Genomic DNA, 57671 nt, shown 5'->3' on the forward strand with positions numbered 1-57671 from the left:
GTTCAATAGCCGGCATGTCCGGTGAAACGGGGAGCACTCCAACTTCGCTTTGCGTTGAAACCTGCTCAGCCGAATGAGGCCAGAAAGACTGCTCGGAACATGGATAAGCACCACCTTCTGCGTGAGCCTACTTCGATCGAGTCATCGCCGGATCGTATTCCGGATGGCGGGGTTGGCATTTCCCCCACAGGAGTGCTACACAACGTCTCGTCCGGGCACGAAAACGCCCGCAGAAACACGGAACTTCTGGCGCGATCAGCGGCAGTCCTCTCCTGGGCACCACCTAAGGGTGGCCGCCGCACCAGTCCTGAAGTTCAGACATTCTGCGGAGTTTGCGAAGCCCGAGTGCACCACACGGGTGCTCACATGCTCCTCCGCATGCCCTCTCCGATGAAGCGTTCGCGGTCCTCTCTCTTCCAGTGCGGACGGCGGGTCTCTTCCGACATCCTGCAGCGCCACGCGGCCAGCGACTTCCGCCTCGACCCCGACGCGGATCGCTTTTCCGTCGCTTCGCTCCCCCTCGGCCATCTCGCCCGTGCAGGCCTGCGTGCCGCTCGCACACGGCTGACCGGCGCGGACCGCGACCGCTCATCCCATGCGGCCGGTTCAGAAAGACTGAACCAAAGCATCGACCAACGCTCGTTTCTCCGCCCCCGCGGCAACCCTATCGTCACGCAGGGCACACCCGGCTCGCCCCCGTCGACGGAGAAACACATGGCCACCATCCCCGCCCGCGTGAAAGGCATCGATCACGTCGTTCTGCGCGTGACCGACATCGATCGGACCATCGCGTTCTACCAGGACATTCTCGGCCTGCCGCTGGAGCGGATCTTCGACCGGATCGGCCTCTACCAGTTTCGCGCCGGCAGCAGCCTCATCGACGTACAGCCCCTCAAGGAGGGCGACACCCTCGCCCCACCCGCCGAGCGCGGCGTCGAGCACGTGTGTCTCAACATCGAGGGCGATCTCGACGAGGTGCTCGCAGCGCTCGCGGCCCAGGGCATCACCCCAAGCTTCGGCCCCCTCGAGGTCTACGGCGCGCACGGCTTCGGCACCTCCTTCTATCTGCGCGACCCCGATGGCTACGAGATCGAGCTGAAGGTCGGCTACGCCCGCAACCCTGTCCGCATGCCATGACGATCGCCTTCGAGGAGGGGATCGTCGACGGTCCGGTACCGCTGCGCTACGTGCGCACGGGGCCGAAGGGCGCGCCCGTGCTCGTGTGCTTGCACGGGCTGCGCGCCTACGCGCACTGGTTCGATGAGTTCACCGAAGTGGCCGCCGGCGACTTCGACGTGATTGCGCTCGACCAGCGTGGCCGAGGCGGCTCGGGCAAAGCGCCCGACGGCGACTACACCACCGCCGCCTATGTGGCGGACGTGACGCGCCTTCTCGATGCCCTCGCCATCGACACCGCCACCCTGGTGGGTCATTCCATGGGCGGCACCAACGCGATCAACTTCGCCGCCCGACACCCGGAGCGGATGGACCGGCTCGTGATCGTCGACAGCGCGCCGGTGCTCGCCGCGCCGGGCCTTGAGCGCATGCGCTCGGAGATGGGCCGCACGCCCGCCGCCTTCCCCGACCGGGCCGCGGCCGAAGCGTTTCTCGGCGGTCTTCACGCCCGCGCCACGGCGCGCAGCCTGAAGATTCGCCTTAAGTGGATGGTGGAGGACCTCGCCGACGGGTCGGTCGGCTGGCGCATCGACAAGGCGATCTTCGACCCGCGCATGACCCCCGACCCGGCCGAAAAGACCTGGGACGCCCTCAAGGCCATCCGTTGCCCGACGCTGATCGTGCGGGGCGGGATCTCGGACATGATCACCGCCGAGATCGTCGAAGAGATGGCCGCGGTGATGGCCGACGCCCGCGTCGTCGAGGTGGCGGACGCCGGGCACATGGTGATCGAGGAAAACCCCGAGGGGTTCAACGCCGCCGTACTGCCGTTCGTGCGCGAAATGATGCTCGCCTGATCAAGGCCCTGCACCGGGGCACGTTCCCGGCCGCACTGTTCCCGGCCGCGCCGCAACGCCTCCCGATCCGGCGCGGCGACCGTCGAACCGGGACTCGGCGACAGTTCAGGCCGGCTCGACGAGCTCGGGGATCACCGGGAACACACCCGGCATCACGATGAAGCCCGGCAGATGGCGGAACCGCCCCATCCAGCGCCACACCGCCGGATAGTCTTCGATCATCACCCCCGCGTCGGGCGCGACGGCCGCGGTGCCGAACACGGCGACATCGGCCACCGTCGGCCGCTCGCCGACGAGCCAGGCGCGCTCCCCGCCCCCTTCGCCGGCGAGATGATCGTCGAGGATCGCCATCGCGTTCCGGGCAGCCGGCAGCACCGCACCGGGGCCGGCGAGCAGCGTGTCGTCGCTGAACCTTGCGAGCCGCAAGGCACCGATGGGCGCCATCTCCCGCTCGGCGAACGCCATCCAGTCGAGCACCTTCGCCTGCTCCACCGCATCGTCCGGCAGCCACGTGCGGGCCGGATCGTACCGCATCGCGAGATAGCTCAGGACCGCGAGCGGGCCCGTCAGCCTGAGTTCGCCGTCCCGCAGCACCGGCAGGCGCGACTGCGGGGTCACCGAGGCGCGGAACGCGGCGGTCAGATGCTCGCGCCCCGGATGCATGTCGACCTTGCGCGCGGTGTATTCGAGCCCGAGGAACGACAAGAGAAGCCGGGCCTTATAGGCGTCGTCGGACAGGATGTAGTCGTAGAGCTCGATCACGCTGCCACTCCCGCGTCGCCGCTACCGGCCACCTGGCCGAGGCGGGTCATCTGATCGCCGGTCCAGTTGCGCAGAACCGAGAACTCCAGCCCCGACTGGTCCACCCAGCGCCGGTAGGCGACCGAGCTCGCGTCGGAAATCGTCGGCACCTCTCCGAGCGGGCTCACCGGCAGTGCCTGGGGGTGCTGGTGGATGAGGATCATCCGGTCCTGGGCGAAGATCTCGTGGTAGAAGTGTAGGATGTCGGTGTCGGTGTTCGTCCGGTCGAAGATGAACGCGAAGGAGTGCACCACGCAGCTCGTCTCCTCCACCGGCTGAATGAACAGGCCGATGAGGTCCTTGCGCCCCCGCTCCACCAGCGAATCCTTGTAGATGATCGAGATGAACGGGCGCGGGATGCGATAGTCGTAATAAACGACGGTGTCCTGGGTCGCGACAGCCGCCGAGGCCTTGGGCTGCACGAAGGAGCAGCCGACGGCCCACAGCTCCGTCCCGTCCTCGCGGAACTCCACATCGTAGCGCGCCACCTCGGCGTTGCCGTAGCCACCGAGGGTGCCGGTGTGGACGAAGGAGAAGTGGGAAAGGTCGAAGAAGTTCTCGATCACTCTCAACCCGGAGATCGGCACCGCGATGCGGCCGCGATGGAGGAAGCGCCGGTCGCTCCCCTCGCTGAACTCGGGAATCGCGATGATGTCCTGCGCGGGCGTGCCGAGGCATACCCACACGAAGCCGTAGCGCTCCTCGACATGGGGGACGGTGCGGCCCCCGTCCTCGCCGATCTCCCGGCAGGCGAAGCCACCCTGCGGCGCGCGCGAGACCTCGATATCCTGCCCGAGGAGGCGGGTGCGGCGCGGCGCATCGGCGGTGATGTCGGGGGCGTAGCCCACCACGTACCAGTCGTTGAGCGCGACGGGATCGGTTGTCCGTGTCATGGCGTTCCTGCGCGGTTGGGGTCAGGCGGCGGGCGCGTGGGCGAAGCGGAAGCGGCGGAGCGCGGCGACCAGAGCCGCGCGCTCGTCGGCGGCCATGGCCTCGGACACCGTGAGGTGGACCATGGTGCGGCCGGGCGCGAGCGGCACCGCGATCACGGCGTGATCGGCGCCGAGCACTGCGCCCCCCTCGGGGTCGAGGGCTAGCGGACCGACGAGCGGGGTCTCGATCAGCGCGGCGAGGGTCTCGTCGGCGTCCATCCCCACCGACAGGCTGCGCAGAGGCACAAAGCCCGCCGTCGCATCCGGCACGGCCGGCACGTCGCGGCCGCCCGCCAGCGGCGCACGCGCCCAGATGAAGCCGGCCGCCTCCTCAGCCTCGAACGCTTCGGCCCGGCCCGCCCGCGGCGGCTTCAGCTCCGGATGGGCCGGAATGAACTTGCACTGGGTGTCGGCCCCGAACGACCAGCCGTGATAGGGGCACAGCACCGTCTCGCCCTGCACCTCGCCGAAGGAGAGGCGCATCCCCCGGTGCGGACAGCGGTCGCGCCAGACCGACAGCTTGCCCGACGCCGAGCGCCACACCACGATGGGGTATCCGCCGAGCCGCACCGGCTGCAAGCCGCCGGCCCGAAGCGCGCCCGAGCCCATCAACGGGAACCAGCTGGCGGTCTCATCCACACCGGGCATACGCACCCCTCACGGCTTTGATTGTCTCCACTTCAGTTAGCCGGCGCTTTCGAAGGACTTCAAATCCGAAAGGGCGAGCTTTGCATCAGCTTTTCTGAACAAGCGGCCGCGGCCATCGGGGTTAGGGTCCCCCGACGAAGCCGTGAGGGAGCCCAAAATGATCGAGGTGATCGTGTCGCAGGTGGTGGACGTGGCCAGCGACATCCGGGCGCTGACACTCGAGTCCGCCGACGGCACGCCACTGCCCGCTTACGAGCCCGGCGCCCATATCGACGTGCACGTTCCCGGCACGTCCAGCCCCACGATCCGCCAGTATTCGCTCTGCCGCGCCCCCGGCGCCGCGCCCGCCTACGAGATCGCGGTGCAGCGTGCGCCCGATTCGCGGGGCGGCTCGGTGGCGCTCCACGACAACGTGCGCGCCGGCGACCGCATCGCCATCGAGGCGCCGCGGTGCATGTTCCCCATCGCCGCGGATGCCCGGCGCCATCTGCTCGTGGGGGGCGGCATCGGGGTCACACCACTCCTCTCGATGGCGGAGGCGCTCGCCGCACGTGGCGCACCGTTCGCGCTCCACTATTGCGCCCGCAACGCCGCTGCGGCCGCCTTCGTGGACCGGCTGGAGGAGGCGCCCTTCGAGGGCCACGCCCAGCTTCATCTCGACGACCGCGACGGCCGGCCGGACATCGCCGCCCTCCTCGGCCCCTTCGAGGCGGGCACACATGTCTACGTGTGCGGACCGGACGGGTTCATGCGGGCGGTGATCGACGCGGCGGAGGCGGCGGGGTGGCCGGCAGAACACGTGCACCGGGAGTATTTCACCGTCCCCACCGACACCTCCGCGCCCGAAGCCGCCGACGCCGACGGCAGCTTCGAGGTGGAGCTGTCGAGTTCGGGCAAGGTCTATGTGATTCCCCCCGGCGCCTCGATCGCCGAGGTGCTGGAGGCGGACGGGGTGATGCTGCCGCTGTCATGCGAGGCGGGGGTGTGCGGGAGCTGCATGACCAAGGTCCTCGCCGGCATACCCGACCACCGCGACTATGTGCTGACGCCGGCAGAGCGGGACTCGGGCACCGTCATGTGCCCCTGCGTGTCGCGGGCGCTGTCGAAGCGTCTCGTCCTCGACGTCTGAGGCCCGGCGAAGGGACGACGAGGGCCTGAGTAAGAAAAGCTGAATCCTCGGCCGGGAGGATCGTTGTTTTTCCGAATGCCCAGCCTTTCTAGCCTGCCAATGCGCCCGGAACCCCGCCTTGCCGAGTGGGGCCGGCCGACGACACGAGCAGGAAGGCGCATGCCGAAGACGGACCCCCTCCGGTGAACGGCCCCGTGACCGCAGCACCCCGCCCCGAGGCGGACGACGCGGTGAGCGCACGCCTCGCCGCCTGGCTGGCGCACGCGAGCCTTTCGGCGCTTCCGGCCGCCGTGCGCGACCAGACCAAGATCGCGCTGATCGACACGGTGGGTGCCGCCATCGTCGGGGCCAACCGGGGCGACGGCCACCAGGCCGCCGTGGCCGCCATGAAGGCCGCCTCCGGCAACCCCGAGGCGACCATCTGGGCCACCGGCGAGCGCATCGAGGCCCGCCGCGCCGCCTTCTGCAATGCGATCCACGCCCGTGCCCACGACTACGACGACATCATGGTGTTCCCGCAGGTGCACGTGTCGGTCTGCACGGTGCCCGCGGCGGTGGCGGCCGCCGAGCTTGCCGCCCAGCGCGAAGGGCCGATCAGCGGCCGGCGCCTCATCGAGGCGATCGCGGCGGGGGCGGAGATGCAGACCCGCCTCACCCTCGCCTATGCGCCCTATCACGACGCCTCGCGCTTTCCGGTGATGCTGCCGACGCAGGTGTTCGGCTATTTCGGCGCGGCGGCGGCGGCGGGGCGCGCGCTCGCCCTGTCGACGGAGGCGATGGAAAGCGCCATCGGCCTCGCCCAGATGCAGGCCGGCGGCACCGAGGAGATGGTCGTCCATGCCACCGAGAGCGTCGGCAAATGCATCTATGCCGGCTTCAGCGTCGACGGGGGCCTGCAGGCGGCGCTGTTCGCCGAGGCGGGCGTCGTCGCCCGCGGCCGCCCGCTCGAAGGCGAGGCCGGCCTCTTCGCCGCCTTCTTCGGCGGCCGGTTCGATGCCGAACGCCTCACCGGCGGGCTCGGCGAAGAGTTCCTTTCGCTGCAGCGCTGCATCAAGGCGATGCCCGGCACCCTCGTCGCCCACGCCTTCGTGGAGGCGGGGCTCGCGCTGTGCGCCGAGCACGGGCTGACGGGGGACGACATCGTCGGCGCGCAGATCGTCGTCGGCCCCTGGGGCAAGGCCATGTGCGAGCCGGCCGCGAGCCGCCGTGCGCCGGAAACCGCCTCCACCGCCATGAACTCGATCCCCTTCCTCCTCGCCAACGCCCTCGTGAAAGGCCGCGTCGCGCTCTCCGACATGACCCCCGAGGGCCGCACCCATCCCGCGACCCTCGCGATGGCCCGGCGCATCACCCACCGGCTCGATCCTGCGATGGCCGCGCCGAGGGGGCTCGAAGCGGCCCGCCTCGTCCTCACCCTCGCCGACGGGCGCACCCTCGAAGGGGGGCGGGCCGTGCCGCAAGGCCATCCCGACCGCCCCCTCAGCTTCGACGACATCGCCCGGAAATTTCGCTCGAACCTCGCCCCGGACGGTGATCCGGCCAGCCTCGCCCGCGCCGACCGCATCCTTCTGATGGTCGAGCGCCTCGAGGAGATGCCCGACATTGCGCCGCTGATTGCCTTCCTCTCGCCCGATGACCGGGGACGACACGGAGACTGATTTGACCCGCCCCATTGAGCAGCTGATCCGCCGCGGCGCGATCCATCGCGACGTCTATTGCGACCCCGCCGTGTTCGACCGCGAGATGACGCATATCTTCGACCGCACCTGGGTGTTCCTGGCGCACGAGAGCGAGATCCCCTCGCCCGGCGACTACAAGACCACCACCATCGGTCGCCATCCGGTGATCGTGAACCGCAACGACGAGGGCGAGATCGGCGCCTTCATCAACCGTTGCCGCCATCGCGGCCCGACGGTGTGCCGCAACGAGCTCGGCAACGCGAAATTCTTCCGCTGCCCCTATCACGCATGGACGTACAACAACGCCGGCGAACTCGTCGGCGTGCCGATGCCGCAAGGCTATGGGGCGGACTTCGACAAGTCCCGCCTCGGCCTCGTGCACGTCGCGCGGGTCGCAAGCTATGCCGGCTTCATCTTCGGCTCGATGAGCGCCCACGGCCCGACGCTCGAGGATCACCTCGGCGGGGTGCGCAAGTTCCTCGACGCCTATGTCGCGACCTCGCCCACCGGCGAGATCGGCGTCTACAAGGGCTACCAGAAGTGCGTCTACAGCGGGAACTGGAAGTTCCAGCTCGAGAACGGCGTCGACCCCTACCACGTGGGCGCGCTGCACGCCTCGGCCGTCACCCCCGAGGCGCTGGCCATCTACCGCCAGGGCAAGGGCGCGGTGATCGCGATGGACGGCCACGGCGTGACCGACCACACGGACTGGGGCCCGATGCCGGTGGACGCCAGCCTGTCGGGCGGCTTCAACCTCGTGATCTTCCCCAACCTCATCGTGCTGCGCAGCCAGATCCGCACGGTGCGCCCCATCGCGGTCGATCGCACCGAGATCATCACCAGCGTCGTCAAACTGAAGGGCGTCGACGAGGCGGTGAACCTCCAGCGCATGCGCGACCAGGAGTTCGAGTTCGGCGCCGCCGGAACCTTCTTCGCCGACGATCTCGACATCTTCGAGCGCACCCAGCAGGGGCTCAACAGCAGCGCCGTCGACTGGCTGGAGTTCTCCCGCGGCCTCGATCGGGAGGAGATGCGCAACGGCTACATGCACGGCTTCATGTCCGACGAGACCCAGCACCGGGGCATGTACGCCAACTGGATGGCGATGATGACCGCCGCCACCCCCGGCATCGCCGAGGCGGCGGAGTGAGCCCCATGGCCGACCTCAGACACGACATCGAGACCGCCCTCTATCGCGAGGCGCACCTTCTCGATAGCGGCGAGTTCAACGCCTGGTATGAGCTCTTCCTGCCCGAGGCGATCTACTGGGTGCCCGCCGGCAGCGGCGACTACGACCCCAACGAGCATGTCTCGATCATCCACGACGACATGACGATGCTGAAGAAGCGCATCGATCGGCTCTATTCGGGCCACGCCTACGCCCAGATCCCCGCCTCACGCACCCATCGGGCGATCACCAACGTCGAGGTCGAGGACGAGGGGGACGGCGTCGTCAACGTCCGTTGCGTGATGATGCTGGTGGAGCTCGCGCGCCATCGCCAGACGCTCTACCCCGCGCGCGTGACCTACCGTCTCCACCGCGCGGGAGACAACTGGCGCATCGGCTACAAGAAGGTGAGCCTCCTCATGAGCGACGAGCCGCTGCCGGCGGCGGCCTTCCTCTTCTGACCGCCCCGCCCGCCTCTCACCGGACCCCCGTCATGGCATCAGATACCGGCGCCAAGCCGGCCGACACCTGGCTGATCGGCAACGAGTTCGCGGCCGTGCGCGTCTCCGTCGACCACCAGGGCCACGATCCACGCCTCAAGATCGAGGATGTCGAGCACGGCACCTCGATCCTGCTCGACCCGCTGATCCTCGCCTCGCTCGCCCGCGGGTGGCTCGACGATCTCTCCGCGCATCTCTTCCCCTTCAACCCGGAGGACCCCCAATGAGCACGCTCACCGACCTCGGCGCCGCCGAAGCAGCCCGCAAGGTGCGCGCGGGCACGGTGAGCCCGGTGGCGCTCGTGGAGGCGCACCTTGAGCGCATCGGCGAGGTCAACGGCACCATCAACGCCGTCGTCACCCTCACCGCGGAGGCCGCCCTCGACACCGCCCGTCGTCTCGAGGCGCGCATCGCGGCGGGGGAGCCGGTGGGGCCGCTCGCCGGCGTCACCGTGGGCGTCAAAGACGTGACCCCGGTCGCGGGGGTGCGCACGACGTTCGGCTCGCCCCTCTTCGCCGACCATGTGCCCACGACGAGCGCGCTCGTGGTTGAGCGGCTCCTGGCGGCCGATGCGATCCTGATCGGCAAGACCAACACGCCCGAATTCGCCGCCGGCGCCAACACCGTCAACCGCGTGTTCGGAGCGACGGTGAACCCGCACGACACGGCCCTGTCGGCAGGTGGCTCCACCGGCGGGGGCGCTGCAGGGATCGCGTCGGGCATGTTCGCGCTCGCCGAGGGCACCGATTTCGGTGGCTCGCTGCGGGTGCCGGCCGCCTTCTGCGGGGTGATGGGCCTGCGCCCCACCGCCGGCCTCGTGCCGAGCCACCCCGTCCCCGACCCCTGGGACATGGGCCGCGTCCACGGCGCCATCGCCCGTTCGGCGGACGATCTGACGCTGGCGCTCTCGGTGATGGCCGGCCCCTCCACGGCCTCGGCCGTGTCCGCCCCCCTCCCCTGGGCCGACCTCGGCGCAGCGATCGCGGCCATCGACCCGGCGGGTCTCCGCCTCGGTGTGACGGCCGACCTTGCCGGCATCGGGCTCGATCCGGGGCCGCGCACCGCTTTCGCAGCGGCCTTGGAACGATTGGCCGGCGCCGGGCTCGAGATCGCCCACGAGGGCTTCACCGTTCCGCAAAGCCGCGCCGCCTACCGCGTCATCCGCGGGTTCTGGATGGCGACCCAATACGCCTCCCTCAGCGGGCAGGAGGACAAGCTCGGCCCCGCACTCGCCGGCAACATCGCTGCGGGCCGCGCGCTGGGCGCCGAAGACCTCGCCGCCGCCTGCGCCACCCGCGCCGCGCTCTGGCATCGCTGGCGGGCGCTGTTCGAGACGGTCGACGTCCTCCTCACCCCGACCGTGCCCTGCGACCCGTTCCCCATCGAGCAGAACTATCCGAGCGAGATCGACGACCACCGCCTCGACGACTATGTCGACTGGATCGCTCCCACCTACGCGGTGACGCTGATGGGGTTTCCGGCCATCTCCGTTCCTTTCGGCCGCACGCCAAAGGGGTTGCCGTTCGGGCTGCAGCTCATCGCCCCGCGCTTCGGCGAGCCGCAGCTTCTGGCGCTCGCGGCACATCTGGCCGCCCTCTAGGCAGATCACGCTGGGCAGATCAGACTGGGCGGGTCCGGTCGGCCCACCCAGCTGCCGGGGCCGGCCACGGTTTCGCGGCGAATTGCCTGCGACCACCTGATCGTGGCCCAACTGCGCCCGATCTTGCATAAGCAGGGCAGGCTCTGCTCTTGACTTCGATCAATTCCAGAAAATGGTCGAGGCAACGCCCCTTCGCGAATGGCGAGCCATGCAGGAGGGTTCTTCATGAAAAGCATGATGCTGCCGTACAACCTCGCCTTCTCCGAAGACGCCGAGGCCCCGCGCAACGACCAGCCCACCGGTATCCCGCGAATCACCATGCGCCAGCTCGTGTATTTCGTGGCCGCCGCGACCAACGAAAGCGCGATCCGCGCGGCCGAGCAGCTCAACGTGTCGCCGCCGGCGATTTCGGGGGCGATTTCGGCGCTGGAGTCGATCCTGGGCGAGCAGCTTTTCATCCGCCGCCACGCCCGCGGACTGATGATGACCGAGGCGGGCCGCCATCTCCTGTTCGAGGCGCGGGACATCATCGACCGGGTGAAGGAGATCGAAGCGCTGCGGCTGCGCGGCGCGGGTCAGGTGAACCGGCGCGTGTTCCTGGGCTGCCTCGGGGACGTGGCGACGCGCGTCGTGCCGCCGCTGATGCGCACCTTCCAGGAGCTCTACCCCAACGCGGACCTGCGCATCACCACCGCGGACTACGACCGGCTGATGACGGAGATGGACGACGGCGCCCTCGATATGGTGCTGGCGCTCGATTTCGAGCGCTCCCCATCGACCCACGTCACGGTGTTGCAGCAGACACCGGCCTATTGCTGCCTCCCCAAATCCCACCCCCTCGCGGGTGGTCCGGTGGACCTCGCCCACCTCGTCGACGAGCCCTTCATCATGCTCGACATGGCGCGCACCCGGGAATACTTCCTCGCCATCTTCAGCGATCAGAAGCTCACCCCCAAGGTCGCCTACCGCGCGGCGAGCGCCGACATGGTGCGCAGCCTGGTGGCACACGGCTTCGGCTATTCGCTCTTGAACTTCTCCGCCCCCGGCGACACCGAGATCACCTACCAGCCGATCCGCGGCGAGACCCGTCCCGCGAACCTCGTCGCGATCCGCCCGCAGCGCCGCCGCTCCAACATCATGACGGACCGGCTGATCGAGACTGCGCGCGAGGTGGTGGGCAAGATCGGCCTCATCCCTACCCCTGCCGCGCCCGTCGAGGTGGGCTGAGCGCGCGCCACCCCGCCGCCGCCCCTCATCACCGCATCCAGCCGGCCGTGCGCCGCTCGACGAGGGCGATGGCACCGTACATCGTCAGCGACAGGACGATCAGCACGATGAGGCACGCGTAGGCGAGCGGCACCTTGAACATTGCCGCCGAGTTCAGGAGCAGGTAGCCGAGGCCCGCGCTCGAGGCGACGAATTCGGCCAGCACCGCGCCGATCACCGCCAGGGTCACCGCCACCTTCGCCGCGCCGAAGATGTAGGGTAGCGCAAAGGGAAAACGGATCTCGAGATATTGCCGGCTGACCGGCGCATCGAGCGAGCGGGAGAGCTCGATGAGCTCCTGCGGCGTCTCCCTGAGGCCGGTCGTCGCCGCCACGACGATGGGGAAGAAGGTGATCAGCACCGTGATCAGGATGCGCGACCGGCTGCCCGAGCCGAGCGCCACCACGATCAGCGGCGCCACCGCCGCGATCGGCGTCGACTGCACCACCACCAGAAGCGGCACCACGGTCCGGTTCAGGAATTTCGAGCCCACCAGAAGGGCCGCGAGCGGCAGGCTGAAGGCCATCGAGATGGCGAACCCCGCCAAGACGATGCTGAGGGTGTGGTAGATGTTCTCCCACCACTCCGCGAGCCCGAAATCCATCGCCGCGCGCCAGATCGCGGTGGGCCGCGGCAGGAGAAAGCTCGGGATCGCGAACACCCGGCACACGATCTCCCACGCAATCACCAGCACCACGAGAGTGAGCACCGGCGCCACCGCGATCAACGCCTCTCCCAGCATCTGCGCGATGCGCCCGCCGGCGCTTTCGCCGCGCGCGCTCACGCTCGGGCCTCGGCGGAAAACACGCCGCGGCGGATGTCGTTGGCCATATTATTGAAAGCCGGGTCTTCCATCGTCGCGAGGCTTCGGGGGCGCGCGAACGGCACGTTGATCTGCCGCACGATCCGTCCGGGCCGGGCCGACATCACGATGATCCGGTCCGACAACAAGAGCGCCTCGGGGATCGAGTGGGTGACGAACACCACCGTCTTGGGCCTTTCCGCCCAGATGCGCAGAAGCTCGAGCGCCATCTCGTCCCGCGTCAGCGCGTCGAGGGCAGAAAACGGCTCGTCCATCAAGAGGATGTCGGGGTTCTGGACGAGCGCGCGCGCGATCGCCGCCCGCTGCTGCATGCCTCCCGACAATTCCGACGGCCGGCTCTCGGCGAAGTCGGCGAGGCCCACCACCTCGAGGAGCCGGTCCGCCTCCTGCTTCAGAGCCGGCGTCACCATCCGTCGCTTGTGGCGGATCGGGAACAGCACGTTGTTGCGGATCGACAGCCACGGCAACAGCGTCGGCCGCTGGAAAACGATGCCGATGTCGTCGCGTGGCTTCTCCATCGGATAGCCGAAGATGGCGGTCGAGCCCGACGTTGCCGGCATCAGCCCCGCCAGAAGCCGCAGGATCGTCGACTTGCCGCAGCCGGACGGGCCGATCAGCGCCACGAACTCGTGGCGAAGAACCGTCAGGTTGATGTCGTCGAGAGCGACCACCGGCGCTCCGCGCGCCCGCTCGAAATGCTTGCTGACACCGGCAAGGGACACGGCCACGGGTTCGGCACTCGACCCGGCCGCAGCGACCTCGGATGAACTGTCAGATAAGGGCAATGGCGAGACTTCTATCCTGTGGGGCGCGGCATCGCTGGACGGCGGCCCACACGAGGATGACGCATCCCGCAAAGCTTAGGAAAGCGGCACAACCGCGCGAAGTCATCAATTCTCCCCTTTGATTCAGATTTCCTAAATTCGCGAACCCCCGGCCCAAATTCAGAAAAACTGACCCTGTCGCCGTCGTAAATTTTCTCACGCCGTCCCGATGCCGTGGCTAGCATCAGGACCGTACAAACCATTCACATCACACGGGGTATGAGCGACATGAAGGCTTACCTGCTGAAAACCGGCCTCTTCGCCAGCGCGTTCGCGCTCGTGGCCGGCAGTGCCCTTGCTGCCGACAAGGTCGTGTTCGTGGTAGACTGGTACCCGGCAGGCCACACCGGCTTCACCCATGTCGGTGTGCAGGAAGGCTTCTTCGCCGAGGAAGACCTCGACGTCTCGATCGAGATCGCCCGCGGCAGCGCCGACGCGGTGACGCGTATCGCCTCGGGCGCGGCCGACGTCGGCAACGCCAGCATGGGCGCTCTGATGGCCGCCGCCGCCGAGAATGGCGGCACGATTCCCGCCAAGGCCGTGATGGCGATCTACACCAAGGCGCCCGATTCTATCGTCACCTACGACGGCAGCGGCATCGACAAGATCGCCGATCTCAAGGGCCGCAAGCTCGGCACCGCCACCTTCAACGGCTCCAACACGATCTGGCCCGGCATCGCCGCCCTCAACGGCATCGACGCCGACGACGTGCCGCTGACGAAGGTGGACTTCAACGCCGTCGGCTCGATCCTCGCCACCGGCCAGGTCGATGCGGTGATCGGCTGGCGCACAAGCGCGCTCGCCTATGTCCCGATGCTGGAAGAGACCGGCAAGACCATGAAGGTGCTCCCCTGGTCGGACTATGGCTATGAGGGCTACAACTGGTCGCTCGTCGCCTCCGACAACTTCATCGAGGAGCGCCCCGAGGTGCTGAAGCGCTTCGTGCGTGCCTACAAGAAGACGGTGGAGTTCGTGCTCGCCAACCCCGAAAAGGCCGCGGCCGACGTCCACGGGATGGTCAGCACCACCGACGAGGCGACCAACCTGAAGCAGATTCAGGAAATGACTCCGATGGTGCGGAACGAGATCTCCGAAAAGGACGGCCTCGGCACCCTCACCCCCGAGCTCGTGGCCACCACGTGGCAGTGGGTCGCCACCTCGCAGGACTACGCCGACGACCGCATCGATCCCGACAGCGTGGTCGACCGCAGCTTCCTCCCCTCCGCCGAATGAGCGCGGACGGCTCGGACACGGCGGGCGCGACGGAGGATCGGTCACCGATCGACGCCGGGCTCACCGCCACCGAAGCGCTGGTCCTCGACCGGCTGAGCGAACTCGGGGTCCAGGTGCACCCCGAGTGGCTTCCGGCGATCGCGGCCACCTACGAGATCAACAGGCAGATGGCGGCCCTCGTCCTCGCCGAAGATCTCGACGAGGACGACCTCCCCGCCGCGATCTTCCGGGCCTAGCGGCCCGCTCCCTCACGACACCTGCCCACTCCGAGAACCGACGATGGCCGCATCCACCACCGCAACTGCCCTTCTCGACAAGGGCGTGCGCGCCATTGCCGCCGCGGTGCGGACGGGCACGGTGAGCCGCCGGGCGGTGGTCGAGGCGGCGCTCGAACGCATCGCGGCGCTGAACGGTCCCCTCAACGCCTTCACCGACATCCTCGCCGAGCGTGCCCTCGCCAAGGCCGACGCGGGCGATCGCGCGAGCGCGCCCGACGCGCCCCTCGCCGGCGTGCCCTTCGCGGTCAAGAACCTTTACGACGTCGCCGGGATCGTCACCCGCGCCGGCTCCCTCATCAACCGGGACGATCCCCCCGCGAGCTCCGACGCCTTTCTCGTGCGACGCCTGGAGGCGGCGGGCGCGATCCTGGTGGGCGCGCTCAACATGGGCGAATACGCCTACGACTTCACCGGCGAGAACGCCCACGACGGACACTCCCTGAACCCGCTCGACCCGACACGCATGTCGGGCGGGTCGTCGGGTGGATCGGGCACGGCGGTGGGGTCGGGCATGGTGCCCGCCGCACTCGGTACCGACACCAACGGCTCGATCCGGGTGCCCGCCTCGTTCTGCGGCATCTGGGGGCTGAAGCCCACCTTCGGGCGGCTTTCGCGCTCGGGCACCTTCGCATTCGTGCCCGCCCTCGACCACACGGGCCCCATGGCCCGCAGCGCCGGCGACCTCGCCGCCCTCTACGACGCGATGACCGGCGAGGACCCCGAGGACACCCACCAGACCCCCCACCCCGCGCCGGCCACCCTGCCCGGTCTCGACGAGGCGCCCGACGGCTTGCGGATCGCGGTCGCCGGGGGCTGGTTCAAGCGGGGCCTGACGCCCGAAGCGCAACGGGCGCTCGCTCTCGCGGCCGAGGCGCTCGAGGCGACGCGCGAGGTGGAGCTGCCCGGCACCGCCGCCGCCCGTGCCGCGGCCTACGTGCTGACCAACCTCGAGGCGGCCGGGATGCATTTCACCCGGCTCCAGCGGCGCGCGGCCGACTACGATCCCGAAACGCGCGACCGGTTCCTCGCCGGCGTCGCCTCGCCCGCGGTGTGGCTCACCAACGCCCAGCGCGTGCGGGCGACCTATCGAGCCGCCGTCGCGAAGGTGTTCGAGGAGATCGACGTGCTGATCGCCCCCGCGACACCCTTCCCCGCCTTGAGATCGGGCCAGCAGGAAATCGAGATCGACGGCAGAACGCTGACGGCGCGGCCCAATATCGGACTGTTGACGCAGCCGATCAGCTTTGCGGGTCTGCCCGTTACGGTGGCGCCGATGCGGCTTTCGGGGCTGCCGGTGGGCCTCCAGATCATCACCCGGCCTTGGGACGAGGCGACGGGCCTGCGCGTCGGCCGACATCTCGAGAAGGCGGGGCTGACGCTCTCTTCCGGGATCTGAGACGGGCAAGGCTCACCCTCTGGCGGACCGTGCTTCGCGCCGGCGGCCATGATCCCGATGGGGAAGCGCGCCATCCGGATGATCCGGCTTGGCGAGCCGATGCTCGAGCCCGCGGGCACGGCGGAGGCCGCCGAAGACGTGCCGACCGACGGGTCCGGGTCGATGATGCGCCACCACACCCCGGAACTGGATACCGGTTCCCGACGCCCCACTCGGACGCCGCACAGGATCTCACGTCGGATACTCAGACGCCCGCAAGAACGCTGACCTTCCGGAGCAGCCGGCGGCAGTCGGCCTCTCGGCACCACCTGAGGGTGGCCGCCGCACCGGTCCTGACGTTCAGACGATCCGCAGAGTTCGGGAAGCCCGAGCACACCACAGGGGTGTCCGTCTGCCTCCGCCGTTGAGCGCCCGGCGTCCGCCCTCGTCCCGTTCAGACGACAAATCCTCGGCGGCGTTGGCGACAAGGTCCGCCGCCACACGATCGCCATACGGATCGGCGACTGCGTGATCGAGAAGGCCATCCGTCCGAAGACGGCGGCACCGAGGTTCTCCCCCGGCCCCCGCGGTGCGGCGGAAGGTGACGGGATCGGAGAGCAAGCAATCGCGGCGCGGCGCTCCTCCTCGGGGCACCGTCGGATCGAGCCCGGCGAAGCGCTGCATTCCTATTTGTAATCGCTTGTTGATTTTCTGGAAGTTGAGGCGCGATGCGGGCCAACCCTAGTGTTGACGCTTGTCCAATACGCAATCGTCTCGCGTTCTGACCAAATCCAGCATCGTGCCGGTGATCGAACATCGTGGCGCGCCAACCTGAGGCTATCACCGAATGAGATTGAAATCAGCGCTGGCCAAGACGGCCTTCGTCCTGGGCCTGATCGGAGCACAGTGCGTCTCGGCCCTCCCCGCGGCGGCGGCGCAGGACACCATCCGCCTCGTCCTGACCGCCCAGCTGACGATCCTCGATCCGATCCTGACGTCGGCGATCTCCACCCGCACCTACGCCTATCTCGTCTACGACACCCTCATCGCCATCGATGCCGACGGCAACTTCAAGCCGCAGATGCTGGAAGGCTGGGACGTCAGCGACGACGGCCTCACCTACACCTTCACCCTGCGCGACGGACTGTCGTTCAGCGACGGCGCCCCGGTCGTCGCCGAGGACGCGGTCGCCTCCATCAAGCGGTGGTGGGAGGTGGATTCCTTCGGCAAGCGCCTCAAGGCCGCCACCGCCAGCCTCGAGAGCACCGGCGACAGCACCTTCACCCTCACCCTCTCGCGCCCCTTCGGCCACGTGATCCAGGCGCTCGGCAAGCCCAGCAGCGTCGTGCCGGTGATCATGCCCGCCCGCATCGCCTCGGCGACCCCCTCCAACAAGGCGGTCACCGAGTACATCGGCTCCGGCCCGTTCGTGTTCGATTCGGAGAACTGGACCCCCGGCAGCAAGGCCACCTTCCACAAGAACGACCTCTACAAGCCCCGCTCCGAGCCCGCGAGCGGCCTTGCCGGCGGCAAGGACGTGAAGATCGAGACGGTCGAGATCGTCGGCATCCCCGACTCTTCGACCCAGGTCGCCGCCCTCCAGCGCGGTGAGGTCGACTACCTCCAGTCCGTCCCCCAGGACTTCGTCCCCCTGATGGAGGCCGACCCCAACATCACCGTGCAGAACTACACCGGCACCGATCAGTACATCGCCGGCGCGGTGATCAATCACGCGATCCCCCCGTTCGACAATCCGAAGGTCCGCCGCGCGCTGCAGGCGATTGCGATCCCCGCCCAGTTCATGGCCGGCCTCGGCCTCGGGGAGGACCAGTGGACGGCGTGCAAGTCGGTCTTCATGTGCGGCTCGCCGCTCGGCAACGACGCCGGCGTCGCCGACCTTCCCGAAGGCAGCGTCGAGACCGCGAAAAAGCTGCTCGCCGAATCCGGCTACAACGGCGAGCCCGTCACCCTCCTGGTCGCCTCGGCCGTCCACGACCACAACCGTCTCGGCCTCGTTCTCGAGGGGCTGATGAAGGAGGCCGGCTTCAACGTCACCGTCACCGGCGGCGACTGGCCGACGGTCGCCAAGATGCGCTGGTCGAAGGAAACCACCGAGAACGGCGGCTGGAACATCATGCCCATCACCTGGTCCGGCCACGACCTCGCCTCGCCCTTCACCAACTACGCGATCGTCAACAACTGCACCGACGCCTATCCGGGCTGGAGCTGCAAGCCGGAGATCACCGACCTGATCGCCCAGTTCGAGGAGGCAACCGCCCCCGACGACCAGATGGCCCTCGCCCGCAAGATCCAGGAGCTCACCTTCGAGGACGTCAAGTTCCTGATCCTCGGCCAGTACAGCCGCTCGTCGGCCTACCGCTCCGACCTCAAGGACTTCGTGAACGTGGTCATGCCCGCGATGTGGAGCGTTCACCGCTGACGCGCCGCCTCGGGGCCCCGCCCCCGAGGCACCCAACCGACGAAAAGGCGTGCCGGGCCTCCCGGCACGCCTTTTTCATGTCCGCTCGCATGTCCGCTCGCAAGTCAGCCAGGGTGCCGGGTTCGGATCGGGCCCCGGTGCGGCGGTCAGAAGCGCAGCTCCTTGTCGTTCGTCACCTCCTTCATGACGAAGAAGGTGCGGGTCTGGCGCACCCCGGGCAGCGCGATCAACTTCTCGCCGTGCAGACGGTTGAAGTCGGAGATGTCGCGCACGCGGATCTTCAGAAAGTAGTCGAAGTCGCCCGCCACCAGATGGCAGTCGAGCACGAACGGCAGCTCCGTGATCGCCGCCTCGAACATCGCGAAGCTCGTCGGCGTCGAGCGGTCGAGCACCACGCCCACGATGACGAGCGCGCCGAGCGCGACCCGGTCCGGGGCGATCTGGGCCCGCACGCCGGTGATGATGCCCTCTTCGAACAGGCGCTGCGTTCTGCGGTGGCAGGTGGCGGGGCTGACGTTGATCCGCTGGGCGAGCTCGGCGTTGCTGAGCCGGCCGTCCTTCTGGAGCTCACGCAAGATCGCCCGGTCGGTCCGATCGAGCCCAGGCGTGTCGTCGTAATCTTCCATAAATTCCGAGATTCTTGAGAGCTTTCACCAGTTATTTGGAATTCTTCAAGAGCTACTCTCATTCCTACGCGTCATTTTGAGAGCACATTTCACCGCATGAAAGCTAGGTTTATCGCGCTCCGCGAAAGGACCTACGATGCTAGAAAAATTCGAGCGCTACCCCCTGACCTTTGGCCCGACCCCGATCGAATTCCTGCCCCGGATGACCGAGGCGCTGGGCAACAAGGTCGAGATCTGGGCCAAGCGCGACGACTGTAACTCAGGTCTCGCCTTGGGTGGCAACAAGCTTCGCAAGCTCGAATACATCGTCCCGGACGCGATCCGCTCCAACGCCGACACGCTGGTGTCGATCGGCGGCGTGCAATCCAACCACACCCGCATGGTCGCCGCCACCGCCGCGAAGCTCGGCATGAAGTGCGTCGTCGTCCAGGAGAGCTGGGTGCCGCACGAGGACGCCGTCTACGACCGGGTCGGCAACATCATGCTCACCCGCCTGATGGGCGCCGACAGCCGCATCGTCGAAGAAGGGTTCGACATCGGCATCCGCAAGAGCTGGGAAGACGCGATCCAGTCCGTGAAGGACGCCGGCGGCAAGCCCTACGGCATCCCGGCGGGCGCTTCGGTGCATCCGCTCGGAGGGCTCGGCTATGTGGGCTTTGCCGAGGAGGTCCGCGCACAGGAAGCCGAGATGGGCGTGCGCTTCGACTACATCATCGTGTGCGTCGTCACCGGCTCGACGCAGGCGGGCATGATCGTGGGGTTCGCGAAGGACGGGCGCGCCCAGAACGTCATCGGCATCGACGCCTCGGCGACCGTCGACCAGACCCGCGCCCAGGTGCGGCAGATTGTCGACAGCACCGCCGAGCTGGTGGAGCTCGGCCGCACGATCAGCGACGACGAGATCCACATCAACCCCGACTACGCTTATCCCGCCTACGGTGTGCCGTCTGCTGCGACCAGCGACGCCATCCGCTTCGCGGCGCGGACGGAGGCGATGATCACCGACCCCGTCTACGAGGGGAAGAGCATGCAGGGCATGATCGACCTCGTGCGCAAGGGCTTCTTCCCGGAAGGCTCGAAGGTGCTCTACGCCCATCTCGGTGGTGCCCCGGCCCTCAACGGATACGCCTATACGTACAGAAACGGCTAGCGCCGGACCGCGACGCGGATGGGGACGCCCGACCGGCAAGAGGGCACGGGACCCCGCCCCCAGCCCTCGACCGCCAGGACTTCGAAGCCTGGTCCGGCGGTCCCCGAGGCAATCCTCCCGCAACGGCGGACCGCGAAGGATCTTCAGAAGCGCCGCGACGGCCTATCGGCGCGTCGCTTCTCGCCTAAACCGACGCCAACGAGGGTCGTTGCTCAAATAGGACGCCGATCCGCAACGTGAGGGTGAGTGCTTGGCCAAACGAACGTCGCTGCCACCCCTGAACCCGCTTCACGTGTTCGAAGCGGCGGCGCGCCTTGAGAGCTTCACCAAGGCCGCGCGCGTTCTGAACATCACCCAGTCGGCGGTGAGCCGGCAGATCGCCGCGCTCGAGGCGAGCCTCAACGTCATGCTGTTCACCCGCGGCAAGGAGGGGACCGCCCTCACCGAGGCGGGGCGTTATTATCGCGACGAGGTGACGGCCGCCTTCAGCCGCATCCAGTCCGCCACCGACGAGATCCGCAACCAGCGCGAGGCGAGCCCCTTGCGCGTCAGGGTCTACACCACCTTCGCCGCGCAGTGGCTGATCCCCCGCCTGCCGGACTTCCAAGCCAAGCATCCCGAGATCAAGGTGCAGGTCAGCACCGCCACCGCCCCCGTGGTCTTCTCCCGCGACCGGGTCGATCTCGCGATCCAGCTCGGCGACGGGATGTGGCCGGGCGTCAACGCGCGCCCCGTCTTCCCCGACGTCATCCAGCCGGTGTGCAGCAAGGAGGTCGTGCGGCGGGTGGGCTCGGCGAAGGTGTCGGACATCCTCAGAGAGGTGCCGATGATCGAAACCGGACTGCGCAGCCGCGACTGGCCCGACTGGCTCGCCCACAACCACATCGCCGTCGACGACTGTGAATACATGCGCTTTCCGAATTCGCTGCTCGCCTATCAGGCCGCCCTCGCCGGGCTCGGCGTCGCGATGGGGCAGATGATGTTCCTGTCGCGCGAGCTCGAGGAGGGCCGGCTCGTGCGCCTCGGCACCCAGCCTCTCAAGCGGGACGTCGGCTACTTCGCGCTGTGGCCGGAGGCGATCCCCATGAACCGCAAGATCCGCGCCTTCCTCGCCTGGGTCACCGCGACCGCGGAGCGGGATACCCAGACGATGTTCCGCTCGATGCTGTCGGAAGTGGCGTGAGAAGGCCCGACCCACTCCCCCGCGCGGCGCGCCCCCGGCGACGCATTCCCGTTGCGAAGCCCTCCTTGCGCCCTTGGAAGTTGAGGAGACGCATCTCGTGCGCCTAACCTTCAATGACCCGCCAAGGCTTCCAGCCTCTCAGCCCTTCGCCGCATGGAACCATGCGACCAACGCCGACACCCGCAAGAGGATCGACTGAATGGGAACGTATATCGTCAAGCGGATATTGGCGACCATTCCGGTCATGGCGCTCGTTGCCGTCGTCGTGTTTGCGCTTCTTTATTTCGCGCCGGGTGATCCGGCCGAAGTGATCGCCGGCGACCATGCGAGCCCGGAAACGATTGCGGCGATCCGCCAATCCCTCGGGCTCGACCAGCCGCTGCCGATCCGCTTCGCCGCCTGGGCGGGGCAGCTCCTGCAGGGCGATCTCGGGGTGTCGGTGTTCTCCAACATCCCGGTGGTGACGCTGATCCTCCAGCGGCTCGAGCCCACCATGTCGCTGATGGTGCTGACCACCCTCATCGCCGTCGTCGTCGCCGTGCCCATGGGGGTGTTCGCGGCGAGCCGCTCGGGCACGTGGCTCGACCGGGCGCTGATGGGGGGCGCCGTCCTCGGCTTCTCCGTGCCGGTGTTTGCGACGTCCTACCTCCTCGCCTGGATCTTCTCCATGAAGCTCCAGTGGCTGCCGGTGCAGGGCTATGCGCCGCTCGCGAACGGGGTCGGCACCTGGTTCGTGCACCTGATCCTGCCCTCGCTGGCGCTCGCCAGCGTCTATATCGCGCTGATCGCCCGCATCACCCGCACCGCGGTGCTCGAGGTCCTGCACCAGGACTATATCCGCACCGCCAAGGCCAAGGGCCAGGGGCACCGCACGATCCTGTTCGTGCACGCGCTCAAGAACGCGGCGGTTCCGATCCTCACCGTGATCGGTCTCGGCGTCGCGCTCCTGATCGGCGGCGCCGTCGTCACCGAAAGCGTGTTCGCCATTCCCGGCATCGGCATGCTCACGGTCGACGCTATTCTTCAGCGCGACTATCCGGTGATCCAGGGCGTCGTTCTGTTCTTCAGCTTCATGTACGTCCTCGTGAACCTCCTCGTGGATATCGCCTACACCTTCTTTGACCCGAGGATTGAGTATTGAGCACTGGATCGTATCGGGAGAGCGTCGCCGTGGGCGACGGTGAGGTGCTGGTCGCCCCCGCCTTGCCCGACCTCTTCGAAGACCGCGGCCGGCGAAGCGCCCTTGCCGCCGTCCTCGCCCACAAGGCCATCGTCATCGGTGCCGCGATCGTCCTCGTCATCACGCTGATGGCGGTGTGCGCGCCGTGGCTGACGCCCATCGACCCGACCGCCATCGCCCCCCTCGAACGCCTCAAGGGGCCGAGCCTCGCCCACCCGTTCGGCACCGACATGCTGGGGCGCGACCTCTTCTCGCGCGTTCTCTACGGCGCCCGCATCTCGCTGTTCGTCGGGTTCGTGATCGCCGCCCTCTCCTCCATCATCGGGCTCGTGATCGGGCTCGTCGCCGGCTACTGGCGCCGCCTCGACGGCATCGTCATGCGGCTGATGGATGCGCTGATGTCGATCCCCGGCATCCTCCTCGCCATCGCGTTCATGGCGATCTCGGGCGGGTCGATGGGCAACGTCATCCTCGCCATCACCATCGTGGAGGTGCCGCGCGTCGCCCGCCTCGTGCGCGGCACGGTCCTGTCGGTGCGCCGGCAGGCCTATGTGGAGGCCGCGGTCGCCTCCGGCAGCCGCTCGCTCACCATCCTCCTCAGCCACATCCTGCCGAACACCATCGCCCCGATCATCATCCAGGCCACCTATGTGTGCGCCTCGGCGATGCTGCTCGAATCGGTGCTCTCCTTCATCGGCGCCGGCATTCCCCCGAGCATCCCCACCTGGGGCAACATCATGGCCGACGGCCGCTCCATCTGGCAGCTCAAGCCGAGCATGATCTTCCTGCCCGCGCTGTTCCTCTCCCTGACCATCCTCGCGATCAACCTCGTCGGCGACGGCCTCAGGGACCTTCTCGACCCTCGACAGGCGGGGAACGGCTGATGGCACCGCTCCTGAGCATCACCGATCTGCAGGTTCATTTCCGCACGCCCCGCGGCGTCAGCCGGGCGGTGGAGGGCGTCTCCTTCGACGTGAACGCCGGCGAGACCCTCGCCATCGTCGGCGAATCGGGGAGCGGCAAGTCCGTCACCTCGATGGCGGTCCTGCGCCTCCTGCCCACCAAGACCACGAGGGTCAGCGGCTCCATCCGCTTCGAGGACCGCGAGCTCCTCGACCTTTCCGAAGACGAGATGCGCGGCATTCGCGGCAACGCCATCAGCATGATCTTCCAGGAGCCGATGACGGCGCTGAACCCGGTCCTGACCATCGGGTCCCAGATCGCCGAAGCGCTGATGCTCCACCAGGGGCTCGGCAAGCGCCAGGCGCTCGCCCGCGGGACCGAGATGCTCGACCTCGTCGGCATCCCCGCCGCCGCGCGCCGCATGTCGGACTATCCGCACAAATTGTCCGGCGGGATGCGGCAGCGGGTGATGATCGCGATGGCGCTCGCCTGCGAGCCGCGCCTCCTCATCGCCGACGAGCCGACCACCGCCCTCGACGTGTCGATCCAGGCGCAGATCCTCGAGCTGATGCGCTCGCTGAAGGCGCGCACGGGCGCCGCCGTCGTCATCGTGACCCACGATCTCGGCGTCGTCGCCGAAGTCGCCGACCGGGTCGCGGTCATGTATGCGGGGCAGAAGATCGAGGAGGCGAGCGCGACCCAGCTCTTCGCCCGCCCGCATCACCCCTATACGAGCGGCCTCCTGCGGGCGATGCCGCGCCTCGGCACCTCGCTCCACGACCCGGACTGGACCCTCGCCTCGATCCCCGGCCAGGTGCCGAGCCCGTTCTCGCGCCAGGAGGGCTGCGCCTTCGCCCCCCGCTGCGCCAAGGCGAAGGACGTATGCCGCCGGCACCGCCCGGCCCTGCGCCCGGCCGAAGACGGCCACTCCCACGCCTGCCATTTCCCCGACAATGCGACAGGTGCCGACCATGTCTGACGCCCTCCTTTGCGTGAACGATCTGAAGAAGCGCTTCGTTCTCGGCGGCGGCATTCTCGGCCTCGGGACCACCCAGGAGGTCGACGCGGTGTCGGGCGTGTCGTTCACCATCGCGGCGGGGGAAACGCTGGCGCTCGTTGGCGAATCGGGCTGCGGCAAGTCCACCGTCGGCCGCTGCATCCTGCGCCTCGAGACCCCGACGGACGGCCAGGTGGTGCTCGACGGGGAGCGCATCGACGACCTCTCCCCCGAGACCTTCCGCAAGCTGCGCAAGCGCATCCAGGTGGTGTTTCAGGACCCGTTCAGCAGCCTCAACCCACGCCGCAAGATCCGCGACATCCTCGCCGAGCCGCTGCGCAATTTCGGCCTCGTGCGCACCCGCGCCGAGTGCGACCGCAAGGTGGCCGAGCTGCTGCAGATCGTGGGGCTGTCGGAGGACGTCGCCCACCGCTGGCCGCACGAGTTCTCCGGTGGCCAGCGCCAGCGCATCGGCATCGCCCGCGCGCTCGCCTCGGATCCGGACCTCATCGTGTGCGACGAGGCGGTGTCGGCGCTCGACGTGTCGGTGAAGGCGCAGATCGTCAACCTTCTGAAGGACATCCAGAAGAAGACCGGCACGGCCTTCCTGTTCATCTCCCACGACCTCGCGATCGTCGAGAACATCTCCCACCGGGTGGCGGTGATGTATCTCGGCAAGCTCGCCGAGATCGCCCCGCGCGAGGCGATCCTGCGCCGGCCGCGCCATCCCTACACCCGCGCCCTGATGTCGGCGGTGCCGATCCCGGACCCCGCGATGCGCCGCACCGAGCCCCTCCTCAAGGGCGACGTGCCGAGCCCCATCGCCCCGCCCTCGGGGTGCCGGTTCCACACCCGCTGCCCCTTCGTCGAAGAGCGCTGCCGCACGGAGGTGCCGGAGCTGCGCCCCGTCGCCGCCGGCCATCTCGCCGCCTGCCACCTCAACGACCTCGCCGACGGCGAGAACCCCCTCCTCAGCGCCCCGCCGGTGGTCGCATGACCCGCCGAACGCTGCACCGGACGCCGCACCGCACAGGGGGGCGAACCCCCGCCATCCACCCGCAACACGCTCGGAGGGCCTCGTGACCTCGCGCCTCTTCTCCCCCTTCGAAGTCCGCGGGCAGACCTATGCCAACCGCATCGCGATCTCGCCGATGGCCCAGTACAACGGCGACGACGGCGCGGTGACGCCCTGGCACGACCAGCACCTCGGCGGCTTCGCGGTGTCGGGCCCCGGCGTCGTGATGATCGAGTCCACCTCGGTGGAGCGGGAGGGCTGGGGCTCGGCCACCTGCCTCGCCCTCCACACCGACCGGCAGGAAGCGGCGCTGCGCGAACTTCTGACGCGCATCCGCACCTATTCGGCGACCCCTTTCGGCATCCAGTTCGGCCATTCCGGCCGCAAGGGGTCGGGCCGCCTTCCGACCGCCGGCCGCGGCCCCCTTCCCCTCGACGAGGGCGGGTGGCGCACCTGGGGCCCGTCGCCGGTCTCCTTCGGCGGCGAGTGGCCCGTCCCCGAAGCGCTCGACGACGCGGGCCTCGCCCGGGTGCGCGAAGCCTACCGGCAGGCCGCCGGGCGGGTGAACCGGGTCGATCTCGGCCTCGTCGAGCTCCACGGCGCGCACGGCTATCTGCTGCACACCTTCCTGTCGCCGGTGTCGAACCACCGCGAGGACCGCTATGGCGGCTCCCTCGCCGCCCGCACCGCCTTCGTCGCCGAGATCATCGCCGACGTGCGCCGGACCCTCACCGACGACCGCGCCCTCGGCATCCGCCTCAACGCCCACGACTACGTGGACGGTGGCCTCACCTTCGAGGACACCATCGCCATCACCGGCCTCCTGCGTGAGGCGGGGGCGGACTATGTGTGCGTCTCCGCCGGCGCCATCTCGGCCGAGGCGCGGATCGAAGCCTCCCCCGGCTACCTCGTCCCCTATGCCTCGAAGCTGCGCGCGGCGACGGGGATCGCGACCTTCGTCACCGGCCTGATCCTGACGCCCGAGCAGGGCGAAGAGATCATCGCCGACGGCCACGCCGACATGGTGGCGCTCGCCCGCGGGGTTCTCGACGATCCGCGCTGGAGCTGGCACGCGGCCGAGCGCCTCGGCGTCGAGGCGGACTACCCGATGCCCTACCTGATGGCGAAGCCCGGCCGCTGGCCCGGTGCCGCGCTGCTGCGCCCGGCGGACGAGGCGGCCTGATGAGCACCCCCGCGCCCCCCGCCCGTCGACAGGACGCCGGCCGATGAAAGCGGCCTGGTACGAGCGCACGGGGCCCGCCCACGAGGTCCTGACCGTGGGTGAGATCCCGGCCCCGACGCTCGCCGCCCACGAGGTGCTGGTGCGGGTGCGCGCGTCCGCGGTGAACCCGGCCGACCATAAGCGCCGCTCCGGCTGGCTCGGCACTGCGCTCGGGCATCGGCGGATCGTGCCGCACATGGACGGCGCGGGCGAGATCGTCGCCGTCGGGGCCGAGGTTGCGCCGGGCCGGGTCGGCGAACGGGTGTTCGTCTACGGCGCCCAGGGCGGCTACGACGGCGACGCCGGCCGCGCCTTCGGAACCGCCGCCCAATATTGCGCGCTTCCCGCGGCCCAGGCCCTCGCCCTGCCGGACACGGTCGGCTTCGCCGAGGCGGCCGGCCTCCCCGTCCCCGCCTTCACCGCGTTTCGCGCCGTGTTCGGCGACGGGTCGGTGGCGGGCAAGGCCGTCCTCGTCGCCGGCGGCGCGGGCGCCGTCGCCCAATATGCGATCAACTTCGCCAAGACCGACGGGGCGCGGCTCGTCCTCGCCACCGTCAGCTCGGCGCAAAAGGGCGCGCTCGCGCTCGAAGCGGGCGCGGACGCCGTCATCGACTACCGCACCGAGGACGTCGCCCGGCGCGTCCTGGCGCTCGCCGGCGGGCCGGTGGAGCGCATCGTCGAGGTCGATTTCGCCGCGAACCTCGCCCTCGACGTCGAGGTGATCGCGAACAACGGCACCATCGCCACCTACTCCTCCTCGAGCGAGCGGGAGCCGGCGATCCCTTACTATCCGCTGCAATGGAAGGGGGTGACGGTGCGCTTCGTGCGCGGCTCCCTCCTCACCGAGACGATGCTGCGCGAGGCGGTCGAGCGGATCGGCCGGATGGCGACCGCCGGCACCTTGCACCATCCCCCTCGCCTCACCTTCCCGCTCGAGCGCATCGCCGACGCCCACGTGGCCGCCGAAACCGGCGCGTTCGCGGGGAAAATCATTCTGGAGATCGATTAGCCCGCCCCCAGTGCCTCCCAGTGCCTCCGGTGTTTGGGCCGCTCCGCCCGGAGGCCATCGAGATCAGCCCGCGCCGGCCCCGCCCCCGCGGCCCCTCTGAAAGACGAACAGCGCATGACACGTATCGCGATCGCCGGCTTCCGGCACGAAAGCCACTCCTTCGCCTCGCACCGGGCGGGCTGGGAGGAGTTCAAGACCCCCGGCAGCCAGATCGAGATGCAGCGCGCGCCGACGATGATCGAGGCGCTGCGCCCCACCAACGCCTCCTGCACGGCGATGATCGAACTGTCGGAGGCCGAGGGCTTCGACCTCGCGCCCCTGATCTGGGCCTACGCCGTTCCCTCCGCCCCGGTCACGCCGGAGGCGTTCGAGCGGATCGTGGCGCTCCTCGTCGCGCAGCTCTCCGACGCGCTCGAGGAGGGGCCGGTCGACGGGATCTTCCTCGAGCTCCACGGCGCGATGATGACGGACGCCTTCCCCGACGCCGAAAGCGAGCTCGTGCGGCGCCTCAGGTGTGTCGTCGGGGCGGATCTGCCGATCGTCGCGACCCTCGACCCCCACGCCAACCTCACCGAGCGGCTGGTGGAGCTCACCGACCTCCTCGTCCCCTACCGGACCTATCCGCACGTCGACCACAAGCCCTGCGGCGATCACGCCGGTCGCCTGCTCCTCGAAATGATCCGCTCGGGCAAGCGCCCGGCGAAGGCCTACCGCGCCCTCGACTTCCTCACCCCGCTGCCGGCCCAATGCACCATTTCGGGGCCGATGGCCGAGGTGATGGCCGAGCGCGCCCGCCTGCAGGAGACCGCCGGCGTCGCCGAGGTCGGCTTCTGCTACGGCTTCCCCTACGCCGATTTCCCCGGCTGCGGCATGGCCGCCACCGCCTACGCCGACACCCAGGACCTCGCCGACATCATGGCCGAGGCGATGGCCGCCGACGTCGCCGGCCGCGAGATGGCCTTCTCCTCCATGGTCCAGCAGGTGGAGGACGGCGTCGCCGAGGCGATCCGCATCGCCGCCGGCGCGACCCGCCCCGTCGTCCTCGCCGACACCCAGGACAACCCCGGCGGCGGCGGCTACGGCGACACCATGGGCCTCCTCGCCGCGCTGATCGCGCAGAACGCCGACGGGGCGGTCCTCGGCTCCATCAACGATGCGGCGAGCGCTGCCGCCTGCCACGCCGCCGGCGTCGGCGCGACGGTGACGCTGGAGCTCGGCGGCGTCAGCGACGGCCACCCCCTTGCCGTCACCGCGGTGGTGGAGCGGCTCGCCGACGGCAACTTCGTCGGCAGCGGCCCCAACGCCAAGGGCAACGCCCGCAAGGTCGGCCCGACGGCCCTCATCCGCATCGGCGGCGTGCGCGCCATCGTGTGCAGCCGCAAGATGCAGGCGGTGGACCAGGCGCTGTTCCGCCACGTCGGCATCGAGCCGGCGCGCGAGAAGATCGTCGCCCTGAAGTCCAGCGTCCACTTCCGCGCCGACTACCAGCCCATCGCCGAGACGATCATCGTGATCGTGGCGCCGGGGCCGGTGGTGGTGGACCCAGCGGGCCTTCCCTTCCAGCACCTGCGCGACGGCTTGCGCCTGCGCCCCGGCGACAACCGCCGCGTCCGGGGCGGATCCCTCGCATGACCCTCTCCCCCACCCTCAAGACACCGAACGAGGGACATCCTCACATGCCCAAAAAGGACCTCCGCGCCATGGCGTCCGACGCCACGCCGGCCGACATCGACCCGGTCACGCTGGAGATCGTGCGCGGCGCCCTGCGCGCGATCCAGTCGGAAATGGAAATGCTGATCGAACGCACCGCGATGTCGGCGTTCATCCGCGAAAAGAAGGACTACGCCTCCGGCCTCTACGACCCCGCGGGGCGGATGATCGCCGGCAAGGCGCTGCCCTTCACCTCCGACCTCGTCACCCCGGTGTTCAAATACTACCCGCCGGAGACGATGCAGCCGGGCGACGTCTACTGGTACAACGACTGCTACGATTCCCACGGCGCGGTGACCCACACCCCCGACCAGGTGCTGGTGGCGCCGGTATTCTTCGAGGGCCGGCTCATCGGCTTCTCCCAGACCTGGGCCCACTTCACCGACATCGGCGGCATGCGCCCCGGCTCCCTCTCCCCCGACTGCACCGACCTCTTCCAGGAGGGCACCATCGTGCCGCCCGTGCGCCTCGTCGCCGCGGGCCGCATGCAGGACGAGCTGATGCGCCTCTTCGTGCGCAACTCCCGCCAGCCCGCCAACGTGCGCGGCGACATGCGGGCGCTGATGGCGGCGGTCACCCTCGGCAGCACCCGCCTCACCGAGCTCGCCCGGCGCTTCGGCGGCGACGAGCTCGCCGGCGCCTTCGACGCGCTCCTCGAGCGCACCGCGACGGTCCTGCGCGAGCGTCTCGCCGCCCTCGTGAAGCCGGGCACCTACGCCTTCACCGAATGGGTCGACAGCGACGGCCACGGCAACGGCCCCATCGCCCTGCGCTACACGCTCACCGCCACCGAGGACGGCCGCTTCATCCTCGACCATTCGAAGACCGACGATCAGACCAAAGGCCCCATCAACCTGATCCTGAACCCCAAATCGGCGGGCATGCTGGTGGGCGCCTATCTCCTGGGCGACAGCCACGATCTATCGCTGAACGCGGGCGCCGAGCGGCTCTTCGACGAGGTGATTCTGCGCGAAGGCTCGATCCTGCAGCCGCGCCTTCCCGCCCCCCTCGGCCAGCGCGGCGTGACGATGCTGCGCAACCTGTCGGGCTATCTTGGGCTGTTGAACGCGGCCTCGAAGGGGGGCGCGTCGGCCTCCCACAGCCCCTACGCCATCTGGACCTTCCGCGGCACCGACGCGGGCGGCGAGCGCTTCCTGATGTCCGACGGCGTCGCCTGCGGCTACGGCGCCCGCCCCTTCGCCGACGGCCACGACGCCGTCTACCTGGTGGCGCAGGAGAACTACCCGGCCGAGTTCGTCGACAATTTCTACCCGATGCGCATCCTCAGCTACGCGATGAACCCCGATTCGGGCGGCCCCGGCCGCTGGCGCGGCGGTTGCGGCGTCATCCGCGAGATCGAGGTGCTCGCCGAGGAGGCGACCCTCCTCGTGCGCCTCGACGCCATCGAGCATCCCCCCTGGGGCGCCGGCGGGGGCCAGTGCGCCGGCACCGGCCGCTGCATCATCAATCCGGGCACGGAACGCGAGGTGCACGTCCCCCCGCTCAGCGACGGCACCCTGGTGCGGCGCGGCGACATCCTGCGCCTCGAAACCGGCGGCGGGGGCGGCTGGGGCCACCCCTTCGACCGCGAGCCCGAGCGGGTGCTCGCCGACGTGAAGGGCGGCTTCGTCTCCGCCCGCAGCGCCGAGGCCGACTACGGCGTCGTCCTCACCGCGGGCGGGCGGGCCGTCGACACGGCCGCCACCGAAGCCCGGCGCGCGACGCGCCCGGCGACCCAAACCTTCCACACCGGCCACTACAGGGACAGCATCCAATGACCGGCCCGATCATCGGCGTCGACACCGGCGGCACCTTCACCGACATCGTTCTGTTCGATCCGCGCTCGGGCCGGCTTCACCTCGCCAAGACCCCGTCGACGCCGCACGACGCGTCCGAAGGCTTCGGCAACGGGATTTCCGAGGTCCTCGAGGTCGCCGCCCTCGGCGGGCCCGACATCGACCGCGTGCTCCACGCGACCACCGTCGCCACCAACCTGATCCTCGAGCAGAAGGGCCCGCCGACGGCGCTGATCGTCAATCGCGGCTTCCGCTTCCTCCTCGAGATCGGCCGCCATTCGATCCCCCGGCGGGCCAACCTCTTCGCCTGGTGCAAGCCGCAGCGGCCCATCGCGCCGGACCAGATCTTCGAGATCGGCGGGCGCATCGACCCCGACGGCAGCGAGGTGGAGGCGCTCGACGAGGCGGCTCTGCGCGCCGCCGCCGAGGCCATCGCCGAGGTCGGCATCGGGACCGTCGCCGTCGTCTTCCTGCACAGCTACGCCAACCCCGCCCACGAGCGCCGCGCCCGCGAGATCATCGCGGAGGTGACGCCGGCCGCCCTCACCTCGATCTCGGCCGAGGTGCTGCCGGTGATGCGCGAATACGAGCGCGGCCTCGCCACCGCCCTCAACGCCTATGTGAAGCCCGTCGTCTCGCGCTATGTGGGCCGGCTCGAGGAGCGGGTCGACGACCGCAAGATCGCCGCCCCCCTTCTCCTGATGAAGTCCAACGGCGGCGTCGCGGGCACCGACACGGTCCGCGCCAAGCCCGTCGAAACGGCGCTGTCGGGCCCGGCGGCCGGCATCGTCGGCGCCAACATCGTGGCGGCCGCGGCCGGGATCGGCGACATCATCACCGTCGACATCGGCGGCACCTCCGCCGACATCGCGCTGATCCGGGGCGGGGCGCTCGGCCTCACCACCCGCTCCGTCATCGGCAACTGGCCGATCCCGCTGCCGATGGTGGACCTCACCACGATCGGGGCGGGCGGCGGCTCCATCGCCAAGGTCGACAAGGGCGGCGTGCTGACGGTCGGCCCCGACAGCGCCGGCGCCAATCCCGGCCCCGTGTGCTATCGTCGCGGCGGCACCGAGCCCACCGTGACCGACGCCCACCTCGTCCTCGGCCACCTTCCCGAAGCCCTCCTCGACGGCGACTACCGTCTCGACCGCGCGCTCGCCGAAGACGCGATCCGCACCCGCATCGCCGAGCCTCTGGGTCTCAGCGTCGACGCCGCCGCGCGCGGGATCCTCGAGATCATCGACAACACGATGGTGGGTGCGATCCGGGTGGTGTCGGTGGAGCGCGGGCACGATCCGGCCGACTTCACGCTGCTGCCCTTCGGCGGGGCGGGGCCGCTTCACGGCGGACCGCTGGCGCGGCTCGCGGGCTGCCGGCGGGTGCTGGTGCCGCCGGCGCCGGGCGTCCTGTCGGCGTTCGGGCTCCTGGCGTCGGACCTCAGGGCGGAGTTCTCCCGCAGCTGTCTCCAGCGCGACGACGCCTTCGATTTCGAGGACGTCGCGGGCGTGTTCGCCGCCCTCTCGGCGCAGGCCGAAGCGTGGCTCGAGAGCGAGGGGGTGCCAGCGCAAAGCCGCCGCATGACGCGCCAGGTGAGCCTGCGCTACGAGGGGCAGGGCTCCGAGCTCACCGTGCCGTGGCCCGGCGATGTCGACGCGGCCGCGCTCGCCGAGGTCGTCGCCGCCTTCCACACCGCGCACGAAGCCCTCTACAGCTTCCGCCTCGACGAGGTGCGCATCGAGGCGATGACCTTGCGCGTCGACGCGGTCGGCAAGCTGCCGCCCCTGACCCTGCCCGAGATCCCCTCCCACACCGACGTCGCCTCGGCACGGGTCGGCGATCAGCCCGTCTCCTTTGCCGAGGGGGTGGTGTCGGCGCCGATCTACGACCGCGCCCGGCTCGGTGCGGGAAGCGTGCTCGAGGGGCCGGCGATCATCACCCAGCTCGACAGCACCACCCTCCTCCTCCCCGGCCAGCGCGCCACCGTCCACCCGACCGGCTCGCTGCTGATCGAGGAGGAATGATCGTACCCCCGAGAGTGTGGACGGGGTCATGCCGCCATTGCCGCCGCATCGGCTGATGATCCGTAGCCGAGAGCGGAGTGGGAGCCGGACGTTCGCGCGCTTCGAGGCGGGGAGAGCTGATCTGGAGAAGCCCTCACCGCCCGTGCGGCGTCTGCCCCGACACGGCGGGCTCCTCGTCATGTGCGACGCTCCCTCTCAGGCGCTGTCGTTCGGCGAGGTCGCTCCGAGGCTGTGGATCAGGGCGGCGGCGCGGTCCGGGTCGGTGACGAGCAGCTGGTCCTTGATGTCGCCGAGGCGCATCCCCTCGCCCATGTGGAAGCGCTGGAGGCGGGCGGAGAGATGCGGCACCGAGCGAGCGCGAAGCGGCTCGAGTTGGCCGAGACGACGCGCCGCCCGGTAGTGGACCGCCGCCGACAGCGCCCCTTCGAGGCGGTCGGCGAGGAGCGTCGCCTCGTCCGGCGAGGCATCGACGAGGAGGTGGTAGGCGCCTCCGTTCGCGGTGCGCACCGGCACCACCACGAGCGGTGGCGAAGGCACGTCGGCGAGAATCCCGTCGAGCGCCGCGCGTAGGAAGTCGGCGCTCAGTTTCTCACCCACGAGGTCGGCGACCTCGCCGGCGCGGCCGAGGAAGACGAGGCTCGGCGTCGCCCCGATGCGCTCGCACGCCCTGACCCTGTCGCCCAGCCGGTATCGCGGAAGGCCTCCGGGAATGGTGGTGACGACGTCGTAGTCTCCCCCCGCATCGAGACGGTGGACGGGGTGGGAGCGGCCGTCGTCGTCGAGGAATTCCAGGAGGACGGTGTCGACGAGGGGCACCGGCTCGACCGCGCCATAGGCGCGCAGCGGCACCGTCACCGGTCCCTCGGTTGCGAGCAGCCCCTTCGGCGCAATGGTGACGCCGGGGAGCCGGTCGGCGAGCGCCGCGGCCAGCCGTGCGGCGGCGCCGTGCGTCCAGCACGACAGGAGGCTGAGAAAGGGCCAGATCGCCGTCCAGTCCGGCTCGGCGCGGGCGAGGAGGGCCGCGCGGTCCGGGTCGAGCGCGTGCGCCAGCGCGTCGCGCCGGCGCACGATGTGATCGAGGAGCGCGAGAAGGTAGCTCGGGCTCCAGACCGAGACCACCTCGAGGTCGCGCGCCGACAGGAGCGTCAGCGCGAGGCTGTCGCGGAACGCCTCGACGGTCTGCGCCGTGCCGTAGTCGGGCGGCAGCACCATGATGTGCCGCGCGATCGGCCGCAGGAGACCGGTGAGGTAGCCGGTGTCGTCGCTGGTGGCGTCGTCCGGCCGGCCGGCGGGTGGGGAGATGCTGGCGAACAGGCGGCCGGTGCGCAGAGTGAGGCCCGCCCCCAGCGCGTCGGCGAACATGAGCCGCGCCGTGCGGGAGAAGGCGGCGATCAGCGGCGCCGTCATCGGTACGGGCTTTGCGGCGCCGCTGCTGCCGGAGGTGTATTCCACGCGCTGCACGGGGTGGGTGGTGAGGACGGCGCGTTCGCCGGCGATCTGCCGGGCGACGAGGGGGCGGAGGTCCTCATATTGCGCCACCGGGAGCTTATCGAGGAGCGTCTGCCGTCCGTCCGTCGACGACACGCCGTGGCGCCGGCCATATTCGGTCCGGGCGAGGTCGCGCGCGACGGCCTGCGCGACGCGCGCCTGCGCCGCTTCGGGTGCATCGAGCGCCCGGCGCAGGCGGGCGAGGTCCGGCCCGCACAACACCCTTATCGTCCGCTCCAGAGCGGCCGCCGACATCGTGCGCCAAGGGCCGACACGGGGGCGCGCCGTCACGACCCGCCACCGAGGTGAGAGCCCGCGTCGCGATCCCACGACGCTCCCTCGCTGCACGGTTGCAATTTGCGACTTCTCTCGCCGCACGCGGGCGCTATCATGCCGGCCCGTGCGTTGCGTCGCGGTGGTCGGTGAAACAGTCGAATGCCGGGAGATGCGGATTGGTTGGGCTTGCGGCCGTCGTCTTCGACCCGATCCGGTCGACCACCGGCGCTCTTCGGACCCGCCGGAGGCGGCATCCCGACACCCGCCATCAGATATATCCCGCTTCGGCCCGGCCCGGCCGCCTGGTGATGAGCCGACCCGGCGCCGCCGCCGCCATCCGGCGATGTCGCAGCAACTGGGCCCCACGGAGGCGCGCTCGGCCGTGACGCTCCTCTACCGTGTGACCGCCTGCCTCCCGGCCCTTCACGTGGGGCTCATGCTGGCCGCCCTCGCTTGGACGCTCGCGACGCCGTTCGGCGTGAGGCTGCTTCTGCCGCTCGCAGCGCTCCTCGCCGCGGCCTACGTCGTGCCGCCCGCGGCGCACCGGCTGCTCGCCGCTTCGGGTCGCCTCGACGAGCGCCGCGCAAACCTCTCCGAGCCCGTGTTCGAGCCGTGGATGGCGAGTCTCCTCCTGCAGATGAGCTACAGCTATCTGCCGTTTCTGGAGGCGCTCCTGCGCGTGGTCCCCGGCCTCTACAGCGTGTGGCTGCGAGGCTGGGGCAGCCGCATCGGGACGCGCGTGTTCTGGGCGCCGGGCGTGCGCATCCTCGACCGCAGCCTCATGGAGGTCGGGGACAGGACCGTGTTCGGGACCGACTGCATGGTGTCGAGCCATCTGATCTTCAAACGCGACGGGGTGGAGTGGATCCACGTGAAGCGGGTCAAGATCGGGGCGGACTGTCTCATCGGGGCGGGCTCGATGATCGCGCACGGCGTGCGGATAGGCGAGCGTGTGGAGGTGGGAACCGGCGTCCTGATGGGACCGCTCGTCCGCATCGGGTCCGGGGCGGTGATCGGGCCGGCCGCGGGGATCGAGACCGGCGGGCGCGTCGCCGCCGGCGCGGTGATCCCTCCCGGCCTCATCACCAAAGGCGCGATCCCGGCGTCCCCGGCGCAGGCCAGGACGCCGGGTTGACGGGCCGGAGTGCACTCTAGGCTCGGACATGGCTACGCTCGGACACGGGGACGAGCCCGCACCGGCATCCCGTGCGAGGGAACGACGACGAGGCCTGCCCGCATCGGCCGGGTGCGGCGCACGGGCGTCAGATCGCGCTGACGCACGAGCTCGGCGAGCAGGAGGCGCATCTCGAGCGTGGCGAGCCACAGGCCGGGGCACAGGCGCAGCCCGCCGCCGAACGCGGGCTGCTCGTGCGGCGGTGGGCTCAGCGCGAGGAAGCGGGAGGGGTCGAACCGCTCCGGATCGCGGTAGAGGCCCGCGTCGCGGCCGACGAGGACCGGCGAGACGGTGACGCGCGTGCCAGCCGGAAGCACGTGGTCGCCGAGATCGAGCGGGCGCCTGAGGCGGCGGTTCTCGACCGACCACGTCGGCGGCGAGAGCCGCAGCGTCTCGGCGCACACCGCCTGGAGGAGGGGCACCGCGGCGAGCGCGTCGGCGGACGGCTCGGGTCCCAGCGCGTCGAGCGCATCGCGCAGCGCCTCCAGAATGGGCCGGTTCATCAACAGCCAGCGAACCGCGAAGGCGACCACCGACGCCGTCGTCTCGTTGCCGGCGACGATGAGCGCCAGGATCTGGGAGGCCACCTCCTCGTCGTCGAGCGGGCGCCCGTCGCTCCAGCGCGCGAGGAGGAGGCGGTCGAGGACGGGCCCATCCGCAGAAGGCCCCTCGGCCCGACGCGCAGCGACACGCTCGGCGATGACGGTGGCGAAACGGCCGGCCTCGTCGGCATGCCGTGCCTTGTACGGGTTGAGCCACGCCAGCCGCTGCAGCGGCGGCACCAGCACGGAGAGCCGCTCGAGGAAGCTGCCCGAGCGCTCGAGACCCGCGACGGCGAGGTCGGCGAGAGCCTCGTTCCGCGGGTCGTCCGCAGCGCCCCCGAAGATGAGCGCGACGACGACGCAGGTCGCCAGCCGCTCGCCGAACGGGACGAGCGCGACCGGCCCCCTCTCCGGCAGCTTTGCGACCGCCCGGCGGATCAGGTCGTGTAGGGGCGCCGCGTCGCCGGCGACGTGCCGGCGGCTGAACGGCACCGCAAGGGCTCTGCGGATCGCCTGGTGGTCCGCCCGATCGATGAAGAAGATGCTGCGCCCATCCATCGCGCCTTCGAGCGAGGAGGTCGCGTTGGCGTGCGTGAAATCATCCCGCGTCAGCGCGAACACACGCCGCGCCGTCTCGGGACTGGAGACAACGACGACCGGCTCGTGAAAGGCCGCCGTCATCGTGAACACCGGGCCGAAGCGCCGTCTGAGCAACTGCAGATAGCGCCAATTGACCCCGGTCTCGCACAAAAGCTGGATGATCCCCGGCAGCCGCGGCCCCGGCGGCAGCAGATGGCGGGGCCGCGATCGAGGAGAACGGTCTTCAGCACCGGTCATGGCCAACCAAAATGTAACAAATTCTCTCTCACCGAACATTCATTCCACGCCATGCGGAATATCATTATAATAACCGAGCCTCGGCCTTCCAAGGTGCAATCAGAGAAAGTGATGTCGAAGTTTAAATCTCTGTCAGTTGCCGCGATCGACAATTCACTGGAACGCGAGATGTTCGCGCTATATGCGCGGCATTACAGTGGTGCGCGGGAAGACGTCTTTGCGAGCGATCTGGCTGACCGGACCGACGTCGTCGTCGTCCATGACGATTGCGGTCCCCTTCTGGGTTTCATGGCGCTCAAGGTGTTCCAGCATCCTTGGATTGAGGGGCCGGGCGGCAAAGCGCGGATCATCTACAGCGGCGACACCGTGGTCGACCAGGCCTACTGGGGCCGCAATCTGATGGCTCCGGCGGTCATGCGCTTTCTCGGCAACGTCTGGTCCCGTGCACCGTCGATGCCGCATTTCCACTTCACGCTGATGGGCGGCTACCGCACCTTCCGGATCTTCTGCGGAGCGTATCGGACCATCTATCCGAACCGGAAGGAAGCGACGCCTCCCGAGATCGCGTCGCTCGTCGATGGCCTGGGCCGCACCCTGTTCGGCGCGGTCTGGGACCCGAGCGGGCTCGTGCGGCTGCCGGAGGAGCAGGGCCGTCTCCGGGCCGACATTGCGGGGATCGCGCCACAGGCGATCGAGACGAAGCCCGATCTCGCCTTCTTCCTCGAGCGCAATCCCCGGTTTCAGGAAGGCTTTGAGCTCGCCTGCATCGCCCCGCTCCATCCGCAGGCGCCCTCGCGCGTGATGCGCGGCGCCTTCGAGGCGGGAACACGGGCGCCCCGCTCCGCCGACGGGACGATCGACCTCTCCGACCCCGGCGGACGCACCCGTTCGGACGAGCCCGCGAGCCTGGCGCCGTCGTCATGAGGCGCCGCGTCGGCCTCGGCGCTGGTCGGGCCGAGAAACTTGTCCTCCAGGCATTGCAGGATGCTCGCGAAGTCCCCGATCCCGTCGAGGTTCGGCGGGTCGCCGAACAACCTCCAGCGGATCCTGAAGAACGCCCGCCGTGTCGATGACACGGTCGGCCAGATCCACCGCCTCATTGACGACGTCGACGGTGTTGCCCAGCGGTTTGTTGCCGGTCTTGACGGCGTTGAAGATCTCCTGTCCGGGCGGTGAGTTGGGGTGCTCGATGAGCGTCTGCCGCGCCTCGCCGCTGTAGTCGAACGTTACGGCGAACGACTGAAGCTGACGCAACACCCCGGTCCGCCGATGGCCTCATCGACAACGCTTTGGATGCGGCTCGTCCCATCGACGATGCGGTCGAGGCCGTCCCGGACCTCGTTAGTGGCCTGTTCGACCATGGCCCCTGATGTCGCCTCCGTCGCCATCGATGAACGGGATCGAGGCTGATCACGACAACACCGCTCGTGCCGATCATCCCGCTCTCGCCGAAGAGCGCCAACATGGCCGACGTACAAGGCCGAAGCACGACATGAGACGGCTAGATGTCGTCGCCGGCGAACAGGCCGCCGCGCCACTTGTTCGGCCACATCGCCGTTCGCAACGCGGAACTGACGGCGCGACGACGGAGCCTTATCGCCGAACGTCTCCCATTTGCGGCTCCGACATCGAGCAGGCCTCTCCAACGCTCCACACGACAGGACAAATATCCTGTCTGTACTTTGCAAAATAATGCTGAAGTGGTCTACTTTCGGTATGTGATTACAAACCGATGGGGCTCATATGGAGATGGCCTACGCCGCATTGCCGGCGATCTATGACGTGTCACCGAACGAACAGCATTGGCTTCCCACTCTCGACGCGATCGTCTCGGCGTCAACAGCCAGCGGCGCTCTCATCTTCGGCGTCGATCAGACTGATCTCGAATACTCGATGACAAAATCCAGTACATTTTGGATCGATAACGCCGACTTGGTCATTCAGTTCATGGAACGATTTGGACAATACGATAATGTCGGGCGTGATTTTTTGTTTAGAACGCCACGATATAGCGTCATCAGTGATTTCGATATCTGGCCTAATGAAAACTTGTTCGAACGTGAGGATTTTGTCTTTTCGAGAGAGAAGAGCGGCATCTTCCTGCGGGCCGGGGTCAATCTGTCGCCGGATCATGGCTGGAACGCCGGCCTCATCGTCCACTTCCCCGACACCGTCCGGCAGGTGCCGCAGTCCTCGCGGGAGCCGTTGGCGTTCCTCGCCCCTCATCTTGCGAAGTCGCTCGAGCTGCGCCGCTTTGTGTCGCAGCTCATCGCTCGCTACAAGCTCGTCCTGTCCGTGCTCGACAAGGTCCACATCGGCCTCTGCGTCACCAATGCGAGCGCCGAGATCCTGATCGCCAACGAAGAGGCGCAGCGCATCCTGGAAGACAGCGCCGGCCTCGTCGTGAACCGGGCCAAGCGCCTCGTGGCCAAGGATCCGGGGGTGGGCGTCATGCTGAACGCGGCGATCGACAGCGCCGTCGCGACGGCCCGGCAGATCCACGGCCGCGCCGGCACCAGCCTGCACGTCCCGGATCCGAGGGGCGGAGAGCCGCTGTTTCTGGAGGTGTCGCCGCTGCGCGACAGCGCGGGCGAGTTCGAGACCGCCTTCGGCGGCGCTCTCCTGACGCTGATCGACCCCAACAAGCCGCCGAACCTGCCGTCGGGAACGTTGTCGCTCCTGTGCGGCTTCACCGAAGCGGAGGACGCCGTCGCCGCACTCCTCCTCGAAGGCCACCCGCTCGACACCATCGCCGAGATGCGCGCCGTATCCATCAACACCGTGAAGACCCAGACCCGCTCGATCTACGCCAAGGCCCACGTGGCCTCCCGCGGCGAGCTCGTCCGCAAGACAGCCCACCTCAACCCACCGATTTCGTAGCGACCTGGCAGGAAATGAAGGGCCTCGCATCACCCGTTCAGGTGATGCTGAGCCCCCTACGGAGGTGCTCTTCTGTCCGAGAGTGCAGGACAGGTACCGACGCCCCATGCCATGGAAACTCCCCCTCTCCCGGGATGCCTCGACGCCGTCAGATGACGGACCCCGACACGACGTCACCCGAACGCCTTCAGCGGCCCGATGACCGCGACGAACCCCTTGTCAGGCTCCGAGCGGGCATTGGGCGGTGTGACGACCGACTTTGTCGCCGATTCGCCCGATCTGCTTGCCCGCTGGGACGAACACCAAGCGTGGTGGGACGAGCGGCTACAGCATCGGGTCGACCCGTTCGCGCGCACCACGCTCGGTCCAATCAGCACCGAGTGCGAGACCCGCACGCGGGATGGGGCGACCTATGCCGGCGTGAACTTCGCTTCGCAGGACTACTTGAACCTTGCGTCGCACGACGCCGTCCGCGCCGCGGCCAAAGCAACGATCGATCGCTTCGGCGTCCACAGTGCCGGCTCCGCCGCCTTGATGGGAAACACCTCCGCATCCGTCCTATTGGAGAGCGCGCTCGCCAACTTCCTCGGCTATCGCGACTGCATCGTCTTTCCGACCGGTTGGGGAGCCGGTTACGGCACGGTGAAGACGCTCGTCCGTCCGACAGACCACATCGTCATCGATGTCCTCGCTCATGCGTGCCTGCAGGAAGGCGCACACAATGCCACCCGCAACGTGCACACGTTCCCACACCTCTCCAATGCGGCCGTCGAACGGCGGCTGAGGCGGCTGCGGCAGGCGGATACCGAGGCCGGCATTCTCGTCGTGACGGAATCCGTCTTCTCGATGGACAGTGACGTGCCCGATCTTGCTGAGCTGCAAGCGATCTGCACCAAGTACGGCGCCACGCTGCTTGTCGACGTCGCTCACGACCTCGGCGCCATCGGGGCGGCCGGCGGAGGCTACCTGGAACGCCAGGGAATGGTCGGAAGCGTCGACCTCGTCATGGGCAGCTTCTCCAAGACGTTCGCCTCGAACGGCGGCTTCGTCGCCACCAATCAACCGGCGCTGCGGCGCGCGCTCCTGTGCCGATGCGGGCCGTTGATGTTCACCAACGCCATATCGCCAGTGCAGGCGACGATCGTTTCGACCGCACTCGACATCATCCGGTCGTCAGAGGGGGCCGAACTGCGCGAGCGGCTCATGCGCAACATCCTCTACATGCGGAAGCGGCTCGAAGAAGAGAGCTTCGAAGTGATGGGAGCGCCGAGTGCCATCGTTCCCGTTCTGCTTGGCACGAGCCGCTTCGCCCGCCTGATCACGCGCTTTGCGCTGGAGGGCGGCGCGCTGGTCAACTCGGTGGAATACCCCGGCGTATCGCGAAACTCCTGCCGCTGGCGAATTCAAATGATGGCCAACCACACGATCGATCAGATCGAGCGGTTCATCGACATCGCGAAGAACGCGCGGGAGAGGGTGGAGCGAGACGACGTCCTCGAGCCGACATAGCGCACGGTCGGCTCGAATGAGCCCGGCTCTGCCGCATTCCTCCGTCGAGTATAGATGTTGACCGGCTGGTCCGCCTCATCCGTCCGCTTCGCGTGGCGCAACCTTGTCGCCCATCCGCCGCGCTTCGCCATCGCCTGCGTCGGGATCGGCTTTGCGGCGTTTCTCATGGCGCTGCAGGTGAGCCTTCTCTACGGCTTCACCATGGCGGCAAGCCGGATCGTCGACGCGGTCGAGGCGGACATCTGGATCGTCGGCCGGGCCGTTCCCGCCTTCGAGTTCGTGTCGCCGATCGCCGAGCGCATCGCCTGGCTCACCGAGGGAACGCCGGGGGTGGCGCACGCCGGCACCGGCATCGCCGGCTGGGTCCCCTTCGAAAAGCCGGACGGGGACCTCACCACGGTGTTTCTCGTCGGCGTCGACGACCGCTTCGCCGGCCGCCTTCCGCGCGTGCGGCCCACGGTGATGGCAGCGGCCGCGGTCGAAACGCCCATCGCGGTCGACAGCACCGACGCGGCGGTGCTGCGCGGCGGCGAGGGTCGTGCACCCGCAGAGGTGGAGGTGAACGGCCTCAGGGCCGACATCGCTCTCGTCACCGACGGCCTCGCCTCCTTCCTCGGAACACCCTACGTCATCGCCGACCTGCGCGACGCCCGGCGGCTGTCGCGCTACGCGGCGGAAAGGGTCAGCTTCGCGGTCGTGTCGGTCGCGGCGGGCGAGGATCCGGAGGCCGTCGCGTCGGCGCTCGCGGCGCGCTTTCCCAATGTGTCGGTCTTCACCCGACACGCGCTGTCGCGGCGCTCGCGCGTCTTCTGGCTGCTCAAGACGGGCGCGGGCGGCGCGCTGTCTCTCGCCGCCGTCCTCGGCTTCCTGATCGGCCTCTCGGTCGTGGCGCAGACGATCTACAGCGCGACGTCGGAGCAGGTCGAAGCCTACGCCACGATCAAGGCGCTCGGTGGCACCGACGGCTTCGTCTTCCGGATCGTCGCGCTGCAATCCCTTCTCTGCGGCACGATCGGCGCGCTGTGCGGCCTCTCCCTCGTCGGCCCCAGCGCGGAGCTCGCGCAGAACATCGTGACCTGGGCCGTCGCCCCCCGTTGGATCTATCCGGCCGTCTTCCTGACGATCCTTCTCCTGTGCCTCCTCGCCGCCATGATCGCGGCGCGTCCGGCACTCGATGCGGAGCCCGCCCGTGTCTTCCGCGCCTAGCATATCGGTGCGGGGCGTCAGCCTGTCGTTCGGCAAGAGCCGCGCGCGCACGATGGCGCTGCAAGGCGTCTTCGCCGAGTTCCAGGCCGGTCAGTTCACCATCGTGGGCGGCCCCTCGGGCAGCGGCAAGACCAGCCTCCTTTCGGTGATCGGCGGCCTCCTGAGCCCCGACGAGGGTGCCGTCGTCACCTCGGCCGGGGAGATCTCGGGGATGGACAAGGGCGCTCTCGCCGCCTTCCGTCGGCAGCACTGCGGCTTCGTCTTCCAGGGGTTCCGGCTGTTCGACGCGCTCTCGGCGGCCGAGAATCTGGCGATGTCCCTCGCCTTGAGGCAGATGCATCTGCCGCGTCGCGCGATCGACGCCGCGCTCGACGCCGTCGGTCTGTCGGGCAAGGCGAGGCTGCGTCCGAACGAGATGTCGGGCGGCGAGAAGCAGCGGGTCGCGGTGGCTCGAGCACTGCTGCACGAGCCGGCCTACGTCTTCGCCGACGAGCCGACGGCCAGCCTCGATCGGGAGAGCGGCCTTCGCGTCGCCGAGCTGCTGCGCGATCTGGTGGTGCGCAAGGGGCGCCTCCTCGTCCTCGTCAGCCACGACGAGCGACTGACACCCTTCGCCGACCGCGTCCTGTCCATGGAAGACGGACGGATCGTCTCCTGATGAGAGCCTCCCGCCTCCTTCTCGCGGCGGCGCTCGCCCTCGCACCGTCGCTCTCCCTCGGGGCGGACGGGCCGTTCGTCGCCGCGGCGCCGGGGCGGGTGGCAAGATCGGCCGACGCCGTGCGGGTGGGCGCGGGCACGACGGCGATCGTCGCGCGGATCGTCGTCGACGAGGGCGACCGGGTCGATGTCGGCGCCGAGCTCGCCACGCTGTCGTGCGAGCCCGAGGCATACGCGCTCGAGGAGGCGAGGCATCGCCACGCCGAGCTTCAGGCGGACCTGCAGCGGCTGCGCAACGGGCCTCGCGTCGAAGAGCGTCGGGAGGCGGAGGCCAACGTGGCACGGGCGACGGCCGTCCTGCGCGAGGCCGAGGAGCAAGCGGACCGCTTCGGCCGCCTCACCTCGGGGCGCAGCGTGAGCCGGGCGCGGCTGTCCGGCAGTCTCAACGAGCTCGCCGCCCGCCGTGCCGAGCTCGCGATCGCCACGCATGCGTCGGAGCGGCTGCACAACGGCGAGCGGCCGGAAGTGATCGCGGCCGCCGAAGCGCGCACCGCGGCCGCCGCCGCGCAGATCGGACGCCTCGAGGCCGCGCTCGACCTCTGCACCATCCGCAGCCCCATCGCCGGCATGGTGCTGCGCAAGCACGTGACGGTGGGCGAGCTCGTCAGCACCGTCGCGCCGCGCACCCTCTTCGAGATCACGGGGCTTGGGCGCACGCGGGTGATCGCCGAGGTGGACGAGAGAGACCTCGGCGCGATCTGCCTCCATCAGGGTGCGGTGGTGACGGCGGAGGGCTACCCCGGCGTCGCCGCCGAGGCCTCGGTCACGGAGCTGAAGCCCGTGATGGGGCGCCGCACGGTCCTCAGCGACGACCCGGCCGAAAAGAGCGACCGGGACGTGCGGGAAGTGGTGCTGAGCACGCGCACGCCGCTCAGCTGGCCCATCGGCCTGCGCGTCGTGATCCGCTTTCACCCCTGTGCCGGCACGACCGACGAGGTGCCGACCGCGTCCGCCCGCGGCGCCCCTGCGCAACCGACCGCCGTCGCCGCCGGAAATCGCCCTGTCGGCGGGCGGTCCCGTCGATAGTCGCGAGGCTCGCCGAGCCACCCCATGACGTGGACGGAAGGCAGGGCCCCTCCCCTGCGTTCGCTCGCGCCCCCGCGAGACATCGCGCACCGCGGCAGGCCGACGAGGGAACGGCGATGGGAAGGCCAGCCACGCGCGAGCCATTGAGGCGAGAATGAGCCGAGGCGTGTGAACAAGGCTTCGACGATGATCAATCGACTTTCCCTCTCTGCGCGGATGATCGTGATGGCGGCCTGCGCGCTCGTTGCGCTCAGTGCCTTCTGCGTCATCCAGGTGCTTCAGGCGCGCTCGGTCGTCGAGGCGACGGACGTCAGCCACGCGCTGCAGGAGAACATCGACATCGTCGCCAACATGCAGCTCGCCAACACCGAGCTGGTGCTCGCGGCGATGGACTCCATCATCGACAAGGATGAAGGCGCCGTTCAGCCCGAGCGGGTCAAGATCATCGCAGACTCCATCGCGACCGTCCGCGCCGGCGTTCCCGCCCTGCGTCGCGTGGCGGAGCTGACGGGATTGGCAAGGCTCGCCGAAGGCTTCCTCGCCGACTTCAACGCGGTCGCCCGCGGCGTCGAGGTGGACCTCGCGCACGCGATCGTGACGCGCGCCGGCCCGGAGGCCTTCGCAAAGCTCGACGACGTCATCGACGATAGCGGCGAACGGGTCTCCGAAGCGCTGAGCAAGATCCGGGAGGCCGGCAACACGGCGCTCAGCAATGCCCTGGAGCGGATGCAGGAGACCGCCAAGTTCGGCGTGACCACGGTTCTCGCGACCTTCGCCGTGTCCATCGCGTTGCTGATGCCGCTTCTCTACTTCGTGACGCGCAGCATCGTGTCCGCCCTCGCCCGCATGGTGGACACGGTGGACACCATCGCGCACGGCGATCTCGACGTCACCGTTCCGAACATGGACCGCACGGACGGGATCGGTCGCATGGCCCGCGCGCTGGAGGTGCTCCGGCAGAACGGCGTCGAGGCGGAACGGGTGCGCAAGGAGAATGACGGGCTCGCTGCCCGCGCCGAGGAGGAGAAGCGCAAGGGGCTCGCAGAAGTCGCCGGACGCTTCCGCGCCGACATCGGCGACGTGGTGGGCGCGGTGCTCGCGGCGAGCTCGGAGCTCGAGGCGACGGCCCGGGCACTCGTGGAAATCTCCGAGCGGACGCGAGGGCGCAGCGCGAACTTCGCGTCGACGGCACAGCAGTCCATCGCCAACGTCGGCACCGTCGCCTCGGCGACCGAGCAGCTCTCGAGCAGCGCCTCGGAGATCGGCGCGCAGGTGTCGGACTCGACCACCATGGCCCGCTCCGCCGTCGACGAGGTCGGGCGCGCGAACAATCAGGTGCAGGGCCTCGCCGAAGCGGCCAAGCAGATCGGCAGCGTGGTCGATATGATCCGCGGCATCGCCGAGCAGACCAACCTGTTGGCTCTCAACGCCACCATCGAGGCCGCGCGTGCGGGAGAGGCCGGCAAGGGCTTCGCCGTCGTGGCGCATGAGGTGAAGTCCCTCGCCGAGCAGACGTCCAACGCCACCGGAGAGATCAGCGAGCAGATCCTGCGCGTCCAGTCCGAGACGAAGGACGCCGTCAGCGCCATCGAGGTCATCCGCGGCACCATCGCGCGGATCGACGAGACCGCCACCTCCATCGCCGCCGCCGTGCGTCAGCAGTCGGCGGCGACGAGCGAGATCTCACGCAACATCCAGCAGGCCGAGCAGGGTTCGCGCTCGATGACGCAGGACATCTCCAGCGTCAGCGACGACGCCGAGGAAACCGAGCGCGCCGCCCAGCGCCTCCTCCTCTCGGTCCAGAGCCTGTCGACCCAGGCCGGCGCGATGAACGCCCGGATCGACAACTTCCTCACCGCGGTCTGCGCCGCCTGACCATCCGCCATCGGGTCGGAGCGCGACCCGATCCGCCCGACAAGGCATCCGCACCGAGCCGATGGGTCCGCGGCCGATCGCAACGTCCGTCGGCCGCGCGACGACGGCGTGGCGACGATTGGCAACAACGCGACGTCATAGTCTCATGCGGCGCGTCTCGGTGCCGGCATCAGCCACCACGCCGGCCCGGCGCCATGCCGGGTGGGAATGAAACCTAGTCCCACAGCCTCGGTTCCGGGGTCGGGAGGCTCGACGCATCTTCGGCGGCATCAACCCCGGAGGACACCTTCGATGTCACTGCAAACGAAACTCGACGCCTTCAAAGCGGACTTCGAGGCGGGCAAGCCGCCCTACAACGTACCCCCGAGCGTCATCGAGACGATGCACCGTGCCACCGCCGAGCTGATCGCGTCCGGGCAAGCGGAGAGCGCCAAGACGGTGGGTGACACGGCGCCCCCTTTCACCCTCAAGGACGCGGAGGGCAACGCCGTCTCTTCCGTCGCCCTCCTCGCAAAGGGCCCGCTGGTCGTCAACTTCTACCGCGGCGTCTGGTGCCCCTACTGCAACATGGACCTCGCGGCGCTGCAGGCGGCACTGCCGGACATCGAAGCGCGCGGCGGCAGCCTCGTGGCGATCTCGCCGCAGACCGCTCCCAACAGCCGCAAGTCGGTGCGCCAGAACCAGCTCGACTTCCCGATCCTGTCCGACCCGAACAACGCCGTCGCCGACGCCTTCGGTCTGCGCTTCGCGCTGCCGGACTATCTGGTCGAGCTCTACAAGAGCCTGAAGAACGACCTGCCGACCTTCAACGGCGATCCGAGCTGGACGCTGCCGATGCCCGCCCGCTACGTGATCGCCCCGGACGGTACGATCCTCTACGCCGAGGTCAACCCGGACTATACGCAGCGGCCGGATCCGCAGGAGATGCTTCCGACCCTCGACCGCGCCGCCTCGGTGCGCGCCTGACCCCACCGCCGCGCAAGACACGGAGCCGCCGTGATGCGCACGGCGGCTCCGTGCCGTGGCTCACTGCGGCCCGCTATTCGGCCAACGGCGCGACGGGGGACGCCGACCGCGGCTCTTGCGCCATGACCTCCTCCACGAAGCGTACGAACGCCCGCGCCTTGGCCGTCGCCGTGCGGCCGGCCGGAAACATCGCCCAGAGGTCGAGCCGCGGCAGCTCCCAGTCGGTCAGCACCGAGCGCACCGTTCCGTCCGCGAGCTCCGGCGTGAACATCCATTCCGACGCCACGGCGAGCCCGGCATCAGACAGCACCGCCGCCCGCACCCCTTCGGCCGCGGTGACACGCAACCGGCTCCGCACCGTCACCGAGAGCTCCGCGTCGTCGCGACGGAAGGTCCAGACCGCACCGCCGCCGCGCTGGGCATAGACGACGGCGTCGTGGGCGACGAGATCGCCGGGGGTCGCGGGCACGCCGCGGCGCTCGAAATAGGCCTGCGTCCCCAACACAGCGATCCGACTGCTCGCGATCTTGCGGGCGGTGAGCGCCGAATCGACCAAGCGCCCCATGCGCAGCCCGACGTCGATCCCCTCGTGCAGCAGGTCGATGTTCCGGTCGTCGAGCACGACCTCGATGTCGAGCTCGGGATGCTGTTCCAGGAAGCGCGGAACATGCGGCATCAGATGGATGCGGGCGAACGTCACGGCCGCGCACACGCGCAGCTTCCCGCTCAGCCCGGCGCCGGCCCCGCGGGCGGCAAGGTCCGCCTCGTCCGCCTCCTCGATCGAGCGGCAGGCCCGCTCGTAGAAGCCGAGCCCCGCCTCGGTGGGAGCCAGGCCGCGCGTCGAGCGGACGAGCAGCTTGACGCCCAGCCGGTTCTCCAGCTGCGCGACGGTCTTCGACACCGCCGGCTGGCCCACATTGAGGCTGCGCCCCGCAGCGGAGAACGAGCCGGCCTCGACCACCCGAACGAAGACCTCCATCGCCGCCATGCGGTCCATGCCCCATGCCTTCCGGGAATGATGAGTATGGTGATCAGCATACTGCCCTAGGGTCTTGGGAATGGCCATCGTTTTCGCGATCGAAGCCAGGGGCGAGCGCGATGCGTAGAACCCGAGACAGCGAGCGCCGTCGCGCCGCAGGCGAGAGCTGGGAGCGGCAGGGTCTTGCGGACGACGTGCGCCGGCAGCGGTCGCCGCGCGCCGGCGATCGCGCCCCACCGTCCGGTCTCGACGATGCTTCGGGGGCGGTGGTGACGCTGTCGGGCGCGCTCCAGCGGGGCCCGGTCGTCCTGGCGTTCGTCGGCTCCCGGCACACCTTCGAGGCGGACCGCGCGCTCGGCCGCTGGGCGGCCCGCATCGCCGAGGCCGGAGCCTCGCTCCTGGTCCTGTCGCCAACCTTCCCGACCGACGGCGCGGTGCTGCCGGGGGCAGCGGTGCTCCACGACGCCGGATCGCGCGTCGCGGCGGCCTACGGCCTGTTCGGCGACGGGCCGGCGTCCATCACTCCCATGCCGGCGACGTTCGTCATCAGCCAGAACGCGCAGATCGCGATGTCGCTGACCGAGGCTTCGTTCGGCGACGAGTTCGTCGCCGTCAATATCCTCAGCGCGCTCGCGGCGCTGCGCCGAAGCACGCCCGCGACACCGTGAGTCGCGGCGGCGACGCCTCCCCCGACCGTCGCGCCGGCCCGCCGTCGCGGCCTCGCATCGCCGTGCCGGGCGATCGACGACGGCGAAGCGCTTTCGTGCGCTTGGCCGCCGTTGGGGTATAGTCTCGCCGACCATGGCACTCTCCCAGCACCGCCCGCAGAACTCGGCTGCTCCTCGACGATCGGTCCATACCTTTGCGGAATAGACATCATGTGGACGCGCCACGTTCTCGCTCCGGCGGGGATGAATATCTTGCGTCTCGCGACGGACGTACCGCCGCCCGTTCCGCGAGAGGAGTGACCTCCATGCCCATTGCCACGACCGCGCGCGCGCAGACCGCGGCGCCCGACGCCAGCCTCATGCGCGGGGTCGGCTACGGCCTCGCCGCGGTCGTCATGTGGGCGGGCTACTTGAGCTTCGCCCGCGCCGGGATCAGAATCGGCCTCGCGCCGCAGGACATCGTCTTCCTGCGTTTCGCGCCGGCGGCGGCCCTTACCCTGCCCTGGCTCATCCGCTTCCGCCACGCCTCGCTCCTGCGGATCGGTGTCCCGCGCAGCATACTCCTCGCCCTCACCGCGGGACCGCTCTTCATCATCCTCGGCGCCACCGGCTACACTTTCGCCCCCCTCGCCCACGGCGCGGTGGTGCAGCCGGCGACGGTCACCCTCGCCGCGATGGCCATCGCCTGGCTCTTCCTCGGCGAGAGGCTGACCGCCGGCCGCGCGCTCGGCATCGGCGTCATCATCGTCGGGCTCGTGCTGATCGCCTCCGGCGATCCGGGCGAGACGGGGGAAGCCACCTGGGTCGGCGACCTCCTCTTCGCCGCCGCGGGGCTGTGCTGGGCGGTCTTCACGGTGCTCCTGAAACGCTGGAACGTCGGCGGGCTTGCCGCGACGGCGATCGTCTCGGTGCTCTCCGGCGCACTCGTGGTGCCGAGCTTCATCGCGCTCGACAGCTTCGAGCGCCTCGCCGCGATCGGTATCGGGACCCTGCTCGTGCAGATCCTCGTGCAAGGCGTCTGCGCGGGCTTCCTCGCCGTCGTCGCCTATGGGCGGGCGGTCGACGCGCTCGGCGCCTCGCGGGCCGCGCTCTTTCCCGCGCTCGTGCCGGCGGTGGCCCTCGTGATCGGCATCCCGATCACCGGCGAGCTGCCGACCTCGATGGAGCTGGTCGGCGCCGTTCTCGCAACCTTCGGCCTCACCGTGGCGATCGGGGTGCTGCGGGTGCGCCTTCCCGGCGGGCGCTGAGCCACGCGGCGTAGGCGGCGATCCCCTCCTTGAGGTCGACGCTCGGCCGATAGCCGAGATCGCGGGCCGCCGCGCTGATGTCGAAGCGCTCCAAGATGGTGTCTCCGGCACCGATGCCGGGCCCGATCTCGGCCTCGAAGGCGGGAACGGCCGCCCGCACCATCTCCACGATCTCCGCCATGGTGTGGCGCGACCCGCCGGTGACGGTGTAGATGCGCGCGCCCGTGGTCTCGGCCTTCGCGGCGAGGATCAAGGCCCGCGCCGCGTCGTCCACGTGGATGAACTGGCGGTAGAAGTCCGCCCCCGCCGCGCGCCGGTAGGTGCGCCCGCCGAGGCCCGAGAGGATCATCTCGCGAATGTCGCAGTCGGTGGTGCGTCGCGGGCCGTAGACGAAGCTGATGCGCAGGGCGACGCCGGAAAGGCCGTGCTCGCTGGCGTAGCCGTGAAGCAGCGCCTCGAGCGCCGCCTTGGTGGCGCCGTAGACGGTGTTGGGGCTGAGCGGCACCGTCTCGGGCACCAGCGGCAGGCCGGCCGGCGTCGGACCGTAGGCGCTCGTCGAGGAGCACACCACGAAGCGCGGCACCTCGTGGATGCGGGCGAGCTCCAACAGCGCCGCCGTGCCGCCGAAATTGATGTCGACGATGAGGGTCGGCTCGTCCCGCGCCAGCATCGGCCCCGACAGCGCGCCACAGTGAATGATGGCGTCGAATGGCCCCTCCGCGATCGCCACGGCGTGGAGACGATGAATGTCCCGCACGTCGGCGCGGACGATCGGCAGGCCGTCCTCGGTCTCCCTCACCACATCGATCGGCACGACGCGGTCGCCGGCCGCCTCGAGCATTGTGCGCACGCGATTGCCGATGAGGCCGAAGGCCCCCGTCACCAGATAGTTCGCCACGCCGGACGGACCTCCCCTCGCGAAAAGCGCCGCCCGGTGGGCGGCGCTTCCATCCCAGCAATTTCCGCGCCGGCCGCCTTAATGGGCGAGCACGGCGAGGAGGAGCAGGGCCACGATGTTGGTGATCTTGATCATCGGGTTCACGGCGGGGCCGGCGGTGTCCTTGTAAGGGTCGCCCACCGTGTCGCCCGTCACCGAGGCCTTGTGAGCCTCAGAGCCCTTGAGGTGCCGCGTCCCGTCGCGGTCGACGAAGCCGTCCTCGAACGACTTCTTGGCGTTGTCCCAGGCGCCGCCGCCGGCGGTCATGGAGATCGCCACGAAGAGGCCCGTCACGATCACGCCGAGAAGCATCGCGCCGGTCGCGGCGAAGGCCTCGCCCTTTCCGGCGATGGCGAAGATGACGAAGTAGACGACGATGGGCGACAGCACCGGCAACAGCGAGGGGATGATCATCTCGCGGATCGCCGCTCGGGTGAGCATGTCCACCGCCCGGCCGTAGTCGGGCCGGTCCTTGCCCTCCATGATGCCGGGCTTCTCGCGGAACTGGCGGCGCACCTCCTCCACCACGGAGCCCGCGGCGCGGCCGACCGCCGTCATCGCGATGCCGCCGAAGAGGAAGGGCAGCAGGCCGCCGAAGAAGAGGCCCACCACCACGTAGGGATTGGCGAGGGAGAAGTTCAGCGTCTCGGCCGTCACCCCGGCGAAGTAGGGATATTGCTCCGGATGGCTGATGAAATATTGGAGGTCTTCGGTGTAGGCGGCGAAGAGCACCAGGGCGCCGAGGCCGGCGGAGCCGATGGCGTAGCCCTTCGTCACCGCCTTGGTGGTGTTGCCGACGGCGTCGAGGGCGTCGGTGGTCGAGCGCACCTCGGCCGGAAGGTCGGCCATCTCGGCGATGCCGCCGGCGTTGTCGGTCACCGGGCCGAAGGCGTCGAGGGCGACGACCATGCCGGCGAGCGCCAGCATCGTGGTGACGGCGATGGCGATGCCGTAGAGGCCGGCGAAGGAGTAGGTGAAGAGGATGCCCGCGATGATCACGATGGCGGGCAGGGCCGTCGCCTCCAGCGACACGGCGAGACCCTGGATCACGTTGGTGCCGTGACCGGTCACCGAAGCCTGGCTGATCGAGCGCACCGGGCGATAGCCGACGCCGGTATAATATTCGGTGATCCAGATGATGAGGCCGGTGATCACGAGCCCCGCGACGCCGCAGAGATAGAGGTCGAACGGGGTGAAGGAGGTGCCGCCCGCGGTGGTCATGACCGCACCGAAGGAGCCGAAGACCAGGTAGGTGACCGGCAAGAGCACGATGAGCGACAGCACCGCCGTGACGACGAAGCCGCGGTAGAGGGCGCCCATGATGTTTTGCGAGGCGCCGAGCTTCACGAAGAAGGTGCCGGCGATGGAGGTGAGCACGCACGCGCCGCCGATGGTGAGCGGATAAAGCATCGCCGAGCCGAGGAACTCGGACGTCGCGAAGTAGATCGCCCCGAGCACCATCGTGGCGACGACGGTCACGGCGTAGGTCTCGAAGAGGTCGGCCGCCATGCCGGCGCAGTCGCCGACATTGTCGCCCACGTTGTCGGCGATGGTGGCGGGGTTGCGCGGATCGTCCTCCGGAATGCCGGCCTCCACCTTGCCCACGAGGTCGCCGCCGACGTCGGCGCCCTTCGTGAAGATGCCGCCGCCGAGACGGGCGAAGATCGAGATCAGCGACGCGCCGAAGCCGAGCGCCACCAGCGCGTCGACCACCGTGCGCGAGGTGGCGTCGTAGCCGAGCACCGTGGTGAGGATGAAGAAGTAGACCGACACGCCGAGGAGCGCGAGGCCGGCGACGAGGAGACCGGTGACGGCGCCGGACTTGAAGGCGATGTCGAGCCCGCCCTGCAGGCTGACGGACGCCGCCTGCGCGGTGCGCACGTTGGCGCGGACCGAGACGAGCATGCCGATGTAGCCCGCGACGCCCGACAGGGTCGCGCCGATGGCGAAGCCGATCGCGACCAAGCCGCCCAGGAGCCAGAAGACGACCATGAAGATCACCACCCCGACGACGGCGATGGTGAGATACTGGCGCGCCAGATAGGCGGATGCGCCCTCCTGAATGGCCCCGGCAATCTCCTGCATGCGCGCCGAGCCGCTCGGTGCGGCCAGAACGCTCCGGACGGCCCACCCTCCGTAGAGCAATGAGACCAATCCACAGGCGATGACGATCAGCGTCGCAGTCATTCGTTTTCCTCCAGCGCGTCGTGTTTATTATTGAAGCGCGTTGTTATTTGTTTTTGGCTGAGCCATGCAGTGCAGCAAACTTGTGCCGCGCCTGCAATATGGCGTCAAGCAACCCGGTCGTGCGGGCGACGGTTTGTCGTGAGAAGAACCACGGCGATCAGGACGAGAGGGACGGTGAGCACCGGGAACACCGCCCAATTGATGCTCGCCCAGCCCACCGACGAGAACAGGACGCCCGAGGACAGCGAGGCGCAGGCGACGCAGCCGAACACGATGAAATCGTTGGCGGCCTGGGCGCGCGCCTTGTCCTCCGGGCGGAGCGCGGCCGTCAGCATGGCAGTGCCGCCGATGAAGCCGAAATTCCAGCCGACGCCGAGGAGGATGAGCGCCACGTAGAAGTGGCCGAGCGTGATCCCCGACAGCGCCGTCGCGGCGCAGAGGGCGAGAAGGAGAAGGCCGCACGCGGAGATCGTCTGCGCCCCGAAGCGCGTGATCAGCGTGCCGGTGAAGAAGCTCGGCGCGAACATCGCGATGACGTGCCACTGGATGCCGAGCGCCGCGTTGGCGGTGGTGAAGCCGCAATCGCGCATGGCGAGGGGCGCCGCCGTCATCACCAGGCTCATCACCGCGTAGGAGGTGAGCGCGCACAGGATCGCGAGCGCCACCGCCGGCTGCGTCAACACCTTGTGGAGCGGCCGGCCACGGGGCGCATCCGCGGCTTTGAGCGTCGGCGAGGGCGGGCGGTAGAGGAAGAACAGGATGGCGATGGTGATGAGCGATAGACCCGCCTGGGCGAGATAGGCGCCGGCGTAGGCGACGGGGAGGAACAGATCCTTGGTGGCGATCACCGTCTGCGGCCCGATGACGCCGGCGAAGATGCCGCCTGCGAGCACCATCGAGATCGCCTTGGGACGGAAGGCATCGCTCGCCCCTTCGGCCGCGGCGAAGCGATATTGCTGGGTGAAGGCGAAGGACGAGCCGCTCAGGAACGTGCCGGCGCAATAGAGGGCGAAGCTGCCGAGGTGGATCGCCAGGAAGGCGACCAGGCCGCCGAGCGTCGCGAGGAAGGCACCGAGGACGAAGCCCGGCCGCTTGCCGATTTTCGCGAGCAGGATACCGGCGGGAATGGTGCCGCAGGCGGTGCCGACGACCATCGTCGTGACCGGCAGCGTCGCCAATTTGCCGGTTTGCGATAACAGATAGACGCCGACGAGACCGCCGAGGGAGATGGTGATCGACGTGAGCGCGCCGCCCATGGCCTGGGCCATGGCGAGGACGACGGCATTCTTGCGGGCGAGGCGGTCGGACGGCTGGTTCATCGTTCAGTGATATCCTTCGGCGCCGTCTCTCACCAGTCCGTACTTGCCTTAGAAGTGCTGAAAGCGACCGTCGGTAATGTCGATCGGTACGCCGCGGCGACGGATGGACAAACCCGGCGTTTCCACGATCTCGCCGATGACGGTCGCCGACAGCCCGAGCTCGGCGAGTTCCGCCATGTAGGCTTCCACCTTGCTGGGCCGCAACGTCGCGAGGATCTGATAGTCGTCGCCGCCGGTGAGCGCCTTGTCGAAGGCGGCGGGATGGTTCTCCACCGCCGCCCGCACGGCCGGCGAGAGCGGCACGCTGTCGGCCTCGATCCGGGCACCGATAGCGGCGGTGCGGCAAAGCTTGCGCAAATCGCCGACGAGCCCGTCCGACACGTCCATCGCCGCCATCGCATGGCGCTGGACGGCCCGCCACGCCTCAACCGGCGGGTCGGGCCACAGATAGGCCTCGCGCAGGGCCGCGACATTCTCGGCGTCGAGGCCGAAGGGCGCGCCGTCGGTGCCGAGGCGGCAGAGCAGGCCGAGCGCGGCGTCGCCGATGGTGCCGGTGACGGTGATGATCTCGCCCGGCCGCGCCGACCGGCGCCGCACGATCCGCCCGTGCGGTACGCGCCCGAGCGCGGTGATCGCGATGGTCGTCCCGCCGCCGGGGGAGGCACGCAGCGTGTCGCCGCCCAGAAGCGTCACGCCGTAGCGGGCATGATCGCTGCGCAGGCTCGCCGCGAACCGCTCCGCCCAGCTCGCCGACCACCCTTCCCCGAGCGCCAGCGCCAAGAGGTAGGCGAACGGCTCGGCCCCCTTCGCCGCGAGGTCGGAGAGGTTCACCCTCAGCGCCTTGGCGGCGATCGCCTCGGGCGGATCGTCGGCAAAGAAGTGCACGCCGGCCGCGAGAGCATCGGACGTCACCACGATGTCCTCCGACCCGGCGAGGAAGGTGGCGGCATCGTCGCCCAGCGCGTCGGCGCCGGCAGCGGTGGCGAGCGGCGCGAAGACGCGCGCGATGAGGCCGTCTTCGTCGAGCGCCGGCTCGTCCATCGCGGGCTCCTTCATCGGATGAACGCGAGCACCTCGCGCGCCGTGTCGGCGGGCGCTTCGCGCTGGGGAAAGTGGCCGAGCCCCTCCATCACGCGCCGCTCGTAGCCGGCGCAGAAGAGGTGCTCCTTGTTCAGCGACGTCTCGGGCAGGTTGCAGGGATCGGCCCCGCCGTGGAGAGTGAGGGTCGGCACCCGGATCACCGGATCGGCCGTCTGGGCGGCGCGCAGATCGTCGTAGGCGGGGTCGGGCGCGGCGTGCCCCCAGCGGACGCGGTAGCTGTGGAGCACGATGGCCACCCAGTCGGGATTGTCGAAGGCGGCGGCCGTCGCCTCGAAGGTGGCATCGGAGAACGGCCAGTCCGGCGCCCAGAGCGACCAGATGAACCGCGTCAGCCCCCGCCGATCGTCGGCGAGGATGCGGGCGCCGCGCGGCGTCGCGAACAGCCAATGGTACCAATAATTGTGGTGCATCTCGTAGGAGAGCGGCTGGTCGGGGGTGTTGGTGCCCCAGCCCACCGAGATGCCGACACACGCCTTGACCCGCTCCGGCGCCGCATGACTCGCGACGTACGCGGCGCGGGCGCCCCAATCGTGACCGACGAGCGTCGCCGCGGCAATGCCCATCCCGTCCATCAGGTCGAGGACGTCCTGACCGAGGCTTTCGAGGTCGCCGGCGCGCTGCGTCGCGACATCGCGGAACACCGTGGGGCCGAAGCCGCGCAGCCACGGGACGATGGTGCGGAAGCCCGCGGCGTGGCAGTCGGCGAGGATGCCGTCCCAGGTGCGCACGTCGTCCGGCCAGCCGTGCAGCAGGAAGAGCGGCGCCCCGTCCTGCGGCCCCGACACCTCCGCGGCAATGGACAGGCGCGGGGTATCGACGCTGATCCGCATCGGCTCAGCCATCGGACGGCGTCCCCGCCACCTTCTGCGCGACTTCGGAGGGGCGCACCCGGCGCGCGATGGTGTCGAGCACGCCGTTGACGAGGCGTGGCTCGTCCTCGCCGAAGAAGGCCTTCGCCACCTCCACATATTCGGCGATGATCGCCCGCACCGGCACGTCCTCGCGGAACAGCAGCTCGAACGCGCCGGCGCGCAGCACCGCCCGCAGCGTGAGGTCGATGCGATTGAGCGGCCAGCCCGCCTTCAACGTCTCGTCCACGGCGCTGTCGATCTTGCGCTGGTGGGCGACGACGCCCGACACGGTGGCCTCGAACCAGTTGAGGTCGATCGCCCGCAGGGTCTCCCCTTCCACCTCCTGGCGCAGGCGAAACAGCTCGAACTCCTTGATGATGTCCCGCGCGCCGGCTCCCGTCA

The 57671-nt window shown here is 69.3% G+C and carries 51 protein-coding genes (1 of these 51 running past the window's edge); 35 read left to right on the forward strand and 16 right to left on the reverse strand.

Features of this window, described 5'->3' with window-relative positions:
* Positions 1 to 714 precede the first annotated feature (714 nt).
* Positions 715 to 1137 carry a VOC family protein gene (locus tag JCR33_RS20665; RefSeq protein ID WP_198884032.1) on the forward strand — a complete coding sequence of 141 codons (423 nt, stop codon included), beginning with the start codon at positions 715 to 717 and terminating at the stop codon, positions 1135 to 1137.
* A complete protein-coding gene (locus tag JCR33_RS20670) occupies positions 1134 to 1973 on the forward strand; it encodes an alpha/beta fold hydrolase (protein ID WP_198884033.1) in 840 nt (279 codons plus the stop codon). The genes JCR33_RS20665 and JCR33_RS20670 overlap by 4 nt, the downstream gene beginning before the upstream one ends.
* Before the next feature lie 105 nt (positions 1974 to 2078).
* Here JCR33_RS20670 and JCR33_RS25550 read toward each other — a convergent pair whose 3' ends face one another.
* From JCR33_RS25550 to JCR33_RS20685, 3 genes are read right to left on the reverse strand one after another with little or no spacing between them, the layout of a single operon-like run.
* Positions 2079 to 2735 (reverse strand): glutathione S-transferase family protein, encoded by a 657-nt coding sequence (locus JCR33_RS25550; protein ID WP_198884034.1) that lies wholly within the window; start codon positions 2733 to 2735, stop codon positions 2079 to 2081.
* On the reverse strand, positions 2732 to 3667 hold the full coding sequence (locus tag JCR33_RS20680) for an aromatic ring-hydroxylating oxygenase subunit alpha (protein WP_198884035.1): 936 nt from the start codon (positions 3665 to 3667) through the stop codon (positions 2732 to 2734). Before JCR33_RS20680 ends, JCR33_RS25550 begins: the two co-directional genes overlap by 4 nt.
* Positions 3668 to 3688: 21 nt before the next feature.
* A complete protein-coding gene (locus JCR33_RS20685; protein ID WP_198884036.1) occupies positions 3689 to 4354 on the reverse strand; it encodes a Rieske (2Fe-2S) protein in 666 nt (221 codons plus the stop codon).
* A gap of 157 nt (positions 4355 to 4511) precedes the next feature.
* Between JCR33_RS20685 and JCR33_RS20690 the strand changes: the two genes are divergently transcribed.
* The 7 genes from JCR33_RS20690 (at position 4512) to JCR33_RS20720 (ending at position 11657) form a co-directional block, all read left to right on the forward strand.
* Entirely contained in the window at positions 4512 to 5483 is a 972-nt protein-coding gene (locus tag JCR33_RS20690) for a PDR/VanB family oxidoreductase (RefSeq protein ID WP_198884037.1), read from the forward strand.
* 194 nt (positions 5484 to 5677) lie between these two features.
* Positions 5678 to 7141, forward strand: a complete 1464-nt coding sequence (locus JCR33_RS25555; protein ID WP_198884038.1) for an MmgE/PrpD family protein — start codon at positions 5678 to 5680, stop codon at positions 7139 to 7141.
* Position 7142: 1 nt separating this feature from the next.
* Positions 7143 to 8312 carry an aromatic ring-hydroxylating oxygenase subunit alpha gene (locus tag JCR33_RS20700; protein ID WP_198884039.1) on the forward strand — a complete coding sequence of 390 codons (1170 nt, stop codon included), beginning with the start codon at positions 7143 to 7145 and terminating at the stop codon, positions 8310 to 8312.
* A 5-nt stretch (positions 8313 to 8317) separates the two neighbouring features.
* A complete protein-coding gene (locus tag JCR33_RS20705) occupies positions 8318 to 8791 on the forward strand; it encodes an aromatic-ring-hydroxylating dioxygenase subunit beta (protein ID WP_198884040.1) in 474 nt (157 codons plus the stop codon).
* 32 nt (positions 8792 to 8823) lie between these two features.
* Positions 8824 to 9057, forward strand: coding sequence for a hypothetical protein (locus JCR33_RS20710; protein WP_198884041.1), 234 nt, complete (start codon positions 8824 to 8826; stop codon positions 9055 to 9057).
* Positions 9054 to 10430: an amidase gene (locus tag JCR33_RS20715; RefSeq protein WP_198884042.1), complete on the forward strand. Its 1377-nt coding sequence runs from the start codon at positions 9054 to 9056 to the stop codon at positions 10428 to 10430. Before JCR33_RS20710 ends, JCR33_RS20715 begins: the two co-directional genes overlap by 4 nt.
* 225 nt (positions 10431 to 10655) lie before the next feature.
* The gene (locus tag JCR33_RS20720) at positions 10656 to 11657 is read left to right on the forward strand and encodes a LysR substrate-binding domain-containing protein (protein ID WP_198884043.1); all 1002 of its coding nucleotides are present in this window, start codon (positions 10656 to 10658) and stop codon (positions 11655 to 11657) included.
* A gap of 28 nt (positions 11658 to 11685) precedes the next feature.
* Here the strand turns inward: JCR33_RS20720 and JCR33_RS20725 are convergent, their stop codons facing one another.
* Both JCR33_RS20725 and JCR33_RS20730 read right to left on the reverse strand, forming a co-directional pair.
* Positions 11686 to 12480: an ABC transporter permease gene (locus JCR33_RS20725; protein ID WP_198884044.1), complete on the reverse strand. Its 795-nt coding sequence runs from the start codon at positions 12478 to 12480 to the stop codon at positions 11686 to 11688.
* Positions 12477 to 13190 (reverse strand): ABC transporter ATP-binding protein, encoded by a 714-nt coding sequence (locus JCR33_RS20730; RefSeq protein WP_332461243.1) that lies wholly within the window; start codon positions 13188 to 13190, stop codon positions 12477 to 12479. Before JCR33_RS20730 ends, JCR33_RS20725 begins: the two co-directional genes overlap by 4 nt.
* A 381-nt stretch (positions 13191 to 13571) precedes the next feature.
* Between JCR33_RS20730 and JCR33_RS20735 the strand changes: the two genes are divergently transcribed.
* The 4 genes from JCR33_RS20735 to JCR33_RS20750 all read left to right on the forward strand — a co-directional run bounded on the left by JCR33_RS20735 (position 13572) and on the right by JCR33_RS20750 (position 18669).
* Positions 13572 to 14576 carry an ABC transporter substrate-binding protein gene (locus JCR33_RS20735; protein WP_198884046.1) on the forward strand — a complete coding sequence of 335 codons (1005 nt, stop codon included), beginning with the start codon at positions 13572 to 13574 and terminating at the stop codon, positions 14574 to 14576.
* The gene (locus tag JCR33_RS20740) at positions 14573 to 14812 is read left to right on the forward strand and encodes an AtzG-like protein (protein ID WP_198884047.1); all 240 of its coding nucleotides are present in this window, start codon (positions 14573 to 14575) and stop codon (positions 14810 to 14812) included. The genes JCR33_RS20735 and JCR33_RS20740 overlap by 4 nt, the downstream gene beginning before the upstream one ends.
* Before the next feature lie 43 nt (positions 14813 to 14855).
* Positions 14856 to 16250, forward strand: a complete 1395-nt coding sequence (locus JCR33_RS20745) for an AtzE family amidohydrolase (RefSeq protein ID WP_198884048.1) — start codon at positions 14856 to 14858, stop codon at positions 16248 to 16250.
* A gap of 826 nt (positions 16251 to 17076) precedes the next feature.
* Positions 17077 to 18669 (forward strand): ABC transporter substrate-binding protein, encoded by a 1593-nt coding sequence (locus JCR33_RS20750; protein WP_198884049.1) that lies wholly within the window; start codon positions 17077 to 17079, stop codon positions 18667 to 18669.
* 146 nt (positions 18670 to 18815) lie between these two features.
* Here JCR33_RS20750 and JCR33_RS20755 read toward each other — a convergent pair whose 3' ends face one another.
* Positions 18816 to 19295, reverse strand: a complete 480-nt coding sequence (locus JCR33_RS20755; RefSeq protein WP_198884050.1) for an Lrp/AsnC family transcriptional regulator — start codon at positions 19293 to 19295, stop codon at positions 18816 to 18818.
* A gap of 136 nt (positions 19296 to 19431) precedes the next feature.
* On the opposite strand from JCR33_RS20755, the gene JCR33_RS20760 reads away from it, so the two are divergent.
* The 11 genes from JCR33_RS20760 (at position 19432) to JCR33_RS20810 (ending at position 33484) form a co-directional block, all read left to right on the forward strand.
* The gene (locus JCR33_RS20760) at positions 19432 to 20445 is read left to right on the forward strand and encodes a 1-aminocyclopropane-1-carboxylate deaminase (RefSeq protein WP_198884051.1); all 1014 of its coding nucleotides are present in this window, start codon (positions 19432 to 19434) and stop codon (positions 20443 to 20445) included.
* Between the two features lie 250 nt (positions 20446 to 20695).
* On the forward strand, positions 20696 to 21628 hold the full coding sequence (locus JCR33_RS20765; protein ID WP_198884052.1) for a LysR substrate-binding domain-containing protein: 933 nt from the start codon (positions 20696 to 20698) through the stop codon (positions 21626 to 21628).
* A gap of 199 nt (positions 21629 to 21827) precedes the next feature.
* Entirely contained in the window at positions 21828 to 22769 is a 942-nt protein-coding gene (locus JCR33_RS20770) for an ABC transporter permease (protein WP_198884053.1), read from the forward strand.
* Positions 22766 to 23692 (forward strand): ABC transporter permease, encoded by a 927-nt coding sequence (locus tag JCR33_RS20775; RefSeq protein WP_211110473.1) that lies wholly within the window; start codon positions 22766 to 22768, stop codon positions 23690 to 23692. Before JCR33_RS20770 ends, JCR33_RS20775 begins: the two co-directional genes overlap by 4 nt.
* Positions 23692 to 24690: an ABC transporter ATP-binding protein gene (locus tag JCR33_RS20780; protein WP_198884054.1), complete on the forward strand. Its 999-nt coding sequence runs from the start codon at positions 23692 to 23694 to the stop codon at positions 24688 to 24690. The genes JCR33_RS20775 and JCR33_RS20780 overlap by 1 nt, the downstream gene beginning before the upstream one ends.
* Positions 24683 to 25705, forward strand: a complete 1023-nt coding sequence (locus tag JCR33_RS20785; protein ID WP_198884055.1) for an ABC transporter ATP-binding protein — start codon at positions 24683 to 24685, stop codon at positions 25703 to 25705. Before JCR33_RS20780 ends, JCR33_RS20785 begins: the two co-directional genes overlap by 8 nt.
* An 82-nt stretch (positions 25706 to 25787) precedes the next feature.
* Entirely contained in the window at positions 25788 to 26906 is a 1119-nt protein-coding gene (locus tag JCR33_RS20790) for an oxidoreductase (RefSeq protein ID WP_198884056.1), read from the forward strand.
* Between the two features lie 43 nt (positions 26907 to 26949).
* Entirely contained in the window at positions 26950 to 27954 is a 1005-nt protein-coding gene (locus JCR33_RS20795) for an NADPH:quinone reductase (protein ID WP_198884057.1), read from the forward strand.
* Between the two features lie 114 nt (positions 27955 to 28068).
* The gene (locus JCR33_RS20800) at positions 28069 to 29586 is read left to right on the forward strand and encodes a M81 family metallopeptidase (RefSeq protein ID WP_198884058.1); all 1518 of its coding nucleotides are present in this window, start codon (positions 28069 to 28071) and stop codon (positions 29584 to 29586) included.
* 44 nt (positions 29587 to 29630) lie between these two features.
* Positions 29631 to 31442 (forward strand): hydantoinase B/oxoprolinase family protein, encoded by a 1812-nt coding sequence (locus JCR33_RS20805; protein WP_211110474.1) that lies wholly within the window; start codon positions 29631 to 29633, stop codon positions 31440 to 31442.
* Positions 31439 to 33484 (forward strand): hydantoinase/oxoprolinase family protein, encoded by a 2046-nt coding sequence (locus tag JCR33_RS20810; protein ID WP_198884059.1) that lies wholly within the window; start codon positions 31439 to 31441, stop codon positions 33482 to 33484. Before JCR33_RS20805 ends, JCR33_RS20810 begins: the two co-directional genes overlap by 4 nt.
* Before the next feature lie 195 nt (positions 33485 to 33679).
* Here the strand turns inward: JCR33_RS20810 and JCR33_RS20815 are convergent, their stop codons facing one another.
* Positions 33680 to 35227 (reverse strand): GH3 family domain-containing protein, encoded by a 1548-nt coding sequence (locus JCR33_RS20815; protein WP_211110475.1) that lies wholly within the window; start codon positions 35225 to 35227, stop codon positions 33680 to 33682.
* Between the two features lie 403 nt (positions 35228 to 35630).
* On the opposite strand from JCR33_RS20815, the gene JCR33_RS25560 reads away from it, so the two are divergent.
* Positions 35631 to 36383: a DapH/DapD/GlmU-related protein gene (locus JCR33_RS25560; protein WP_211110476.1), complete on the forward strand. Its 753-nt coding sequence runs from the start codon at positions 35631 to 35633 to the stop codon at positions 36381 to 36383.
* A gap of 32 nt (positions 36384 to 36415) precedes the next feature.
* Here the strand turns inward: JCR33_RS25560 and JCR33_RS20825 are convergent, their stop codons facing one another.
* Complete coding sequence (locus JCR33_RS20825) at positions 36416 to 37840, reverse strand: cytochrome P450 (protein ID WP_332461244.1); 1425 nt, start codon at positions 37838 to 37840, stop codon at positions 36416 to 36418.
* Positions 37841 to 37912: 72 nt separating this feature from the next.
* Here JCR33_RS20825 and JCR33_RS20830 point away from each other — a divergent pair, with 72 nt between their 5' ends.
* Positions 37913 to 38725: a hypothetical protein gene (locus JCR33_RS20830; protein ID WP_198884063.1), complete on the forward strand. Its 813-nt coding sequence runs from the start codon at positions 37913 to 37915 to the stop codon at positions 38723 to 38725.
* On the opposite strand, the gene JCR33_RS20835 is transcribed toward JCR33_RS20830, so the two are convergent.
* Entirely contained in the window at positions 38720 to 39055 is a 336-nt protein-coding gene (locus JCR33_RS20835) for a hypothetical protein (protein ID WP_198884064.1), read from the reverse strand. The two genes, JCR33_RS20830 and JCR33_RS20835, sit on opposite strands and share 6 nt — an antisense overlap.
* 495 nt (positions 39056 to 39550) lie before the next feature.
* On the opposite strand from JCR33_RS20835, the gene JCR33_RS20840 reads away from it, so the two are divergent.
* The 7 genes from JCR33_RS20840 (at position 39551) to JCR33_RS20870 (ending at position 47980) form a co-directional block, all read left to right on the forward strand.
* Entirely contained in the window at positions 39551 to 40681 is a 1131-nt protein-coding gene (locus tag JCR33_RS20840; RefSeq protein WP_211110477.1) for a helix-turn-helix transcriptional regulator, read from the forward strand.
* 198 nt (positions 40682 to 40879) lie between these two features.
* Positions 40880 to 42190, forward strand: a complete 1311-nt coding sequence (locus JCR33_RS20845; protein WP_198884066.1) for an aminotransferase class I/II-fold pyridoxal phosphate-dependent enzyme — start codon at positions 40880 to 40882, stop codon at positions 42188 to 42190.
* A gap of 54 nt (positions 42191 to 42244) precedes the next feature.
* A complete protein-coding gene (locus tag JCR33_RS20850; RefSeq protein WP_198884067.1) occupies positions 42245 to 43396 on the forward strand; it encodes an ABC transporter permease in 1152 nt (383 codons plus the stop codon).
* Positions 43380 to 44054, forward strand: a complete 675-nt coding sequence (locus tag JCR33_RS20855) for an ABC transporter ATP-binding protein (RefSeq protein ID WP_198884068.1) — start codon at positions 43380 to 43382, stop codon at positions 44052 to 44054. Before JCR33_RS20850 ends, JCR33_RS20855 begins: the two co-directional genes overlap by 17 nt.
* Positions 44054 to 45139: an HlyD family secretion protein gene (locus tag JCR33_RS20860; protein ID WP_198884069.1), complete on the forward strand. Its 1086-nt coding sequence runs from the start codon at positions 44054 to 44056 to the stop codon at positions 45137 to 45139. The genes JCR33_RS20855 and JCR33_RS20860 overlap by 1 nt, the downstream gene beginning before the upstream one ends.
* 186 nt (positions 45140 to 45325) lie before the next feature.
* The gene (locus JCR33_RS20865; RefSeq protein WP_198884070.1) at positions 45326 to 47014 is read left to right on the forward strand and encodes a methyl-accepting chemotaxis protein; all 1689 of its coding nucleotides are present in this window, start codon (positions 45326 to 45328) and stop codon (positions 47012 to 47014) included.
* A gap of 291 nt (positions 47015 to 47305) precedes the next feature.
* On the forward strand, positions 47306 to 47980 hold the full coding sequence (locus JCR33_RS20870; protein WP_198884071.1) for a peroxiredoxin-like family protein: 675 nt from the start codon (positions 47306 to 47308) through the stop codon (positions 47978 to 47980).
* Positions 47981 to 48053: 73 nt separating this feature from the next.
* Here the strand turns inward: JCR33_RS20870 and JCR33_RS20875 are convergent, their stop codons facing one another.
* Entirely contained in the window at positions 48054 to 48977 is a 924-nt protein-coding gene (locus JCR33_RS20875; protein ID WP_198884072.1) for a LysR family transcriptional regulator, read from the reverse strand.
* A 101-nt stretch (positions 48978 to 49078) separates the two neighbouring features.
* Between JCR33_RS20875 and JCR33_RS20880 the strand changes: the two genes are divergently transcribed.
* Positions 49079 to 49627 (forward strand): redoxin domain-containing protein, encoded by a 549-nt coding sequence (locus JCR33_RS20880; RefSeq protein ID WP_198884073.1) that lies wholly within the window; start codon positions 49079 to 49081, stop codon positions 49625 to 49627.
* A gap of 305 nt (positions 49628 to 49932) precedes the next feature.
* Positions 49933 to 50874 (forward strand): DMT family transporter, encoded by a 942-nt coding sequence (locus JCR33_RS20885; RefSeq protein WP_198884074.1) that lies wholly within the window; start codon positions 49933 to 49935, stop codon positions 50872 to 50874.
* On the opposite strand, the gene JCR33_RS20890 is transcribed toward JCR33_RS20885, so the two are convergent.
* The 6 genes from JCR33_RS20890 to nusB all read right to left on the reverse strand — a co-directional run.
* Positions 50825 to 51772, reverse strand: a complete 948-nt coding sequence (locus JCR33_RS20890; RefSeq protein ID WP_198884075.1) for an NAD-dependent epimerase/dehydratase family protein — start codon at positions 51770 to 51772, stop codon at positions 50825 to 50827. The two genes, JCR33_RS20885 and JCR33_RS20890, sit on opposite strands and share 50 nt — an antisense overlap.
* A gap of 78 nt (positions 51773 to 51850) precedes the next feature.
* On the reverse strand, positions 51851 to 53998 hold the full coding sequence (locus JCR33_RS20895; protein WP_198884076.1) for a sodium-translocating pyrophosphatase: 2148 nt from the start codon (positions 53996 to 53998) through the stop codon (positions 51851 to 51853).
* Positions 53999 to 54102: 104 nt separating this feature from the next.
* Positions 54103 to 55317 (reverse strand): MFS transporter, encoded by a 1215-nt coding sequence (locus tag JCR33_RS20900; RefSeq protein WP_198884077.1) that lies wholly within the window; start codon positions 55315 to 55317, stop codon positions 54103 to 54105.
* Positions 55318 to 55365: 48 nt separating this feature from the next.
* The gene (gene thiL / locus JCR33_RS20905; RefSeq protein ID WP_198884078.1) at positions 55366 to 56358 is read right to left on the reverse strand and encodes a thiamine-phosphate kinase; all 993 of its coding nucleotides are present in this window, start codon (positions 56356 to 56358) and stop codon (positions 55366 to 55368) included.
* A gap of 11 nt (positions 56359 to 56369) precedes the next feature.
* Complete coding sequence (locus JCR33_RS20910) at positions 56370 to 57260, reverse strand: alpha/beta fold hydrolase (protein WP_198884079.1); 891 nt, start codon at positions 57258 to 57260, stop codon at positions 56370 to 56372.
* Positions 57253 to 57671 carry the 3' portion of a transcription antitermination factor NusB gene (gene nusB / locus JCR33_RS20915; protein ID WP_198884080.1) on the reverse strand. The gene runs 97 nt beyond the window's last position, so 419 of the gene's 516 nt are visible here — the last part of the coding sequence; the start codon falls outside the window, past its right edge; the stop codon is at positions 57253 to 57255. Before nusB ends, JCR33_RS20910 begins: the two co-directional genes overlap by 8 nt.

Source organism: Acuticoccus mangrovi (genome assembly GCF_016411865.1).
In the GTDB taxonomy this organism is placed as follows: Bacteria; Pseudomonadota; Alphaproteobacteria; order Rhizobiales; family Amorphaceae; genus Acuticoccus; species Acuticoccus mangrovi.

Coding starts and splice junctions, on each gene's coding strand:
- JCR33_RS20665 (WP_198884032.1), top strand. CDS start 715: ATGGCCACCATCCCCGCCCGCGTGAAAGGCATCGATCACGTCGTTCTG.
- JCR33_RS20670 (WP_198884033.1), top strand. CDS start 1,134: ATGACGATCGCCTTCGAGGAGGGGATCGTCGACGGTCCGGTACCGCTG.
- JCR33_RS20680 (WP_198884035.1), bottom strand. CDS start 3,667: ATGACACGGACAACCGATCCCGTCGCGCTCAACGACTGGTACGTGGTG.
- JCR33_RS20685 (WP_198884036.1), bottom strand. CDS start 4,354: ATGCCCGGTGTGGATGAGACCGCCAGCTGGTTCCCGTTGATGGGCTCG.
- JCR33_RS20690 (WP_198884037.1), top strand. CDS start 4,512: ATGATCGAGGTGATCGTGTCGCAGGTGGTGGACGTGGCCAGCGACATC.
- JCR33_RS20705 (WP_198884040.1), top strand. CDS start 8,318: ATGGCCGACCTCAGACACGACATCGAGACCGCCCTCTATCGCGAGGCG.
- JCR33_RS20710 (WP_198884041.1), top strand. CDS start 8,824: ATGGCATCAGATACCGGCGCCAAGCCGGCCGACACCTGGCTGATCGGC.
- JCR33_RS20715 (WP_198884042.1), top strand. CDS start 9,054: ATGAGCACGCTCACCGACCTCGGCGCCGCCGAAGCAGCCCGCAAGGTG.
- JCR33_RS20720 (WP_198884043.1), top strand. CDS start 10,656: ATGAAAAGCATGATGCTGCCGTACAACCTCGCCTTCTCCGAAGACGCC.
- JCR33_RS20735 (WP_198884046.1), top strand. CDS start 13,572: ATGAAGGCTTACCTGCTGAAAACCGGCCTCTTCGCCAGCGCGTTCGCG.
- JCR33_RS20740 (WP_198884047.1), top strand. CDS start 14,573: ATGAGCGCGGACGGCTCGGACACGGCGGGCGCGACGGAGGATCGGTCA.
- JCR33_RS20745 (WP_198884048.1), top strand. CDS start 14,856: ATGGCCGCATCCACCACCGCAACTGCCCTTCTCGACAAGGGCGTGCGC.
- JCR33_RS20750 (WP_198884049.1), top strand. CDS start 17,077: ATGAGATTGAAATCAGCGCTGGCCAAGACGGCCTTCGTCCTGGGCCTG.
- JCR33_RS20755 (WP_198884050.1), bottom strand. CDS start 19,295: ATGGAAGATTACGACGACACGCCTGGGCTCGATCGGACCGACCGGGCG.
- JCR33_RS20760 (WP_198884051.1), top strand. CDS start 19,432: ATGCTAGAAAAATTCGAGCGCTACCCCCTGACCTTTGGCCCGACCCCG.
- JCR33_RS20770 (WP_198884053.1), top strand. CDS start 21,828: ATGGGAACGTATATCGTCAAGCGGATATTGGCGACCATTCCGGTCATG.
- JCR33_RS20780 (WP_198884054.1), top strand. CDS start 23,692: ATGGCACCGCTCCTGAGCATCACCGATCTGCAGGTTCATTTCCGCACG.
- JCR33_RS20785 (WP_198884055.1), top strand. CDS start 24,683: ATGTCTGACGCCCTCCTTTGCGTGAACGATCTGAAGAAGCGCTTCGTT.
- JCR33_RS20795 (WP_198884057.1), top strand. CDS start 26,950: ATGAAAGCGGCCTGGTACGAGCGCACGGGGCCCGCCCACGAGGTCCTG.
- JCR33_RS20800 (WP_198884058.1), top strand. CDS start 28,069: ATGACACGTATCGCGATCGCCGGCTTCCGGCACGAAAGCCACTCCTTC.
- JCR33_RS20805 (WP_211110474.1), top strand. CDS start 29,631: ATGCCCAAAAAGGACCTCCGCGCCATGGCGTCCGACGCCACGCCGGCC.
- JCR33_RS20810 (WP_198884059.1), top strand. CDS start 31,439: ATGACCGGCCCGATCATCGGCGTCGACACCGGCGGCACCTTCACCGAC.
- JCR33_RS20815 (WP_211110475.1), bottom strand. CDS start 35,227: ATGTCGGCGGCCGCTCTGGAGCGGACGATAAGGGTGTTGTGCGGGCCG.
- JCR33_RS20825 (WP_332461244.1), bottom strand. CDS start 37,840: ATGTTCGGTGAGAGAGAATTTGTTACATTTTGGTTGGCCATGACCGGT.
- JCR33_RS20830 (WP_198884063.1), top strand. CDS start 37,913: ATGTCGAAGTTTAAATCTCTGTCAGTTGCCGCGATCGACAATTCACTG.
- JCR33_RS20840 (WP_211110477.1), top strand. CDS start 39,551: ATGGCCTACGCCGCATTGCCGGCGATCTATGACGTGTCACCGAACGAA.
- JCR33_RS20845 (WP_198884066.1), top strand. CDS start 40,880: ATGACCGCGACGAACCCCTTGTCAGGCTCCGAGCGGGCATTGGGCGGT.
- JCR33_RS20850 (WP_198884067.1), top strand. CDS start 42,245: ATGTTGACCGGCTGGTCCGCCTCATCCGTCCGCTTCGCGTGGCGCAAC.
- JCR33_RS20860 (WP_198884069.1), top strand. CDS start 44,054: ATGAGAGCCTCCCGCCTCCTTCTCGCGGCGGCGCTCGCCCTCGCACCG.
- JCR33_RS20865 (WP_198884070.1), top strand. CDS start 45,326: ATGATCAATCGACTTTCCCTCTCTGCGCGGATGATCGTGATGGCGGCC.
- JCR33_RS20870 (WP_198884071.1), top strand. CDS start 47,306: ATGTCACTGCAAACGAAACTCGACGCCTTCAAAGCGGACTTCGAGGCG.
- JCR33_RS20875 (WP_198884072.1), bottom strand. CDS start 48,977: ATGGACCGCATGGCGGCGATGGAGGTCTTCGTTCGGGTGGTCGAGGCC.
- JCR33_RS20880 (WP_198884073.1), top strand. CDS start 49,079: ATGCGTAGAACCCGAGACAGCGAGCGCCGTCGCGCCGCAGGCGAGAGC.
- JCR33_RS20885 (WP_198884074.1), top strand. CDS start 49,933: ATGCCCATTGCCACGACCGCGCGCGCGCAGACCGCGGCGCCCGACGCC.
- JCR33_RS20895 (WP_198884076.1), bottom strand. CDS start 53,998: ATGACTGCGACGCTGATCGTCATCGCCTGTGGATTGGTCTCATTGCTC.
- JCR33_RS20900 (WP_198884077.1), bottom strand. CDS start 55,317: ATGAACCAGCCGTCCGACCGCCTCGCCCGCAAGAATGCCGTCGTCCTC.
- thiL (WP_198884078.1), bottom strand. CDS start 56,358: ATGGACGAGCCGGCGCTCGACGAAGACGGCCTCATCGCGCGCGTCTTC.
- JCR33_RS20910 (WP_198884079.1), bottom strand. CDS start 57,260: ATGGCTGAGCCGATGCGGATCAGCGTCGATACCCCGCGCCTGTCCATT.